Origin of the sequence: Paenibacillus rhizophilus, from assembly GCF_003854965.1 — a bacterium.
GTDB lineage: Bacteria > Bacillota > Bacilli > Paenibacillales > Paenibacillaceae > Paenibacillus_AQ > Paenibacillus_AQ rhizophilus.
On record NZ_RQPI01000001.1, the window covers coordinates 1,038,088 to 1,095,758 of the forward strand.

Genomic DNA, 57,671 nt, shown 5'->3' on the forward strand with positions numbered 1-57,671 from the left:
GGAGGGTCGATATGTATATCCGTGTCGGGACTCGTTAACGACCAGCGAGTAAAGGCAACCTGAAACCCCGCTCGGGTCGGCGCGCACAGAAAAGGACCTGCCTGCTTCCGGGAGGCGTACGGAAAACGGGCAACACGAACGGTCCGCCACGGTCCCCCTTCAATTCTGGCTCGGATAATGACGGCATCGTGAAGCCTGGATGCGCGGATGGTAATCTCTTTCCCAATCCATTCGGGCACAGGCGAAAGAGACCAGTCCGAGTAAGTATCTGTTACCACGGCGCCAAGATGCGGAACGCCGTCATTAATTTCAATCCCTGATTTAATCCACTGAGTCGGACTATGCCACAGCATCAATCCCGCCTGATCGTATAATCCGGAAAAACCGTCCAGCTTAAAGGCAATTTCAACGGCAAACGGTTCATCCCACGAAGCCAGGAGGGCATGACCACTGTCATGTTGAAAACCGTACATCGTTTGCTGCCAGTAATCGCTTTGTTCCACGGCTTGAGCTATAAGCCGATCTTCTTCGGTACGGCTGGATTCCGGTTCGTTGGTCCAGGTTCCGCTTGACCAGTCAATCTTGTTCAAGGCCATTTCGCATCATCCTTTGCCTATTCTTCTTATAAGAATAGCAGTTTGCCGCCGTATCTTTCAATGTCTACGGTTCGGAAGGAGACCTCTTATGCCTATCCGTTTCTTACTATTTAAGCCTGCTCATGATAGAATGACTTGATGGACCGGACTTTTTAACAGCATTCCGAGAGAAGTCCCCTTCCTCTACAGGGAGGGGATGAATATCGGCCAGGCTAACAACTCTGGAAAATTATTGATGTATATTAGCTCATTTGATATAATCAGTCTTAGTTAGATATAAGGCTGGTGTATCAATGAAATTAGACTCGAATAATCACTCGGTATTCTCCCTGAACTATCATCTCATCCTCTGCATTAAATACCGCAAAAAAGTGCTTTCTGATGAGATCTCCGAGTATGCGAAGGGGATTTTTGAACGCATCGGAGAAAACTATCATATTACGCTGAGCGAGTGGAATCACGATAACGATCACATCCATGTGCTTTTTAAGGCGCACCCCAACACCGAACTATCCAAATTTATCAATGCCTATAAAAGTGCCAGCTCCCGCCTCATCAAAAAAGACTTTCCCGAAGTCAAAACGAAGCTGTGGAAAGAGTACTTTTGGTCGCAAAGCTTCTGCCTAACTACTGTGGGTGGCGCCCCCTTGGACGTATTGAAAACCTATATTGAAAATCAGGAAAAGAAGGCGAAAACCAAATGATCCGATGTGTCAAAACACCGTTTCACACCTCCAAAGGGGATCTGGAACGACTGTTTGCGTGTAACCGGATTTCAGCGGAAGTTTGGAACCAGTGTCTGGTCATCGCCAAGAACTATGCCCTACGGCAGGATGGAAAGTGGATCGGGAAAACGGAACTTCAAGCGGCATTGAAAAATCAGTTTCCTCTGCATTCCCAATCAGTGCAGGCAGTTTGCCATAAATATCTTTTTGCCAGAGACAGCGCAAAACAAGCCAGAAAGCAGGGCCTGCGCACCAAATACCCTTACAAAAAGAAGAAGCACTTCAACAGCAAATGGGTGGACCAAGCATTCAAAATCGAGGGCAACACGATCTACTTAAGTCTGGGTATCCAAAGCGGCAAACGCCAGCAGCCGATTAAAATCACCGTCCCGCGTATGCCGGAAGCGGACATCAAGGAAATCGAGCTGGTGTATGACCGGAAACTGATGATTTCCATGAGTTATGATGACGGACAAGCGGCAGCAGAGAATCCAGGCAGCCAGACCGCAGGCGTTGACCTGGGGGAAATCCATTCCATCACGGCAACGACCACCGAAAACAAGTCGATCATCATCACCGGAAGAAAAGTAAGAAGCATTCACAGGCTGAGAAACAAGAAGCTGGCCGAGATCCAAAAGCTCATGAGCAAATGCCAAAAAGGCAGCCGGCAATGAAAAAAATACAACCGGACTAAAAAATACATACTCAGCAAAAGCGAGCGCCAACTGAATGATGCCATCCACAAAACCACAAGGCAATTCGTAGAATGGTGCACGGAAAACGAGGTCAAAGAGACGATTGTCGGCCAAGTGGACGGCAGCTACACCAGCCAACAATGTCCTTGTTGCGGTCGAAGAAAAAAGACGTCCACCCTAAATTACAACTGTTCCTGTGGCTATACTGAACACCGGGATGTGCATGGGAGCAAAGGGATATTATCCAAGTATCTGCATGGAGATATCCGTTATTTGGGCGAAACGAAAGAAATCAAGTATCTACGGATCGCGTGAGTGCGAGAAGTAGTAGAAGGTGAGTTCCCACCCACTTGTACAAGTGTTGCTTACTGAACCTTGCCGTTAGATTTCCGCATTTCAGCGAAAGCAGATAGCCAACCTATGTGCTTATCGAAAGTAACGGTAGGGGCTGGTAAGAAACTCCTGCTTCTAAGCAAAGTGTAAGCAGGGGAGGTTCATCGAATATCCATACATACTAGACTTGCGAGGTAAAAGACATTCATGAACGCACCGCGACTATTAAGAGCTTTTAACTTTTTGTATTTTGCCCTGCTGGCCATTTTCATTCCGTTTCTTCCGGTCTACCTGGCCGAACAGGGCCTGAATCCCGGGCAAATCGGATTTATCGTAGGCACCGGCGGCTTTGTGACGATTATTTCCCAGCCGCTCTGGGGGATGATCAGCGACAGGACCAGGACGATTCGCAAGGTCCTCCTGCTGCTTCTGCTTTTTTCAGCCGTTCTCGGGTATTCACTCTACGCTTCAGTCAGCTATATTCCGCTTATTTCGTTTGCCATGCTGCTCTACTTCTTCCTAATGCCCATTGATCCGCTGACAGAGAGCCTTAATTTCCGGGTTGCCGAGGCTCATGGAGTAAGCTATGGGTCCATACGCACCTACGGCGCACTCGGCTATGCGGTGATGTCGCTGCTGGCCGGATACGTCATGTCGTATTTCGGCGGCCACAGTCTCGCGCCGCTCTTCGCGGGAATCGTGCTGCTTAGCCTGGCGAACACCTGGGTTATGCCGGACGCCCCGGTATCGGGCAAGCCGGTCACTCTTGGTAGTCTGAAAGCTTTTTTGGGAAACAAGGAAACGGTTCTGTTCCTCGTTCTCGTTCTGATCAGCTCGATTCCCGCGCGGATGAATGATACATTCCTTGGCGTCTATATCTCCGAACTGGGAGGCAAGCCCGAGCTTCTCGGACAGGCCTGGTTCCTCGCTGCGGGCAGCGAAATCGTTGTGTTCGCCCTAAGTTCCCGGTGGCTGCGCAAAGGCAAAGAGATGATGATCATTTCGATTTCAGGCTTTTTCTATTTCCTGCGCTTCTTTCTGTCTGTCTGGATCACCGATCCGCAGCAGCTTGTCTTTCTGCAATTTTTGCAGATCTTGACCTTTCCGGTATTCTACTCCGCTGCGATTCAATACTTGTATAGCATTGTACCCGCGGAATGGCGGGCTACGGGACAAACCGTGCTGGCTCTGCTGTTCTTCGGAATATCGGGAATTGTCGCTTCTTATGCGGGGGGCGCGCTGTATAACGCCTTTGGCGGGAAGTCGCTGTATGTTTGCATCTCGGGCCTGTCGTTTGCCGGCTTCGTATTCGGCATTATTTTATACCGCCTGTCTCGAAAGGAGCGAAACTCATGATTGAACCGATTAAACAGCTTGTCCGGGAACTGGAGAATGAGCGGGACCCGGACGCGGCTGCTGCCATGAGCTCGTATATGCGGGATCAATTCCCTTTTTTGGGCGTGCGGACACCCCTGAGAAAACAAATATTGAAGGCCTTTCTTGCGGCGAATCCGCCGGACAAGAAATGGATTCCCCTGCTGTGGGAAATGCCCGAACGCGAATTTCAATACTGCGGGCTGGATATCGCGCTGTCGCTGCGAAAGAAGCTCGTACCCGCCGACCTCCCCATGATCGAAACCTGCATCGTCTCGCGTTCGTGGTGGGATACCGTCGATCTGCTAGCCTCCAATGCCGCCGGGTTTCTGCTGCACAAATATCCGCAATTGCAGGCAGACTACGGCGAGAAATGGCTGCGCTCTGGCAATATGTGGCTGAACCGAACAGCCATCCTGTTCCAGCTTCACTATAAGGAAGCGACGGACGAAGCGCTGCTGTACAGCTATATCCGCGAGCATGCGTCGTCCGGTGAATTTTTCATCCAAAAAGCGATCGGCTGGGCATTAAGGGAATATTCCAAGACGAACCCGGCGTCAGTCGTGGCATTTATCGAGCACGAGGAATTGAAACCGCTGAGCCGGAGGGAAGGCATGAAATGGCTGAATCGGCCCGGTAAAATTCAATAGAGCCCTCCCCGGTTGGGGAGAGCTCTGACACTAAACGAACGGTGAAAACGATATTAAACGTCCGTATTTTATTGATAAATGTAAACACTGGAGCCGAGGAAGTCGGTTTCCAGCTGGAATTTGGCTTCCAGCACATCCATATCGATCCACGCCATACCCTGATTGACCAGGGTTTCGCCAGCTTTGACGGCGACCGGGTTACCTCCGGAAACGACAGTGATCTGCTTCTTGGTGCTGTCCCATGTCACTTTGGAGCCGAGGCTTTCCATAACGCCTCGCAGCGGAATCATAACTTTTCCGCCTTTATACTCGCCAAGAAGACCAACCACTTCTTTACCATCCGCGTACACCTGTAGCTTGTCCGAGAAAGTGACGCCGCTCTCGATTTTTTTGATGACTTCAATGACAAATTCAGAGCAATAATCGCTAGATACCGGAGCGAAATCCTCTCCGTACAATTCGGAATTGGACAATACCCGGATACCCAAGAATGGAACTTTAAACGTTTTAGCTACCTCGGCAACCGATGCGGTTTCCATTTCTTCCGCACTTGTGCCTAAAGTATTATGCAGCTGGTTAATACGGTCAATTTCTTTATTCCACGCATCCGAGGTGCCTATGACGCCGGATACGACTTTGCCGTACTTATACTGATTGGCCAGGCTCATTGCCGTCTTGTACAGCTCAGGGTCCGGCTCGATAGGTTTGGGCATGACCTTCCAGCTGCCGGTGTCGATTCCCGCTCCCGCATCTCGATGCGGGGATTCAATCCAGCTGTAATTGATCGCTTTGGCGCCAACCACAATATCGAATTGATGGAGCGCGGGGTCGTGGCCGCCGGCGGTTCCCTGGTTAATGATCGCTTTTGGATGATATTTCTCGATTAAGAGCGTCGTCGAAGATGCGGCGTTAACCATGCCGATATTCGTCTTGGACACGACAACCGGAACGCCCTCGATGGTGCCAGAGTAAAAATTATAAGATCCGAAGGTTTCCGTCTTATATTGGCCCATTTGCTTCAGGAAATAGGCGACTTCCATGTCCATTGCGCCTTGCACGGCGATTGGACGGACTTCTTTGCCCCCCGCCGCTTGAACCTGTAGAGGCATCAGAATCAAAAGTAACGCGACACTCCATAATAACCATTTTTTCACCTGCGATCACCTCGTCATTATTTTTGTGCTTGACTGCCTCCTACAAGATAATCGCACGTCAGTTTTGCGTCAATTACCTGGTATGTTTTATGTCATATTGCACAAATATTCGGAGGAATTTTGTAAGATCATTATAAACTTTTGACAAGAAATATGAATTATTATCATTTTCATGTTATATTTATTCACTTAAAAAATAACAAAAAACAACAATTCTGATGAATGCGGCTATCATTTACTCCGTCCATTATCGAGCCTTAACGACCAGTTCCACGTCCTCCAGTGGCTGATTCAGAACAACCGTCAGTTCTCCAGCGTCGCTGTCGAAATGCCATCCCTCTGTGAGCGCCTCCAGTTCTTCCCGGTTCGCCGCCTCTTTCCCGTATTCCAGACAGCACCCCGCAAGCTGCAGATGCTTGAACGTGACCGTCCATTTCTTCCAGCCTCCGTCATAACCGGTCCATTCGGGATGAACGCCCAATCTGACGGTTCCCTCTGCTCCTTCCACTCTCAACCGGTACAGATTATAGGCCTTGTCCTTATAGTCAAAAGTCGTGCCGTCGTCATCATACAGGTCAAAGGCGCCTTCGCCGTTCTCCGGTGTATAAATATCCAGGAACAGTTCCGTAGACCGTTCAAATATGGTTGATTCAGCAGCTGCTGTGCGGGAGATGATCGCTCCCTCTTTGACATACAACGGCAGCGTATCGAGCGGGGCGTGAGCCATAACATGCCGGCCGCCTTCCAATTTTTCGCCAGTCCGGTAGTCGAACCAGTTTCCTTCGGGCAGATAAACGACGCGGTGGAACGTATCGGGGCGGTAGACCGGAGCCGCCAGCAATTGATCTCCCAGCAGGAATTGGTCGCAAAGGTTGGCGACATTCGGATCTTCGGGATATTCCAGAAGCAGCGGCCGGATAATCGGCATCCCCGTTTCCGCGGCTTCACGGAATACCGAATACAGCAGCGGCATCAAGGAATAGCGGAGCCGAATATACTCCCTGCAAATATCTTCAATCTCGGGCCCGAAAGACCAGGGCTCCTGGCGGACGGTTTCCAGCATGCTGTGGTTCCGGCAGAACGGGAACAACGCGCCCATCTGCGTCCACCGCGCCAGCAGCTCGCCAGTGGTATGATGCCCGAACCCGCCGATATCGGGACCCGAGAAGGAGACGCCCGACAGTCCGAGGTTCAGCACCATCGGCATCGCAAGCGCCATATGCTCCCAGAAGCTGCGGTTGTCGCCTGTCCACACCGCCGCATAACGCTGAATCCCGGCGTAGCCGGCGCGTGAAAGAACGAAGGGGCGGCGGCCGTCCAGGTTTCTGGTCATCCCTTCCGCGGTCGCTTTGGACATCAGCATTCCATAGAGATTATGAATCTCGCCGTGCGTAACGGGATTTCCATTATTCTTGTGAAGCGCATCCGGGTCGATCGTCTTGTTCTCGTTAAATACCGACGGCTCGTTCATATCGTTCCAGATTCCCTCGATCCCCATCTCCGTAAAGAAGCGGTGAAGGTCTCCCCACCATTCTCTTGCCTTGGCATCGGAGAAATCGGGGAATACGCTCGGACCCGGCCACACCGGACCGACAAACGGCGAACCGTCCGGTTTCATACAAAAGAGTTCCGAAGCCGTTCCCTCTTGATAAACACCGTACTCCGGATCAAGCTTCACACCGGGATCGATGATCGGGACGATTCGGATACCCAGCTTCTTCAGTTCGGCAATCATCCCTTTCGGATCGGGGAACCGGACCGGATCGAACGTAAAGACGCGGTATCCATCCATATAATGAATGTCCAGGTGAATGACATCGCACGGAATTTCTTTTTCGCGAAAAGTACGGGCCATTTCCAGGACCTCTTCCTGATCCATGTAGCTGTACCGGGATTGGTGATACCCGATGGACCACTGAGGCGGAAGCTGTATGCGCCCCGTAAGGGCGGTGTACTTTTTGACGACATCTTTAATTTGCGGACCCGGTATAAAATAATAGTCCAACCCGCCGGTTTCCGCTTGAATGGTGAACGCTTGGCCCGAGGTGCGCATATCAAACACTGATCTCCCCGGGTTATCCAGAAAGATCCCGCAGGCGCTCTCCGGCTCATTGACGATCAGAAAAGGAATCGACTGGTACAGCGCTTCGATTTCCGGCACATGCGGAGCGTAATTATCGGAGTTCCACATTTCGTAGCGCTCTCCCCGCTTGTCAAGGTAGCCCGTCTTCTCGCCCAGCCCGTAGTAATGGACATTCTCACTTGCACGGAACAGGGCAATTGCGGACTTGTACTCGTTCCAAGCCATCATCGGATTACGGGCTAATATGCGGCCGGACTTGTCCGTAAACCTGAGGCTGGCGTCCAATTTGACGACCTCCACCATCATTTCATCCGTTTCAATCAGGTAGGCGGACCCGGCGTCCGCGACCAGCAGCTCCGTTTCTGCGGCACCGGATGCGGATTTCCGCTCCATAATCGCCGGTGTCATCTTCATGCTCACCATTTCATCAGGTGCGGCGCCGGCAAATAGCCTGATCCGGACCGCACCCGCATGGGCCTTGCTTACGGCAAGCTTGCCGTTGTCGCAGGTGAAGATCACCAGACCGGCTTCCTGTTCAATATGATTAACACATCCCAATGTCAGGGTAAATGAGGCTGCGTAATCGGTATGCAGCTTACCCGGACTGATTTGTTCACTCGTTAGCATGACTTGATCCTCCTGAACGTTCGTTTGGATATATGTCTATGAAAGGTTGTTAACCCTTATCGGCCCCGGCTGTTAATCCATCCACCAGGAAGCGCTGCATCAAGATGAACAGGACGGTAACCGGTACGGCGGCGAGCACGCAGCCTGCGGCAAACATCGTAAATTCGTTTGAAAAGCGGTCGCCGATCATATCGAACAGGCCGACTGCAAGGGTCTTCTTATCGGGTGATCGCAGCACCAGCTTCGCGAAGATAAAGTCGGTGAACGCGCCGGTGAACGTCATCAGCGATGTGAACACGATGAGCGGCGTAGATAGCGGAAGCACAATCCGGAAGAATATCGGCATATGCCCGGCTCCGTCAATCCGCGCGGCCTCGACAAGACTTTTCGGAATCGTGTCGAAATAACTTTTGGCGAACAGAAAGTACAGCGGCGCTCCCGCAGCATACACGATGACGACAGCGGTGTGCGTATTCAGCAGATTCATTTGATTGAGCAAAATATAGATCGCAATCATGCTCATGAAGCCGGGAAACAACCCGAGCACCAGCAGAATGCTCATCAGATTCTTTCGCCCGGCAAAACGGAATACCGAGAAGGCGTACCCGGTCAGCAGCGTCAGAATCGTGCCGAGGATCATGCTGGAGACGGAAATCTTCAGCGTGTTCCAATACCAGACGCCAAAGGGATGCTTATCAAACAGCCCGGTATAATGGCTTAATGTGTAAGATGCCGGAAGGATCGTATCGCTGAACAGCGCATCCCCCGTACGGAAAGACGACATCAGCACCCAAAGGGCCGGATAGGCACAGAAGACCGTAAGGAGAACAAGCGCAACATAACTGAAGGACAGCCGGACGGCCGTTTTCGCTTTTTTGCCGGTCATCATGACGCCTCCTCTTCCTTGAACGCTTTCGTGTGGCGGACATTCCATATGGCGAATGCGGAGAGCACGATAAAGATGAAGATTCCGATTACCGAAGCGTAGTTGTATTTGCCCTGCTCCATGGACAGCTTGAACAGCCAGGTGATCAAGATATCGGTATGGCCGGCAAACTGGAAGTCTCCGTTAAGCGGCTTGCCGTTCGTCAGCAAATATACAATATTGAAGTTGTTGATGTTGCCCACAAACTGCATGATAATCAGAGGCGCCATCGAGAACATGACCATCGGAAAAGTAATCAGCCGCGTCTTCTGGAAGCCGCTGGCGCCGTCGATATCCGCCGCTTCATACATATCTTTCGGTATGGTGGACAAGATTCCGATAATCATCAGCATAGAGACCGGGAAGCTCAGCCAGAAGTTGGCCAGAATCAGTGTGATTTTCGCCCAAAGGGGGTCGGACAGCCAGGGAGCCTTGGCAATCCCGAGCATTCCCAAATATTGATTGACGGGTCCGAATTGGCCGTTAAATATGTTGCGAAGGATCAGGGTGGATACGAACATCGGGATGGCAAAGGGCAAAATGAAGGCCGTCCGCCAGAACGATCTGAACCGGATTCCCTTCTGCTGAACGAGCAATGCCGCGGCAAATCCGCCGAAATATCCTGTGATGGTCGCAAAAAACGCCCAGATGAACGTCCACAACGTCACACTGTAAAAAGTATGGCTCCAAGACTGATTACGCAAAAGCTCCTTGAACGCCTGAAGTCCTTCCCAGTTGATCAGATGGGCAGGGGGCATCGTTTCCCGGCTAAAGTCGGTGAACGCTACGAGGATCATAAAAATAATCGGCATCACCGTAAAGAACACGATACCGATCATCGGAATCGCCAGCACGATATGCGGGAAGCGGTAAGCCGCCACAAAGCTGAGCGTTTGCTTGAATGTATTCGGCTTGATGCCTTCTTCCCGCAGCTTGCCGGTCCGGTAGGCATCCTTAATGCCGGAGATATACAGCCAAATCAGCACAAGCATGATGAACACCGTGATCAAGCCTTCGACCATTAAAAAGATCGAATGGTCGCCCATGACCTGCTTGTACAGCCTTCCGACTTTCCGCAGATGGGTTTCCGTTTCGCCAAGCGTGGCGAGCGCCCAAAGCGCATGGGGCAAGCTCGTTACGGCCGTAAATATGCCATACGCATACATCGCGAGCATGAGAATCCCTTTGACATACTGCCGGTTGTATAGCTGTCCCAGTCCCATCGCGATCACGGATAACAGGGCCGCTTTTTTACTGAACTTTTTAGAATGTTGGGGATATTCACGCTTAATCGCCAGCTGCTGCATCTCCTTTCAACTCCCATCCAATTGAGGCCGGATCACCCGGAAAGCCGGATGATCCGCCTCTTTTATCACTTATTTTCAGACTGGGCGGCAGTTACTTTGATTTCGATTCAATGTTTGTCTTCATGCCTTCCGCTGCTTTGTCAAGGGTCGCCTTGACATCGGCGCCGTTCCAGACCGCATCAAATGCCGGGTCCATGAATTGCCCGAAGTATTGCATTTCCGGAAGACTTGACCACATTCTGCTGTTTTCTATCTGTTTTAAGAACCCCTGCATGATTTCATCTTTTCTGATGCTGTCGTTTATTCCTTCGGCAGCCGGAATGGAGCCGATTAATTCGTTATCTTTAATCTGCATATCCTTTGAAGTAATAAAATTCGCGAACAGCTTCGCCGCATTCGGATATTTCGAATACGTGCTTACATAGTACGAGGTGGTTCCCGCCAGCGTAACCGGAGTTTTCCCCTCCGGCATGGCCGGCAGCGGGATAACAGCTACTTGAAACGGAAGCTTGCTGTATTTGCCGATTTCCCAGCTGCCATCCATATTCATGGCCAATTTGCCTTGTTCCCAAAGTCCATTCTTCGCGTCTCTGGTCATGTCGGTCAATTTGAACGGTAAAATTTCTTTTAGCGATTTGAGGAATGTCATGCCTTTAACCGACCCTTCATTGTTAACGCCGATATCCGTCGGGTCCGTTTCATTGCTGCCGAATATATAACCGCCGTAACCGGTCAGAAAGCTAAAGAGATAGAAGGAACCACTGTCAAACATGAAGCCGAATTTATTGCTTTTAACGTCATTAAATTCCTTCGAAAACGCAATGACATCGTCCCATGTATCCAGCTTGGCGTCCTTCACCAGATCTTTATTGACATAAAGCCCGTAGGTATAGACTGAACGAGGATAACCATACAGAATCCCCTCAAATGTCGATGCGTCAACAGCCAGCTTACGATTGATGGTTTTGGTATCTTCTTCAAAATAATCGTTAGGCAATACAAGGCCGGCATTGACAGCCCCTCCAAGGAAATCGTTCGTCATCCCGAATACATCGGCACCATTACCTGACGGTCCATCCGTTGACATACGGGCTACGCTGTCCCAGTATGCAACGTCTTCTACCGTTACTTTAATGTTGTATTTCTTTTCAAACTCCTGAACGGCGTAATCGCTGTAACCATCCTTGATCGTCCAGAAGGTAAGCTCCGCTCCCGGTTCCGGCGTCAATTCCTCCGTTCCCTCGGCTGCAGCTTCCCCGCCGGAATCGGCGGCGGCATTGCTGCCCGTATTCTCGGCCCCGGAACCCGGCCTGCCTCCGCAAGCCGAGAGCACGAACAGCAACATCATACAAAGTGCGAGAAGTCCCAATTTCTTTGTCATTTCAAATCTCTCCTTTAGTTTGTAAATGAATAAGAAAGACTTTAGTCAGTCAACGCCCGGCAGCTTTCTCTTACGATAATTTCATGGGGAAGCACCTTGGATTCGCAGCTTCCGGTTCCTTTTTCCCGAATTTGTTTAAGCAGCATTTGAGCGGACCCGGAGCCAAGCTCGTACACCGGCTGGCGTACAGTCGTTATTTTCGGGCGATAAGCTCCGGCAATCGGAATATCGTCAAATCCCATAATCGATACATCCTCAGGGACCCGCAAGCCGCTGTCCTCCGCCGCCCTGATCGCCCCAATGGCAACCATATCGCTGACACAGAAGACAGCCGTCGGACGATTCTCCCGCGCGAACAGTTCCATCCCGCTCTTGTAACCCGACTCAAGGTCGTAATCCTTGTCAAAGAGCCATCCTTCTTGGTATTCAATGCCGTGATCGTCCAGGGCCTGCAAATACCCGTTATACCGCCGAACCGTTTGGTAATACTCCATCGGTCCGCTGAAAAAAGCGATGCTGCGGTGACCCAGCATGATCAGATATTTTGTCGCATCATAGGTGGCCTGGTAATCATCGATGTTGATGCTGGAGAACCGGCCGTCCTTGTCCGTATGGCTGGAGAAAATAACGGGAATATCGTTCTTATCGAAGAAATCGATTTGCTCCTGTTTCGGAGCGGAGGTCAGCAGTACAACGCCATCCACATACTTATCACGAAGCAAATTTAAATAATGGAGTTCAACCTCCGTATCCCCGTTCGTATTGCAGAGCAGAGTCGTATAGCCATGCTGGAAGAGTTCTTTTTCAATGCCGCGGACAAACATCGAAATAAAGGTATTGGCGACATCCGAAATCAGCACGCCGACCAGCATACTTTCCTTCATGATCAGCGTTCGGGCCACAGGATTCGGATTGTAGCCAAGCTCGTCCACCACTTTCATGACTTTCTCCCTTATTTCGGGACTTACCGGCTTGCTCCGGTTAAGCACCCGCGACACTGTGGCAATGGACACATTCGCCAGTCTGGCCACATCTTTGATTGTAAGTGACATTCTTTCACCCCCTTAATCATGATAGGAAAACCTTTTCCCCTTTCTCAAAAAAAGAGAGAACAACCTGAATTGCTTCTTCCGACATGCAGCAGGATAGTCAACCGTAAACAGGTAAACCTTTTCCTGAAAATGAAAACTACATTTCTGATTTTTTCATCTGCTTTGCAGCTGTTATTTGCGATAATAATACTATCGGGAATAAAGGAATGTCAATATAAATGACACACTTTAATTTAATTTTTAATTTTTGTTATCTTTTATTACATAAGTTGATAGAGCGGCACAAGACAATGCCGCCCCGCAGCTTCATGTGCGGGACGGCATCCACTTTGAGACGATAAGGTTATTTTACGCTCGTATAACGGTTGTAAGCGTCTGTGCGGATCTTCATCAACTGCTCAAGTCCCATGTCATTCAACTTTTTAACATAAGTGTCCCAGCCCTCATTGATTCCGCCTTTGGTTATAAATTGAGCGCGCATGGTGTTCACATAGGTGTCAATGTCCGTGGTCAGCGTCGGCAGCTCCTGAAATTCGTCCGCGGTATACATTACGTTAGGGAATGGCACCGTAACATATTCATTTCCCAGCTTGTCGAGCTGCAGCTTCAGGCCGTCGCCGGTCTTCGGACTGAGAGCAATATTCTTCTCAAAAGAGGGACTGGCATATTTCGGACCGAAATCCCGGAGGGACTGATCCCAGTACCAGGCGTCCGCGCTGGTGCCGGTCGGCGGGTCCATCAGCGTATACGTACCGTCGTCGTTCTTCTTGATCACCGTGCCGATGGCTCCCCAGAAATTCTGAATACTGGCTTCATTCGTATAGAATTGGTCGGCCCAGCGGGCGGCAACCTCCGGATTTTTGCAGAATTTCGTAATGAGCAGTTCATTCCGTCTATAGCTAAGTCCGCTCGGATCTCCATTGGAATACCGTTTTCCATCCGGTCCGGCGATTGGGGGAATGGTCTCATATTGATCGCTCCATTTTCCGAATACCGCGTCGGGTGTCCACTGGTTGGAGAAGCCGATGATCGGAGCGTCCGGATTTTGATGCTTGGCGGATGCCATCGTGCCGTCCTGGGTGAACAGCTCTTTATCGATCAAGCCTTCGGAATAGAGCTTATGCACCCACTCTAGTCCGGCTTTGTATTCCTCGCTGGTCGGGAAATATACCGGTTTGCCGTCTTTAATCATCATGCTTGTGGCATTCAGGTCGGTGATGCCGAACGGGTTCAGAAAATCCATCGACAGTCCGACCTCGCTGTAAGGAATCTCGTCTTTTTTGCCGTTTCCATTCGGGTCTTGCTCTTTAAACGCTTTTAATACGTTGTACAAATCGTCAATGGTGTCCGGGGCTTTCATCCCCAATTTATCCAGCCAAGCCTTATTGATAACGGGCTGTTGGGCTGTAATGGGCCGCGATGGCAGTCTTGCCGGCAAAGAGTAGATCTTCCCGTCTGGAAAGGTGCTGATCTGTTTCATCTCGGGCGTTTCCTGCATAGCCGCTTTGAGATTGGGCATGTACTGATCGATATATTCATCCAGCGGGCGGAAATAGCTTAAATTATTTACAATGTCGGAATCGGAGAACGATTGATCGCCCAGAATGACTTCCGGAAGCGTGCCGCTGGCGAGCATGATGGACTTCTGTTCAGCCCAGTCATTGGAAGACATCACCTGCCAATCGATTTTGACGTTCGTATTCTGTTCGAGATCCTTAAGCCATTGATTCTGCGTAAAGGTGTCCCCCATACTTCCCCACCGGACGGTCAGCACTTTCAAGGTCACCGGCTTGTTGACAATCGGAAGTCCTTCTTGGTTAAAATCGCCGCTAGCGACTGAGCCGGAGTTCTCTCCCTTGCTGCCGCTGCAGCCAACCATGCCTGTAAGCAGGACAGGAACAAGAACCATTGCGGTGATCATTTTCACCCATCTCTTCTTTGCGTTTTTGACCATTTGTGATTCCCCCTGATTCAATTTAGGATCAACGCTTTTACTCCTTCACGGCTCCGATCATCACCCCTTGGTTAAAGTATTTTTGTACAAACGGATACAAGCACAGGATAGGAACGGTCGCAACGATAATGACGGAATACCGCATCAAATTGGCCAGGCGCAGCGCGATCTGCGCGGCTTCGCCGGTTCCCATGCCGGACTGCATCTGATTGGTGATCAGAATATTGCGCAATATGAGCTGCAAGGGATATAAATTGGGATTTTTCAAGTAAATCAAGGCATTAAAATACGAATTCCAGTAGCCGACGGCGATCCATAAACCGAGAACCGCGATAATCGCTTTCGACAACGGCAGGACCACCTGAACAAAATACCGGAGGTTCCCGCAGCCGTCGATCTGCGCCGCCTCCCACAAATCACCAGGGATGCTCGACTGAAAGAACGTCCGGGCAACGATAATGTCGTATACGATAACGGAGAAGGGCAGCACCATGACCAGAAACGTGTCGTACAAATGAAAATCCCGGACCGTCAGAAAGGTGGGAATCAACCCGCCGCTGAAAAACATCGTGAAGATGAAGAACAACGAAAGAAACTTTCGTCCGACAAGGTCCTTTCTCGACAGCGCGTAAGCCGCCGAAATATTGACAATCAGGCCGATGGCGGTTCCCACTGCCGTATACAGGATGGTATTTCGATACCCGATCCAGATGTTCTCATGGCGCAGCAGTTCTTGGTAGCCGTCCAGTGTAAACCCTTTCGGAAACAGCCATACCTGTCCATTCGCCACCGCGGACGGATCGCTGAACGACGCAATGATGATAAAATAGAGCGGGTAGATCAGGATCACCAGAAACATAACCGCAAACACATACATTACCATTTCCATAACTCTGTCGGATGAACGGTTGTTCTTCACTTTTCCCATATTCTTGTTAACCGCGGCTTCCAATACCCCCATCTCAAGCGGCCTCCCTTCTACCACAAGCTGTTTTCGCTGAATTTCTTGGAAATCTGATTGACCATAATCAATAAAACAAAGTTAATGACCGTATTGAACAGGTTGATGGCCGAGGAAAAGCTGTATTGGCTGCTGAGCAGCCCGATTTTGTAAACATAGGTCGAGAGAATTTCGCTTGAGGTGATGTTCAGGTCATTCTGCATGAGATACACTTTTTCAAAACCGACCCCAAGCAGCCCTCCGACCCGCAAAATAAGCAGTGTAATCGCTGTCGGCATAAGCATGGGAATATCGATATAGCGGACTTTGTGCCAGCGGCTCGCTCCGTCAACGGTAGCGGCCTCGTACAGGCTCGGATCGACCGCGGAAAGCGCGGCGATATAAATAATGCTGTCCCAGCCGACATGCTGCCACACATCCGACCACACATATACACTGCTGAATAATCCCGCGGAGCCCATCAGATCGGGAGCCTCTCCGCCGAACAGATGATACAGGCTGCCGAGCAGACCGGTGCTGGGGGAAAATAAAATCATCATCAAACCTACCATAACAACCGTCGAGATGAAATGCGGCATATACGATACCGTCTGAAAAAAACGTCTAAACCGGTTTGCTCGCATCTGGTTGACCATTAGCGCCAGTATTATTGGAATTGGAAAGGTAATCAGACTGTAAACGCTGATGACAAGCGTATTCTTGATGGTTGCCGAAAATTGATAGGAATGAAAGAACTTCTCGAAGTACTTGAACCCCGCCCAAGGGCTGCCGGTAATTCCTGATGCCGGGCTGTAATCCTTGAACGCAATGATCACCCCATACATCGGCTTGTAGGCGAACAATAACGTAAGCACCACGGCGGGAAGAAGCAATACATACAGTCCCCAATTTCGTCTGATCTGTCCGAATGTTCGCCCTGGAACAAATTGACCGGATCTCATGACATCCCCTCCTTAACCTCTTTAGTCTGTATAAATCGCTTTCAGTTTGATGCCGGCCTTTTGAACATCTTTAGTATACCTTCCCGAATTCCCGTTTACTGGACTTCATGAGACGGTAATTCGGACCTTTGCATTCCGTTTCCCTGCAGCTTAAAGACCCGGCTTCCCTCCTGAGCGGGAAAAGTTGACGGTATACCGACTTTTGTATGCGCTTTCCGGACTTTAAAGTAAAACGTTGAAGGGTTCATATGTTTTTTTCTCACAAAGGTTTTATAATATTTTTGTTACCATAAAATAAAACGCATTCATTAAATGAAACGCGCTCAGGAAAGGACGCGGCTCTGAAGGCCTATGGCAAAAAAAACAAGAAACAAACCTTATCCCATCAAGCATTATGTAAAAATCATGATTATCATTTCTTTCACAGTGCTTGTTTTGGACTTTGTCATCAGCTTCGCTTCCATTTTCATCGTCAAGCAGCAATCCACACGGTATTTACAGGACACGGCCGACTTGTATATTAATCGGATTAATCATGATTTTGCTTACATCAATCACTATATGGGCTGGACGCTGGCGAACGATGATACCCTGAACATGATGAATGCTTACGGCCTGAACAGCACTCCGTTCATAAAAGCCAACGAAAATCTGTACAAACGGTTTACCGAGCTGCAAAAAAATTACGGGCAGGAATATAACTTCTTCTTCTACTTGAAGAACCAGTCCTTTTTTCTGAACTGCGCGCCAATGAGCATTTCCTATACGGATTATCGGAAACTGAAAGATCAGATTGTTTCCTACATAGAGGATAAGAACCTGTTCGAGAAATTTTATTCGAAATGGACGCCTGTCCTTGCCGGCGGCAAGTACTATATTATCAACATTGTGCCTTACTACAACCGTTATTTAGTCGCCCTTATTTCCGCGGATAACCTGATCCGGCCCCTTCGTCAGATCAATCTTGGAGAGGCAGGCTATGCGTCACTGGTAGATATACAGGGAAGAAACTTATCTACTCCGATATCCGAAAGCCAAACATCGCCGCCGGAAAGTAAGGCATACTCTGTTCTGGATTTCCTTCGGTCCGGAAGGACCGTCAGCAATGAATTCTCCAACGCGACGTTCAGCGTCAAGATGGTCATCAAATTCGGGGCGTTTGAGAAGATCGTCATTGCCCAGCTGCTGATTATGCTGCTGTTCTTTATCGTCGTGTTTGTCTTAAGCGCCGTCATGCTGTTATTTAGAAAAAGGGTGCTTGGCCCTATCAGAAGCTTCTCGCGAAATCTTGCGCGCATTAACTTAGGCGAAGCGCCGGCGGATATTAAAAACGGCAAAATTATCGAACTGGAACAGGCGAACGCGCAGTTTAAAGATCTGGTTGAGCAAATTAAAACCTTTAAAATCGCCATGTACGAACAGGAACTGGAGAAACAAAGAATACGGCTGGACTATATGAAGCTGCAGATTAAGCCCCATTTTTTCCTGAACTGCCTGACGAGCATTTACAGTATGGCGCAAATTCAAATGTACGAGGAAATCGAGAATATGGCGATGTCGACCTCCAAGTATTTCCGGTATATTTTTCAAAACGGCGAGAATTTTGTTCGACTGGAGGATGAAATCGAGCATGCCCGCACCTATCTGAATATTCAAAAATCGCGCTACCAGGGCGCCTTCTCCTACCGCATCGAGCAGTCGGAAGATACGATCGGCACCATGGTGCCGCCGCTTATGCTTCAGACCTTTATCGAGAACTCCATAAAATACGCCGTTTCGAGAGACCGCGAGCTGCAAATTACGCTGACGGTGTTTAAGCGAATACGAGCCTCAGAAGAGGAAATGACCGTAATCCGAATTGCCGATACCGGCCCGGGATTTCCGCCGGATATCCTAGAAAAGTTGGCGAATGGCGAGCCATTCATGCAAACCGGCGGCAGCCGGATCGGCATTATGAATGTCCTGCAGCGATTGAACCTTCTTTACCGCCAAAAGGCGAACGTCGGTTTTACCAATGGTGAAGACGGCGGCGCCTGCGTTACCATAGCCCTTCCTCCATTAACACGGACTGATGAACAGCCAAAAGAGGTGTAATCCAATGAACATTTTGCTGGTGGATGATGACTATTATGTAATTACGGCATTGGAGAAAAAAATAGACTGGAAAGCGTTATCCATTGAAAATATTTATACTGCTTACAATGTTGCGCAAGCGCGAGAGATTCTGCTTCGGCATCCGGTGCAAATTGTCATATGCGATATTGAAATGCCCCAGGGAAGCGGGCTTGATCTGCTCGCATGGATTCGGGAGGAGCAGTACAGCGTACAGGCGATCATTCTGACCAATTACGCCGACTTCAACTATGCCCAAAAAGCGATCGAGCTGCAAAGCTTCGATTATTTCCTGAAGCCGATCGAGTTCGACAAATTAACGCTTATTATTCAAAAAGCCGTCGCCAAAGCTAAAGAGCAGCAAAGCAATGAAAAAGCAATACACGAAGGGCATTTGTGGCAGAAAAACCGGAAGACCATGCTGGAGGATTTCTGGCGCAGATTGATTCTGGGGAAAGATTTCCCGTCAAGTCCTTCCTCTTTCGCCGCTTTCATGGAGGAGCAAAATCTTCCCTACAAGGCGGAAGATCTCTTTCTCCCCGTTCTGGTCAATCTTTTCCCGTATGACAAAAGCTTGGGCAATGACGATAAAAGCCTGTTCGATTACGCGCTGCTGAATGTGATGTATGAGCTGTTTCAGGACCCCGGATTCTCGGTTGATTCGATTACGGAATTCAAGGAGTATAATTGGATGGTTATCCTGAAATGGAACCGTTCGCCCGATTCCTGGATGATTGAAAGCATCTGCTCTTCTTTTATCGGGCAAGCCAACAAGTATCTCAAATGCGACGCCAGCTGCAATATCGCCGTTTCCCGGACGCTTGAACACATCCGTAAAGCGATCAAAGAACTTCTGCATCTGAACGAGGAGATAATCAAGCATCGCAACCGGATATTTTGGCTGGAACACTATCACTGCCCGGAAGCAGTATATGCACCGCCGAATCTAAGTCTTCTGGAACAATTACTGAATGAAGACGCATATGACGCCTTTCTTGAAGAAGCGGGAGATTACTTGCGAATGCTTAATCAAGGTCAAGTCCTGAACACTTCGGTACTCAGCCTGCTCCGGCTCGATATTGCCCAGCTTGTCTATGCCCATTTGAAAAGCAAAGAAATTGAGGCTCACAAATTGTATACGGGGCGAACGGGCGATCAATTGTTTATGCAGTCATTGAATTCCATTGAAGATATGCAGAAATATATCGGCTATTTGGTGAGCACCGCCGCAGAACACCGCCACTTTGCCGAACAGCCTAAATCCGTCGCCCAGGAAATCAAGCATTATATACACACCCACTGTGGCGATGATTTGTCCAGGATGAGTCTGGCGGAAATCGTCTATCTTAACCCGGATTATTTGGCAAGACTGTTCAAAAGAGAAACCGGAATTTCGCTCGGCAATTATATCATCCAAACCCGGATCGCGGCGGCCAAGCATTTGCTTGAAACGACTCATCAGTCGGTATATACTATCGCAAGCAAGGTCGGGTATGGCAATTATTCGCATTTTTCCAAGCTGTTCAAACAAGATGCCGGATGCAGTCCGAATGAATACCGGAAAAACCGGAAAGAACCGGCATCGGCCCCTCCGATTTAATACCCATCTTATATATAAGGACGTGATGAACCTGCATTTTCTGGATATTGAAGAATGGAAGCCGGAACAAATCCAAGATATTTTCGGCCTGACCGACCGGCTTTGTCAGAACCGGGAGCAGCCTCTGCTTCAAGGAAAAACGTTCATTTTATTTTTTCCCGAATCCAGTCTCCGCACGAGAGTAAGCTTTGAGAAAGGCATCCGCGATCTGCGGGGAGAGTATATTTGCATATCCCCTGAAGCTCTGAATAAGAGAGAACAGCTCTCCGATGTCATAAGCTATATGGCGAACTGGGCCGATGCGGCCGTAGTCCGGCATCCGGACCTCCATAAACTTCGAGAACTGTCTCGGGGTGCTTCGATTCCTGTCATCAATGCCATGACCTCGGAGAACCATCCGTGCGAAATCATGTCAGACCTCTATGCCATCAGCAAACGGAGGCCGGATTACAAGGATTTAGTCTATACCTTTGTAGGCCCGGCGGGCAACATTAGCCGAACATGGATGAGCATGGCGAAGATGATGAACCTAAACTTCCACCATGTCTGCACCGAAGGCAATGCGCTTGGGCCGGAAACCGCCAATTATACGTTTCATACCAGTCTGGACGGGATATTGCCTGACAGCGATATCCTGCTGACCGATTCTTTGCCGGAGGAATACCGGACGGCCGAATACATAGGGAAATACCAGCTAAATTTGCAGCGGATGCGGATGGCCAAGCCCGGCGCGATGCTCAATCCATGTCCGCCCTTCTTCAGAGGGGAAGAAATCTCTGCCGATGCCATCAACTCGGATTATTTTGCCGGATATGAATTCAAAAAATCTCTGCTGTTTGTCCAGCAGGCCATTATGCTGTACTGCCTTTATCACTCGGAGCGCGCAGTTGTCTTGGAATAATCATTTAGAGCAAAACCCTGTTTTCTAATATATTTTTCAAACTGATATGAGACTTTGAAGGCCCGAACTTTATAAGGCAATCTTGAAATTCGGCAAGTTCCTCAATAGATGCGGTTTGTACCTTAATGAGATAATTGTATTCTCCACTAATGCGAAATAAATCAGTTACTTCCATAGCATTTTTACAAAAATCAGTGATCTCTTGGCAACGTTCTGTTTTTAATAGAATAAAAGTGGTCGTGCCTCGATTCAGATCCCGTAAATTAAAAACTGTGTTATACCACGAGGCAACAACATGTATGAAATGGAAGTTTGGATACCTGTCGTTATGAAGCCGGAAGCTTAGAACATCGAGCAACACGAGTGATTACCACTACGTGTTGCTCTTTCATATAGTTCAAAAAAACTTGCCCTTATTTATGATACGGTTCACCGCGCTGTCTATAAAGGCAAGTTACATATCAATCAACCCGAACACTAAAGGTATTTCGCAGATGCTTAACGTCGTTCATTGGTGGACGCCCAAACATGCGGGCATACTCTCGGCTAAACTGCGAAGGGCTCTCGTAGCCAACGCGAAAGCCCGCATCGGCGGCTTCTAATCCCTCCGAGAGCAGCAAGCGGCGTGCTGTCTGCAGTCGGATGGCCTTCAGATACTGCAGCGGGCTTATCGCCGTTACCTTTTTAAAATGCTTGTGCAAAGAAGAAGGGCTCATGTTTGCTTCCTTCGCCAATTCTTCGATCACAAGAGGCTTGGAGTAATCCCGGTTAATCAGATGGATCGCTTTGGAAATGCTATGCGCATAACTGCCAGCTATGACAAATTGCCTGATTAAAGCTCCCTGCTCACCTTTCAGTACACGATAAAGGATCTCGCGGGTGATAAGCGGCGCAAGGAACTGAATATCCTCAGGTGTATCCAGAAGTCGGACAAGCCGAAGCAGCCCATCAAGCAGCGGTGGGTCGGATTGGCTCACCAATATACCTCGTCCAGTCTTTCCGTTCCATTGGGAACTGCTCATATGGATTATGTCCAGAATGACATCTGGACTAATGGATAATTGAAGGCTTAGATATGGAAGTTGTGGCGAGGCTTGAGTGATTTTCCCGATTACAGGCAGATGCACCGATGTGACCATGTAGGTGGTCGGATCGTACACGTAATTTTCCCCGGCCAGCGTTGCTGTCTTTGAACCTTGTGCGACCACGTACAGAGAGGGCATATTGACCGTATGCTTTGGCTCCGACACATGGCTTGCGCGCCTGAAACAAAGTTCCGGCACTGCTGAAGCATGTGTTCCGTCCGAAGGCGCGTGACGTTGAATAAGAAGAATCAGTTCTTGCAGATGAGCAGAAATCATAGAAGGGTGGACGAGATCGTGCATGCTTCACCTTTCCTTTCCACGGACGTTGATGGCTAATTATATCCATACCGAATAGGATTAGGCAAGAATCTGACATGATTAGTCTACCTGTTTCAATCGAATTTTACTTAAAATGTACCTTGCAAGGCCAATAGATCAAAGAAAGAAGGAGTGAGCTATGAGCTTGGAAGGAAGATTAGAGAACAAAGTTGTCGTTATTACGGGTGCAAGTAGTGGAATAGGAGAGGCAACAGCACTGTTGCTTGCCGAGCGCGGAGTAAAGGTCGTACTTGGGGCTCGCGGAGTGGAGCGCCTTGAAGCATTGGCGACACGTATTACAAATAGGGGTGGCGAAGCCATTTATGCAAGCACTGACGTTAAAAAACGCGAGGATCTATCCAGACTCGTTACGTTGGCAGTGGAACGGTACGGGAAGATTGATGTTCTTGTCAGCAATGCTGGCGTTATGCCCATTTCCCCTCTCGATGATCTGCGTGTGGAAGATTGGGAGCACATGATTGACGTCAACATTAAAGGCGTTTTGTATGGTATTGCTGCAGCGTTACCTGTCTTTCGCAAACAGGGTTTCGGACATTTCGTAAACATTGCTTCTACAGCGGGACACAAGACCGTTCCGAACCAGTCGGTCTACTCCGGTACGAAATTTGCCGTGCGCGCGATCTCGGAGGGGCTGCGCCAAGAAGCTGGTGATAAGCTACGCGTAACCATCATTTCGCCCGGTATTGTGCAAACAAATTTCATCGAGGGCTTAACAGACCCGGCATTAAGAGATCAACTCGCCGTCATCCGGGATAAACTGGCGATGACACCGGATGCAATAGCCCGCGCGATTGCTTACGCAATCGAACAACCAAATGATATCGATGTGAACGAGATCGTGATCCGTCCCACCGCTCAAGTGTAATATAAATACTTATTGGTACAACCAAAAGAAGGCCCCGATTCCTTCATTCCCGAATCCATTTAGCTAATCCGGAAGATGTCACCGCATCGTCAGGTAGCAAAGTGTCCGATATCGAACATACCGCGACGGAACTCAAAAAATTAGTAACGGCAATAAAATCGGCTCTTCCCTCTAACTCCAATTAATATGTTTCTCCGACAACGAGTTTAGTTCTCAATTCGCAACAGATGTCTTTCTATCTTTGAATTAAAGAAATGTTCTACAGGCTGCTGAAGTAGTTTCTTCTCCTTACCGTTGTTTTTCTTTTAAGTGGTTGCTCAAGTATGTTTTATGATTACAGGGATACCCAAAGTGACAATGTGATCAAAGGATGGCACTAACCAGACTACTCCTCTGAGACAGACTTAAATACTCGACTCAAATTGGACTCTATAATACGTAATGTGTAAAAGGTATTCCCGAACAAAAAAAGAAGAAGAGTTAACTGCATCTTTCCTTAGAATGAGTCCCTTCTGCAGAAACGGCGGAAGGGACTTTTACCGTTTCTGCAAAAGTCCCCTTTGAGATACCACATCAACCGTAGTACAAAAAACTGGAAAGAGTCTGTTTACACAGCATTTCCATTGGAGAGCGATCCAACGATCCAACCAGCCATGGTCGGCATGAAGCAAATAAAGCAACTCTCTCCCAGCCTTCGAGCAAATTCGTATTCGCCCAATTCAAATGCTCGCTGTTATCATACTTGCGGGAGTAGTACTCGATGACCGAGATCAAATTGAAATAAAGATCGTACAGTTCTTTGCGCGCCTGTGCGCCGGGACTGTCGAATACGACGCCATATCCCGAGCCAAAGGCTTCGGAATTTTCAAAAGGGCGGAAATAATATTCCATCAAGGGATCGCCCCACAGCGCGCGTTCCCAATCGATCAGCGCCGTAATTTTGCCATTGTCCACAAAAATGTTGCCATTCCACAAATCCCAATGCACCAGCCTCGGCTCCGTCACTTCATCCAGCACGGGCAGCAGCTTGGCGATGCCCTGGTCCAGCGTTTTCCGGTCGATAGGCAGCGAAGCTCCCAATCGCCGCGCATCGTTCAGCACGTTGCCGATCAAGCCGGAGAACGTTTCCCGCCATGTTCCCGGCGCTTTTGCAGGTGTATTAAGAAACAGGCCGAACCGTTCGCCGCGCACTTCATTGATCTGCCGGTTGTAACGGCCCAGCTCCCGTTCGATTTCCATCCTCTCGCCGATGGTCATCTCTTCCCTTGCTTCGTTGTATGGCCGGCCTTTGACTTTTTCCATGAAAAAATACTCATATGGAATCACCGTACGGCTGTCGTCATAGGCGTAGACCTCAGGAACCGGCGCGACACCGGCCGCCTTAATAAATCGAAGCGCTTCCACTTCGGCGCGCATAATGTTCCGCTCATAGCTGAGCATTTCAGCCGTGTAGGGTGGAGCGATCTTCAGGATCGCCTCTCTCCCGTCAGCAAGAGCAAGCTCATATGCGGCATTGAAGAATCCGCCCGTCAGTTCCCTCGTTCTCAGGACTACCGTACCGATGCCAAAGGCCGCCTCAGCCAGCCTGCCCCGCTCTACTTCAGTCAATTTCGATTTCGTGCCGCTTTCCACATCCCCACCGCCATTCCCCATTTATTTACTTAAAGTAGAATTCGCTATGCTTAAAAAAATACCTCCGCTGAACCTATAATACGATTCGGGGAGGTATTCCAATTCAACTTTATTTCAGCAGATACATCCTAGCCTCATAAGGACGCAGCGATCCGCCGGAAATATCGCCACTATAATTAGAGATCAGCAGCTCCTTGTCTCCGGCCAACTCCTCGGGTAATTCAAACGAAACGGGATTTCCGTAGAAGTTGCACAGTACGAGCAACGTAGTTTCGTCCAGCGAGCGGGTATACGCGAACAAATCCTTATCCTCGGGGAACAGCAGCTTGAAGTCTCCGTAAACGATTACGTTATATTCCTTGCGAAGCTGGATCAGCTGCCGATAGTAATGGAATATGGAGTCCGGATTCTCCAATTCAACCGAAGCATTAATCTCCGTGTAATTCGGATTGATTCGAATCCAGGGCTGACCTGTTGTAAATCCAGCATTCGCGGAAGCATCCCATTGTATCGGCGTACGCGCATTGTCGCGGCCTTTGGCGTAAATGGATTCCATGATTGCTTCGTGGGCAAATCCGCCTTCCAGACGCTCTTTGTACAGGTTCAGCAGCTCGATGTCCCGGTAGTCCCCGATCGGATATTGCACATTCGTCATGCCCAGCTCTTCACCCTGATAAATGTAAGGGGTGCCCTGCATCCCGTGGAGGAGGGTAGCCAGCATTTTCGCCGATTCCACGCGGTATTCTCCGTCATTTCCCCATCGGGAAACGATGCGCGGCAGATCGTGGTTGTTCCAGAACAGGCTGTTCCAGGCCTCGCCCTTCAGCTCGGTCTGCCATTTGGACAGCACCTGCTTTAATTTCAGGAAGTCCAGCGGTGAAAGGTCCCACTTTCCTTTCCCTTCCTGCTCATCCAGGCCGATATGCTCAAACTGGAACACCATGGAGAACTCGCTGCCGTCCGGATTGCTGTACAGCTTGGCGATTTCTGGAGTAGCGCCCCAGGTCTCGCCCACCGTCAACAAATCTCCTTTTTGAAAGGTTTCTCTGCTGAGCTCTTGAATATATTTGTGAAGATTCGGACCATTACCGGTGATTTTCCGGTCGGGCTCTTTGGCGATCAGGTCGATCACATCCAGCCGGAAGCCGCCTACTCCCTTATCCATCCACCAGTTGATCATGTCATAAATCTCCTGCCGAACTTTGGGATTATCCCAGTTGAGATCCGGCTGCTTCACGGCAAACTGATGGAAATAATATTGTCCAAGCTCCGGCACCCACTCCCATGCGGACCCGCCGAAGCATCCTCGCAAATCGTTGGGCGGCGTTCCTTCCACGCCATCTCTCCAGACATAATAATCATGATACGGATTGTCCTTGCTCTTCTTCGCCTCCAGAAACCACGGATGCTCATCGGACGAATGGTTCAGCACCAAGTCCATAACAATTCGGATATTTCGCTTCTTGGACTCGTCAATAAGCGCTTCCATGTCATCCAATGAACCGAACATCGGATCAATATCCTGATAATCGGATATATCGTAGCCATTGTCATCCTGTGGCGATTTGCATACCGGGGAAAGCCAGATGGCCCCGATTCCGAGCTCCGCCAAATAATCCAGTCTGGAGATAATTCCTTTCAGGTCCCCGATGCCGTCTCCGTTCGTATCCTGGAAGCTGCGGGGATAAATTTGATATACGACCGTCTCTTTCCACCATTTTTGATTTTGCATAGGTATCCGCCCTTCTTTCTACAATCTCGCTATTTAAAAACACACCGACGCCGATTCAATTCGGCCCCGGTGTGCTCGAATACGCCTCCGTCCGTCCGAAGCGGTACGCTCAGGACAAAGTCCTTACAGCCACCACATTTCGCCGAGCTGCTCCTGGATCAGTACCTGATTCAGATTATCGACCGCTTTGGAGAAGCCTTCATTGATCGACATCAGCCCATCCTCGTGCTCGATGCTGACGACATAGTCGTAGCCGACCAGCCGAAGCGCGCTGACAATGTCCGCCCAGGTCTTCAGATCATGGCCGTAGCCGACGGTGCGGAACTGCCATGCGCGGTCCAGCATGTTGTCATAGGTTTGCATATCGGTCAGACCGTACTTGTTCACATTGACCGGATCAATGACCGTATCCTTGGCATGGAAGTGATGAATCGCTCCTTCACGGCCCAGGACATGGATAGCCTGTACGGGATCAATGCCCTGCCACCACATATGGCTCGGGTCCAGATTGGCGCCGATCACTTCGCCCGCCGCTTCTCTCAGGCGGAGCAGCGTCGCCGGTGTATGCACCGAGAAGCCGCCGTGAAGCTCAAGGCCGATCTTGATCCCATGGTCAGCGGCAAAGGCTCCCGTTTCCGTCCAGTAAGGAATGAGTTTATTTTCCCACTGCCATTTCAGCACTTCCTGAAAATCATTCGGCCAAGGCGCAACCGGCCAGTTCGGATACTTCGCATCCTCATGGTCTCCCGGGCAGCCGGAGAACGTATTAACAACCGGAACGCCCAGCTTCTCCGCCAATAATACGGAATTGAGGAAATCCTCGTGATCCTTTTGCGCCAGCTCCTTTTGCGGATGCAGCGGGTTGCCGTGGCAGCTGAGCGCGCTGATGATCAGTCCTCTCGACTCCACCGCATGCTTGAACTCCTTCAGTGCGCGCTCATCTTCAAGCAGCAGCTTCGGATCGCAATGTCTTTTTCCCGGATTGCCTCCTGTGCCGATTTCGACCGCTTTAACCCCTTTCTCCGCCACATAATCCAGCGCGTCTTCCAGTTTCCGGCCTCCGAACAGCACCAAAAATACGCCAAGTTTCATAGAATGTGTTTCTCCTCTCCGTTTATCATCATTAAGGATTGTATAGTGAATTTATTTATTCAGTACCGCTTGAGCCGTATCTTGGGCTTCGATATTCCGGGTTCCGTCAAAATATACCGTCTTGCCGGTACGGGCGGATTCGTAGATAGCCTCCAGAATTTGCGTTACGACCAGCGCCTGTTCCGGTTTCACAAGCGGTTCTTTATCTTCGATTACGGCTTCAAGCCACAGGCGCGCTTCGCGGTCCGCTTCGCTCTCTTCTCCGCCCGAATAAAAAGCGACTCCGCCCGGTGTAAGCTCGATATTGGTCTCGTACAGACGGCCGGACTTCTCGCCGTTGATACGGAGGCCGCTCGTCATGTCAGCGCCTGCTTCCGTTCCGCACAGCAGCGTCTTCGCTTCGCCGTACTCGGCGACGTTGAGCGCCCAGCTCGATTCCAGCGCGATTGTCGCGCCGTTCTCCATCGTGATGAAGCCGAACGCGGAATCCTCAACCTTGAACTGCTCGGGGTCCCACGGTCCGAACGCATTGGCGGCGTTCTTCCGGTGTCCTAGCTTGTGGAAGACCGAACCTGTTACGCTGCGCGGCTTGTAATTGTCCATCATCCACAGCGTCAGATCGAGCGCGTGGGTGCCGATATCGATCAGCGGTCCGCCGCCCTGCTTCTCTTCATCCAAGAAGACGCCCCAAGTCGGCACCGCGCGCCGGCGAAGCGCAATCGCCTTGGCGTAGTAAACTTCGCCCAGCTCTCCGTTCTCGCACATTTCCTTCAAATATTGGCTGTCATTGCGGAAACGGTTCTGGTACGCGATGGACAGCTTCTTGCCGGTCCGGCGGGCGGCGTCCAGCATTTCCTGCGCCTGTGCCGTTGTCTTCGCCATCGGCTTCTCGCACATTACATGGCAGTCGGCCTCCAGCGCGGCAACCGAAATTTCCGAGTGGCTGTCGTTCGGCGTACATACATGCACCACGTCGATGCCGCCTTCTTCCAGCAGCTTGCGGAAGTCCGTATACACCTTGGCGCCTTCCGCGCCGTATTTCTCGGCGGCTTCCTGCGCCCGCTCTTCAATAATGTCGCAGAAGGCTACCAGTTCAGCGGTTTTTTGACGAGACAGGCTCGGCAAATGCTTGCCGCCCGCAATACCTCCGCAGCCGATAATTGCGATTTTAAGTGTTTTAGACATAAATGTTGCCTCCTTGTTTATAGTTTGTATTAAGCCATTCCATGCTTGCCGCGACGCTTTCGATCGGCGGCCGGCTGCAGTAATCCTGCTCAACTAACGCCCATTCGGCGCCAGCTTGTTCCGCCGCCTCCAGAATGGCGGATAGATCGACTTCTCCTTCGCCGAGCACGACCGTCTCCGCCGAGCCGTCTTCCCGCAGCTTCATATCCTTCAGATGAATCAGGGGAAGCCGGCCGGCATACTTGCCGATATACTGCACGGGATCGTAACCGCCGTATTGCACCCAGCAGGTATCCATTTCGACCTGGAGCTGCTCCGGCGGCACTTCACTATAGAGATAGTCGAATGCGGTCAGGCCCCCGCTGCTTTCCCGCAGCTCAAAATCATGGTTGTGATAAAGTAGTACGGCCCCTTTTTCCTTGCACTTCTCTCCAAGTGTCCGCAGATTGGCCGCAATCTTGCTCCAGTCAGAGCGCTGCTCCTCACTGAGATAAGGCACGATCAGATAGGGGCTGCCGATCTTTAGTATGTAGTCAATCTCGGCATCGGCATTCTCCAGCAGAACGTCATAAGGGCGGTGCGCTCCCACGGCTGTCAATCCGGTCTCCTCAAGCAGCGATTTCACCTCGTCGGCGCTTCGGCCGAAATAATGAAAGAATTCGACGCCGCTGTAACCGAGTGCCGCCACCTTCCGAAGCGTGCCTTCGAAATCCCGTTCCAGTTCTTCTCTGAGCGTGTAGAGCTGCAAACCGATCTTCAACATGTAATCACTCCCGGGAATGTTATTGTATCCACATTTTTCAACATCATGGTGCAAACGATCCCACGAACCGCCCGGGCAAATCCCGGACCGACGCCCTGACGGGAAATCTGAAACATTGAACCTGAACAAAAGGGCTCTTGCATACTGCTCCTACGTCTTGATCCACTCCTGCACTAGACGCCTAGACAATCAACTCTCCCTGGATTCTTAATGAATTGCGCGTTCTTGGTATTATTTTTCGATGCCCTAGAACTAGTATCATCGTAATCTGAAAGCGTATATAATAAAATGAATAATATGATTAAAACATGAACAATCTGATTATCTTTTAAAATGAGCAGGAGGACATATGCCAAGCGACGCACCTTGTACCATATTAACTGCCGGATTCTCCTTTCACCGTAAACCGTTCCAGATGTCGGAAGCGGAAGGCTTTCCCCAATATCTCATTCGTCTTCAGACCGAGGGTTGCTGCAGCGCTTTAATAGACGGCGCTATTACGCATGTAGAAAGCGGTGGCTTGATGCTCATTGCTCCTGGCGTGCCGTACAACCTGATTATCGACAAAGAAAATTATCCGCTGGGCGAACCGCGCGTCGAAAGCGGGGATTATCATATTTTTTGCCGGGGAGAGTGGCTCGACCGGTGGTGGAACAGCCGTCAGCGGAGTTCGCTGATTCATATTCCGCTTAACGACGCATTAATCGGACTTTTTCGACAGATTGTGTTGGAGCAGCGCCGCCTGTCCGATTTTTCTCCGGAAATCTCAAGCTGTTACTTGCAGATTCTGTGTATGGAAATCGACCGTCTCACCATTGACCGTCCTTCCGTTTCCCCGAGGGGCTATCTGGCTTACCGGATGAAGCAGTTTGTGGAAGAAAATGCGGCTCTTCTCTTCCGTCTTGAAGATGTTGCCGCCCATGTCGACATTTCCGTTTCGCGCGCCGTTCATCTATTTAAGGAGGAGTTCGGAACCACGATTGTTAAATATGTAAATGAAGTCCGCCTGGAGATGGCCCGTGAACGGATCGTCTATAGTCCGATGCCGCTGGAACATATCGCGGAAGCCTGCGGTTTCGTGAATTACACCTACTTTCACCGGCAATTCCGCAAACGCTACGGCATGTCGCCGAAGCAGTTCCGCACGCACAGCAGGGAGAAGGATGCGCCTGCGCTAATATAAACTGTACACACCATGGATATACAATATCGCGCACAAAAGATGCCGTCCTCTTCAGGACGGCATCCGCTTGTCGAGAAACCCGGTCTTTTCAAGACTCGGGTTTCTTCTTTTTACTGAGGTGTTATTAAAAATAGAAAAATGGAGGGGGTTACCCCCTCTAATATTTTAAATTCTTTTTGTTAAAATTGCGTTGACTGTATACAAGTATACATGCTATTCTAATGCATGTGATGTTTCCTCACACAATTAATTGTTTTCATCTTAATTCCGCGCTTCTGTGTTAGATAATCTCTCAATTATTATTGAATAAATAATAATCAAGTAAAAATAAATATTTTTACTGATTGATATTTAACTAAATTTGGAATAGGACGGTGAAGTGATGAAAACAAAGAATCCGATTATACTTATCATCTTGTTTGCGCTGGGCTGGACATTTATGTATGCAGACCGCAATATTTTGTCTCCTGTCATGAAGGTTATTGGTGAAGAATGGGATCTTTCCAAAGCGGAGCTCGGCTTAATGTCGACTGTCTTTTTCATCTCGTACGCGGCGATGCAAATTCCGGCAGGGATATTAGCCGATCGCTTCGGCAGGGTTAAGGTGCTGGTGGCCGGATATATTCTGTTCGGCATCGGGACGATTCTTAGCGGCTTCGCCCCGGGCTTTATCGTTTTCTTAGCGATACGTGCAGTTACCGGTCTGGGTGAAGGTACGTATTATGGTCCGGTATACGGCATCTCCTCCAATGCCATCTCAAAAAAGTTTAGGGGAATTTCGTCGGCCTTGATTAACAGCGGGATGGCGATAGGTATTTCACTTGGCTTTATCGGATCCAGCTACATTACCTTTACACTCGGCAAAAACTGGCAGTTCACCTTTTACCTGTTTGGAATTGCAACGATTATTGTCGCTATTGTGATCGGTTTGTTTGTAAAGGATGACCGTGCCGATGTGCGCGCGCAGAAGAGTGCTGTCCAGGCCGAGCCGGTGAACATGAAGGCGCTGTTCACCCGAAATCATATTTTGACGTATATTCTAATTTTCTGCTCGCTGTACGGGTTCTTCGGTATGCTGACATGGCTGCCGTATTACTTGCAGACGGCAAGGGGCGTTGCCGGCTCTCAGACCGGCATTATTTCTTCTCTCGTGCCATGGGCATCCATACCGGGCGCAATCCTCTTCGGGTATTGGTCCGATCGAGTGAAGAACAAAAAACCGTTAATTTTGCTGCTCGCTGTGCTTGGAGCAATATGCCAGTTCGTCGTTCCTTATGCAGAGAACTATTCTCTGATGATCGCTGGCCTTATCGTTTACGGATTGGTCGGCAAACTTGCGCTGGATCCGATTCTCATTTCGTTCGTCGCCGATAACACGCCGTCGCATATGTATGCAAGAGCGTTCAGCATGTTTAACTTTGCAGGGATGCTGTCTTCCATATTCGCTCCGTACATTACCGGATATTTTGCCGACGTGACAGGAAAGATGGAGTATGGTTTCTACTTGTCCGGAGTACTGTTGCTAATCGGGGGCATCCTGTTCCTGTTTGTCAAAGAAGGAGATTCCACAGCGAATGCTAGCCGTGCGGCTCAAGCTGCAGTGGTGGAGTAGATTATAAAGTTTCGAAATCACTTAGAGTACGCGGCATTTACGACACCTACCGTTCGTATTTATTAAAATAACTATACAATATTAACGCGGTGTCGTATTAAAATAATTAATCATAAAAAGAGCTGTCGAGACTTTCTCGGCAGCCTGATGCCGTCCTCTTCAGGACGGCATTTCATTTTTCCGCTTCATTAATGGTCAACAGTCTGCGGAATCTGACAACGTTATCCCCTTTCACTTTTTGCTCGGTATAGGTAAAGACGACTTTCGTCCCCTCTTCCAGCTTCTCTACTCGGGCTTCCAGCGCTTCGCCGAACTGAAGATCAATCGGCTCGCCGTACACCGTAATCTCTACAGTATGAGAATCGGCCTGTCCCTGATAAATGCCGACCGCTTCTTTTCGGACGGCCGCAGACAGTCCTTTTGCAGCCGATTTATAATAGCCCGGTGCCGGGTACGACGTGGAATTCGCCGATGCAGCTTGTCCCCATATGACAAACAGCAGCGCCGTTGCCATTAACAGCACGGAGGCGCGGAATCCGGTTAATACTCGTTTGCTTGCATGATTATTGTTCATTATCATTGCACCTCGCTTCGTGGGAATGTAGTAGCCCTTTAGCAGCAGTGAAAGCCGGTCAATGTACCCTTTTTATAACCGGAAAGGCCTTCTTTCAAACGCCGGTCAATCCGCCGCAGGCCATAATTTCGTCTGGACACAGTCCCGGATTTCGGACATGAACGGCAGGAGGATAATCTACTCTATTCAGCCGCCGGCGCAGATAGAACGATAGAAAGATTCGTACTATACTTATGCAAGAGCCATATTCTATCATTCCAGAACAGTTTCGGAGGTATGCATCATGAAATATGACATTTTATATGAAGGCGCTTTTGCGATGCTGAAGGTGCAATTGAATCCCGGGGAAAGCGTAAAAGCGGAGATGGGCGCAATGGTTGCGATGTCGCCGAATGTCGAGCTCAGAGGCACCGTCGACGGCGGCTTGATGCGCGGGCTTGGCCGGATGCTGAGCGGCGAGAAATTCTTTTTTCAGGAGCTGACCGCGGTCCGTGGACAAAGCGAAGTGCTGCTCTCGCCGGGGGCGATCGGAGATATCCAGGCGATTGAGCTTGACGGGTCGTACAAGCTGTACGTGCAGAAAGACGGATTTCTGGCTGGCACCCAGGGCATTCAGGTCAATACGAAGATGCAAAATCTGGCTAGGGGCCTCTTCTCCGGCGAAGGCTTTTTCATTGTGGAGATCAGCGGGCGCGGCACGGTCTTCCTTTCTTCGTTCGGGGCGATTCATGCGATTAATCTGGAACCCGGCGAAGAGATGATTATCGACAACGGGCATCTCGTCGCCTGGCCGGATTACATGGACTACCGGATTGAAAAAGCCGCTTCCGGCTGGCTCTCCAGCCTGACCAGCGGCGAGGCAATCGTCTGCCGGTTCCGGGGAGAAGGCGTCATCCTCGTGCAGAGCCGCAACCCCGGCAGCTTCGGGAGCTGGATCCGCTCGTTCGTTCCGAACCGGAGCCAGTGATATAAGCGCAGCATTCGGGGATAATGAGCCACGCGAAACTTATAGACTCGATAAAAAAAGAGAGCGTCTCCGCCGTTCCGGCGGAACACTCCCTTGTTCTTATAGTAATAGCATCGAATTAAAGCATTTTCGGATTATACCTAATTACGATATCGCCATTACGATATCGCCTGGCCGTTCTTCTCCCGCTTGCAGCCGCTGCCCGTGCAAATCCGGTAAGTCCCTTTGAAATCGAGACGATGGTCGGTTACCGCAAATCCGTATTCCTTCTCCAGTTTGCTCTCCAGCTCCTCAAGCCAGTCGTCCTTGATTTCGGCCACCTTGCCGCAAGATTGGCAGATCAGATGATGGTGCATATGATCATGTCCTTCGCTGCGCAGGTCGTAACGGGAGACACCGTCGCCGAAGTTCATTTTCTCGACGATATGAAGTTCGCACAGCAGCTCCAGTGTACGGTATACCGTCGCCAAACCGAGCTGAGGATAGCTCCCCTTGACGAGCATATACACCTCTTCGACGCTCAAATGGTCCTTCTCGTTGTCGAGCAGAACCTTGACGATAGCTTCACGCTGCGAGGTTAGCTTGTAATTATGGGCGGCAAATTGCTGGGCGATTGTATCCATAGGATTCATGATCATTCCTCCCTCCCCGGTTGATAAAGACGCAATCGAATGTGGCTAAGCATGTCTTTATCAAGTTACACTGCCGGATGTTTAATCGTAAGATTTTCTACATAAGAATTATTATAATAAGCATACCAAATGCACCGCAAAAAGGAAAGAGGCAAGCCGCCGGAACGGCAGCAAAGGAGCGCATTTCAAATCAATAATCCCGTGAGTACTCCGGTTATAATGATCTTGATTTTAGACTTTAGCAGAAGAAAGGAATGCAGCCATGCATTACTATTTGCAAATTCAGAAAGCCGTGGATTATATCGAACGTCATTTGCAGCAGGAGATTGGCATTCAGGAAATCGCATCTTCAGCTTCCTTCTCCCCGTTTCATTTTCAGCGTCTTTTTCTCGCCATTTCGGGTTTTACCGTGCAAGAGTATATCCGCAAACGCAGACTTACCGAAGCGTCCAAACTTCTATTGGATTCAGATGAAGGCATTCTCCCGATCGCCGTGGCCTTTCAATATCATTCGCAGGAGGCTTTTACGCGCGCGTTTGAGAGCTATGCCGGGATGACGCCCGGGAAATTCCGTAAGGAAAATGCAGTATTCACCGGACAGTCTCCAATCAGCTTTGTGGATTATCAGACAAAGGAAATTGAAGAACTCGAGATGGGCAAACCGGCAATTGTGCAATTGAACCGCACACGGATCATTGGTTGTGAGTATATGACAAATCTAGATGAAGGCCGGCATTACCGGGACATCCCCGGCTTTTACGATGAATTCGGAAGAAACGGCCGCTATCAGCATATCCCGCACAGACTGGCGCCCGATATGGCCTACGGGGTTTCGTGCCGCTTTCAGGACGACGGTGGATTCTCTTTTATCGTTGGTGAAGAAGTCGGAGAATTCGCGGAGGTGCCGGACAGCCAATACGTCAAATTCGATCTGCCTGAAGGGAAATACGCTCAATTCAAAGCCTACGGTCCCGCGGAGCATATTCAGAAAAAACGGGATTTCATTTACGGCGTATGGCTGCCAGAGTCCAATTATGTTCGCCGGGAAGGGCCTGATTTTGAAGTAACGGATGTACGGAACTCCACCTTTCCGGAAGACATGAGAATCAAGATATTTATTCCGCTTATTTAAGCGATAGCCCATACGGGTGTATGCCTGAAGTCCATACCTTATAGCAGACAGCTATCTGTAAAGGAGGACTAACGGATGCTTAAGACAACCAATAAGAAAGACAGGGCCGTTACGGCAGACGTGCTGGTCAAAGTGGCGAGGGGCATGCTGCCGTTCTACCGGGCAATAGCCGGAAGCCGCAGCTATGCAAGTGCATGGACCCGTGCGGTCGTCGGCGCCAACCTTGAACTTATGGGCAAGCTGTTGAAGCTTGCGGCTCCTCTGGCGGCCAGGCAGGGATACGGCACGAACGCGATCGGGTATTTTGTAGACTTTGACTTTCCGCTTCCCGCCCTGGTGTATACGAACGGCACTACCATCCCGCCGGGATTAGTACAGTTTACGTTCAGTACGGAGGTTCACCGCCGGATTGCCCGCGCCGTGCTGCCGCTGTACCGCGAGCTGGCCATTAACCGGAATTTCGCCGCCGCTCTGGCCCGCGGCATCCGCCGGGATGACCACAAGGCGGTCGCGGCCATGGTACGCGGACTTGTTCACAGCCCCGGGCTGCGGTCAGTGAAGATTGAAGAGTCGGGGATCGCTTTGCTGTTCAAATACAGCGATTCCCCTTATCCTTACCGGAATCTTTTGTTCCGCGAATTGCATTAATAACCTTTCCGGGCTGCCTTCCCGCAACCTTTCCGGCCCGTCCCCCGTTTAGGGAATATGACGGCTTCCTATGCCGTACTCAGCAGGAGGTGCAGCAATATGATATCGACAAAGAAAGCGTTGGCAGCCTTTTCAATCAGCGCATTAATGATGCTGTCGGCAGGAGGCGCGGGCTTTGCCGCAGGCAGCGGATTCACCGATCTCGGTTCCGTCCAGGGCAAGGAGAAGATCGAAAGCCTGAAAGACCGCGGACTCGTGAAAGGAGTAAACGGATCGCAATTCATGCCCGGTTCCGTCTTGAGCGTTGCTCAGGGCGTCCAGCTTATATCGGGAGGCCTGCAGCTAAGTCTGGCAGCCATAGATTTCATCAAGGCTCCCGTGGCAAGCGATATTTTTACCAAGGTCGACGATGACGCATGGTATGCCGAAGCTTTTATTAATGCGCATTATAACGGTGTCGACGTCCCGGCGGATCTTGATCCCAAGGAACCGATGACCAAACAGCAGTTCACCGCCCTGCTCGTTCAAGGCCTCGAAAAAGCCGGCAATCTGCCGCTTATCAAACTTGCTCCTGTGGACATCGACGACGAGGATCAGATTGACCCTTCTCACCAAGGAGGCATTCAGCGGTCCCTTGTGTACAAGATCACCGCCCTGGACAAGGACGGAAAGTTCAATCCGGAGAGCAAGCTGACACGGGCCGAAGCGGCTGTGATGCTGTACAATGCGCTGGAGTATTTGAAGGCACACGGGAATAGATAAACCGTACGGAAATGGACGATAGAATCTGTTAAATATTTTGGCCTGTAGCATAGAGTTCCTGTTCGGAGGACCTAGGTTACGGGCCAAGTGTGTTTAATTACGGCCGTCAGAATCACTATCATTTTACATAAATTAGAAGACTATAAACATATCCGTATGCTAAAATATTGTAATATCTACAGGAAAAGGAGATCATAGCGTGTCGAAACCCGTATACGGTAAAAATGCTGTGCAGTCGAGAAATGTAGAAAAGATTTCAGGTCCGGTGTGGATGTTGGCCTCTGCTTTTGTTTTATTTTTGGGGTGGGCCCCGTTTCAAGTAGGATTATTTAATGGTTTGAATATGGACTACGAGAAGCCTCTGTATATATCCGCTTTGCTAAGCGGCTTGATGCTCCTGGTATGGATTGGCCTTGATATAACCAAGTTCAAATTGACCGAACAGCGGGATTTGGTGACTGTAATGGCGGCATTGCTTCCTGTCACTTATATCCTGTCGATGTTTGTCGCCGTTTCGCATTATATGGCAATGAATATGATGTTCATTCAGAGCATGTATGCTGCAATATTCATTGTTGCGTTATATCTGCTGAAGCAAAGGCAAATCAATGTTGTCGTTCAGAACGCCATTCTCGCCATCGCCTATTTCATCGTAGCCTTCGGGCTGCTGAATTGGCTGGGGAGCTGGAAATCCGCCGGCGCTCTGGTAGGCTGGTTCTCCGATACCGTGCGAGAGGGAAAATATTCGGGTGCGGTGATGACCGACTCCAACGGCTTGCGGCTTACCTCGATTTTCCAGTATGCAAATACATATGCTGCATTCCTGATGGCTTTTCTGTTTGTCGCCCTGTTCGCGCTCGTCCGCTCCCGGAAATGGTATGGCCGGCTGACGCATGGGTTCATGCTGGTTCCGATCATTGTATCTCTTCTGCTCACACTGTCGCGCGGCGGACTGGTCATGCTGCCCGTTGCATTCATCCTGCTGCTTCTGTTCCTGCAACCAGTGCAGCAAATCCTGTGGATCGTACACCTCGGAATTGCCGGAGCCGTCTCGATATTAATTACAACACCCGTGACCAATTTAGGCATCGAGCTGAATACCGCATACACATCATCCGCCGCCTCCAAGGGCTGGGGGTACTTGCTTGGTGGGTCTTTGATCGTTGCCGTGCTGGGCTGGGTCATCCAGCGTTTTGCGGAACCTTGGCTGCACAAGAAACTCGGGGGGCTGGAGGCGCGCAAGCGGAGCGGACTGTGGATTCCACTCGGCTCTGTAGTGCTGGTCGGCGTGATCGCTTTCCTGTTTATCGGAACAAGCGTGCGAAACCTGCTGCCTCCGAACATCGGGATACGTCTGGAGAACATTAACTTCAAACAGCACAGCGTGCTGGAGCGTATAACTTTTTATAAAGATGCATTAAAAGTGGTTAAGGATCATCCGATCCTCGGTGCCGGAGGAGGAGGCTGGGCTTCGCTGTATGAACACTATCAGAACAACCCTTATAGCAGCCGTCAGGTTCATAACTTCTTCCTGCAGTACCTGATTGAGGTCGGGATTCTCGGATTTATCGTGTTCATGAGTTTTATCTTTTATATTATCTATAAATATATTCGCGGGTATGCGAAGAGGGATAAGGACGATTTCAGCAACGGTTTCTTTTATCTGATTATCGCTTTATCGATTCTGATCCACAGCTTGCTGGACTTCAATATGAGCTATGCTTTCATGGGAATACTGGTCTTTATAGGTCTCGCCGGGACGGCGGCGGTCATGGACAGCAAGCCGCTGCGCCGGAACTGGAATACGGCGGGGCTGCGTCTTGGATATTTTGCTGTGCTGGGAATCGGCACCGCATTTCTGCTGTTCATCTTGATCGGCTATATCGGATCGAGCAATGCCGCTGTGAAAGCCAAGAATCTGACTGCGGTCAGCCAGTCCTATGAAGAGCTGAAGGCGCCGCTGGTGAAAGCTTTGGATAAGCGCCCGGGCCATCCGGAGGCGTCGCTGTATCTGTCCTCTATGGATCAGCAGGTGTTTAGCCAGACTCAAAACGGGCAGTACCTCGAAGAGTCCTTGCATGTGCTGACTCCCGCCCTCAAGAACGAGCCATACAACAAGCAATTACTGGTCCAGTTGGCAGCTTACTATGCCTTTAAAGGGCAAGGCGATCTTGATTTCGGGGTGTACCGTGACAACGCCGGCAAGTTCGTCTGGGATATTGAATGGGCGGATGCCTTGATCAGCCGTGCTATGTTGATGGGAGCCGAGGCCCATACTCAAAAAGACAGCGCCCGGGAGCAGGAGTATTTCAAGACAGGGCTGGAGGCATATAGGCATGTTTTGGCCGGTGTAGAGCACTTGAAGACACTCCCTCCGGAGCAAATGCAGGGACGTCCGTTCTCCGTCACTCCAACCATCGCGCTTAATGCAGGTAAAATGCAGTTTATGTCAGGAGAAAGCGACTCGGCCAAGGCTGCCTTGAAGCTTGGATTCAATGAAAATTATGCGGATCTAATAAATAGCGAAAACCTCTGGGAGATGGACTGGTACAGTGCTATAATCAGCCGTTCTTATGATCTGGGCCAGGCGGCATACGCACAAAAAGATGATATTAACAGGAAGGCAAACATGCAAGAGAGCTTCAAAATGGGGTTTGAGGCCTACAGTCAGGTTCTGGCGGATATGGAATATTTGAAGACTCTGTCTCCCGGAGAGCTGCAAGGACGGTCGCTTACTGTCCCTCCGGCTATAAGACTGAATGCGGGTAAAATACAATTTATGTCCGGACAACTGCAAACGGCGGCGGCTACGCTGCAGCTTGGCCTGAACGAAGATTATACCGATCCAACCAATCGTGAAACAGCCCGTTGGTACCTGGCTGCACTGAAGAAGAATAACAGCGCCCAGGATCAGTCCGTTTATGACCGGCTGGTTGCAGCCGATCCCGCGGAAGCGGCGAAGATTGATGAAATCGCGGCTTTGCAGCTTTAACTTGAAGACCGGCTAAGCGAGTTATACAATGCAAAGGACGCTCCGCAATCAGCGTGGGGGCGTTCTTTTTGGTGAAGGCTGAGCGCGTCACTTTCGATAATTCATTAAGGAAGTGTTAGAAATGTCTATCTATACAACCGCAGATTGCGAACAATGCTTTGGTTTGTGCTGTGCGGCTTTGCCTTATGCCAAATCAGCCGATTTTGCCTTTGATAAAGCCGGAGGCGTTCCTTGTTCAAACTTGCAGCCAGATTTCCGCTGCGGCATTCATTAAGACCTTAGAACAAAAGGCTTTCGAGACTGTGCCGTGTATGAATGCTTCGGTGCAGGTCAAAAGGTATCCCAAATCACCTATGCCGGAAACGATTGGCGGGATATTCCGGCGTTTGCAAAGGAAATGTTTGAGTTGTTCCCTATTATGCAGCAGTTTCATGAAATGCTTTACTACTTGTATGAGGCGCTGAGTTTTGAAGAGACTGAGCCTATTCACAAAGATTTACAGGCTGTTCTGGAGCAAACGGAGTATCTCACGAATCTTGATCCAAGCTCGATTTTGGAACTTAACGTCCCTGCCCATCGAGCGATTGTTAATGATCTGCTTCTGCAAACAAGTGAACGGGTGCGTGCAAAAGCTACACCGCGGCATAATCAAAATCCAAAAGCAAAAACCAAAGTACGGATAAGAAACGACTATATAGGCGCAAATTTAAAAGGAGCCGATCTTAGAGGGGCTAACTTAAGAGGCGCTCTGCTTATTGCAAGCGACCTGAGAGATGCTGACATGAGAGTAACTGATCTGATCGGCGCTGACTTTAGGGATGCCAACCTCAGCGGCGCCGATCTCACAGGAAGTATTTTTCTTACTCAAGCACAAGTGAATTCGGCTAAGGGCGACAGGAATACCAAGCTTCCGCCTTCTTTACGCATTCCTGATCACTGGATTGAAAAATGATAGCCCGAATTTATCGCGTAATGGAGGATCATCTCGGTTTTGAGTCAATCAGGCCCAAATGGTACATTGAGGGAACCGACTGGGATATGGTATAGTTAAAAACAGTCTAAACCGAATAAAAGACCGCAATTTCACTAGGGGCGTCATCCGACTGAGACGGAGCCGCGAGCTTCGGACCCTTGGAACCTGATCTGGATCATACCAGCGGAGGGAAGTGGAACCTGGAGCTTACTTAATCGAAGCCGCGCAGACCTTGCGCTTGTACGGTGGATATTTTGAAGGCCCGTCCATTTCTCTCCTGAAATGGACGGGTCTTTATTCATCTTAAGGAGGGCTGATCGATTATCGAAGAACTTTTATCTCTCCGCCGCCTTTCTTTTTCGTTTCCGCAGCAGAAGCCCGTATTTTCGGATCTGTCGTTAACGGTCCGCAAGGGCGAATTCGTCAGCATCGTCGGCGCCAGCGGCTGCGGCAAAAGCACGCTGTTCAAAGTGATAGCCGGACTCTTGGAACAGACGGCGGGAGAAATCGGGCTGCGCGGCTCCGGCAGCGGCTCCGGCGGAAACCGGCTCGGCCTTAAAGCCTACATGCCTCAGCAGGACCTCCTGCTGCCCTGGCGGACGGTGCTGGACAACTGCCTGCTGCCGCTGGAGATCAAAGGCCGGGCCGGTAAAGACAAAAAGTCTGTGGTGCAGGACATGCTGAAGCGTTTCGGGCTCGCCGGTTATGAGCTTGCTTATCCGCATGAGCTGTCCGGCGGGATGCGCCAGCGGGCCGCTTTTCTCCGGACGCTGATGAGCGGCGGCGAGCTCATGCTGCTCGATGAGCCGTTCGGCGCGCTCGACGCCATGACCAAGCGGGATATGCATCGCTGGCTGCTGGAGCTATGGGGGGATCTGGGGCGGACCGTTATGTTCATTACACATGATCTGGAGGAAGCTATTCTGCTGAGTGACCGCATCTTTCTAATGCCGTCCGGCAGCGGCGGCTCCCTTCAGGAGATGAACGTGGAGCTGCCGAGACCCCGGCGTCTGGAAATGAATTACGAGCCCGGCTTTGTCTCTTTGCGGGCCGAACTGGAGCGGAGGCTGTATGAAACGCGCACCGTTTAAGGAAGAAATTCGCCGCTACGGCGCCTTTCTTCTCCTGCTGCTGTTGATTCTCGTCGTGTGGGAAGCGGCTGTGCGCTCGGGACTCGTTCCGTCCTTTATCCTTCCCGCACCCTCCTCGATCTGGACCGCGCTCGTCCTAAACGCAGGGCTGCTGCTGGGCACTCATCTGCCCGCCACTCTGGAAGAAGTGGCAATCGGATGCCTGCTGTCGGTGGCGGGCGGCATCCTGCTCGGAATCGGCATGCATCTGTCCCGGACGCTGGAAAAGGCGCTCTACCCTTTTATTATCATCAGCCAGACGATTCCGCTGATCGCGCTCTCCCCCATTTTTATCATGTGGTTCGGCTATTCCCTGTGGAGCAAGGTCGCCGTCGTCTTCCTGACCGCGTTCTTCCCGGTCGTCGTGGGTGTCTACGACGGTCTCAGCAAAAGCGGCGGCGCCTACAAAGAGCTGCTGCTGACCATGGGTGCGAACCGTCGGCAGCTGCTATTCAAGATCGGAGTTCCGCTGGCGCTTCCTTCCTTTTTCTCGGGACTGAAACTATCGGTGGTGTACTGCGTGATCGGCGCGACCATCGGCGAATGGCTCGGAGGCACGCGCGGACTTGGTTATTACAGCCGCCGGATGGCGGGAAGCCTGCACAGCGCCGAAATGTTCGCCGCCATTGTTCTGCTCTCAGCTCTCGGTATCGCACTATTCCTGGCTGTCCGTCTGCTGGAGCATCATATTCTTAAGAAAAGAGGTTCTTATTAATGAAATCTTTTACCCGTATTAAAGCTTTAATACTTATGCCTGCTATCTCGCTTCTTCTGCTAACGGCCGCTTGCGGAGCCTCTTCGCCAACCGGCGATTCCGCGTCTTCCGCCTCACCCTCACAAGCCCCCATTTCATCGGGCAGCCCGCTTGCACCTGCACATAAGCTGACTCTTATGCTTGATTGGTATCCGAACGCCGTGCATTCCTTTTTGTATGCCGCTCAGGAACAAGGTTATTTCGCCAAGCAGGGACTCGATGTGGAAATTCAAATGCCGGCGGACACGAATGATGCGCTGAAGCTCGTCGCGGCAGGCAAGGTGGATCTTGCGTTGAACTACCAGCCTCAGGTGCTGATGGCCCGGGGCGAGAAGATTCCCGTAAAGGCACTGGCTTCCATTGTCCGTCATCCGCTGACCCACCTGATGGTGCCTGCGGACAGTTCCGTACATACGCCCAAGGATTTAGCTGGTAAAAATGTGGGGTATTCTTCCATCCCGCTGTACGAGGCGATGGTCAAGACGATGGTCAAGGCCGACGGCGGAGATCCGGATAAGGTTAATTTCGTGGATGTGGGCTACGACTTGATCCCGGCCATTTCCACTGGGCAGACCGACGCCATTATGGGCGCGTTCATCAACCATGAGCAGCTTATTTTGCAAAAAGAAGGCCACCCCGTCACCTCCATCGACCCGGCGAAATACGGTGTGCCCGACTATTCCGAGCTAGTGCTTGTTGCCAGCGACGAGGGAATCAGTCAGCATAAAGACGATTACAGCAAGTTTCTGGCGGCGATGCGGGAAGGCCAGGCGTATGTAAAAGACCATCCTGACGAAGCGCTGTCTATCCTGCTGGCGCATGAGGAAGGGACCGCTCCTCTGGACAAGGAAATTGAGACGCAGAGCCTGAAAGTGCTGCTGCCGCTGATGGACGCGGGCGATAAGCCCTTCGGGTATCAGGACCCGGAATCTTGGGACAAAGTGCTGAAGTGGCTTGGAGACAACGGACTGCTGCCTGCGGGTATCGCGGCCGGGGACGCTTTTGTGAATTTATAGGTTCATACTAATTTAGGGGGGGAACTCAAATGTCTTTCATAACCAAACTTCGGGAAAACAATCCGCTCATCCACAACATCACCAACATCGTCGTCACCAACTTTACCGCCAACGGTCTGCTCGCTCTGGGAGCTTCGCCGTTTATGGCGGATTCGCATGAAGAAGTGGCGGATGTAGCTGCGATGTCCGGCGCCGTCCTGATCAACATCGGCACGCTTAACGAGCAAGCCATCAAGGCCATGCTGCTCGCCGGACAGTCGGCCAACAAGCACGGTGTACCGGTCGTTCTCGATCCGGTGGGAGCCGGCGCGACTGCGTACCGGACGGAAGTCACACATCGTCTCGTTTCGGAAATGAAGATTACCGCGCTGCGGGGAAATGTCGCCGAGGTTGCCAACGTCATCGGAGAGAAATGGTCCATTAAAGGCGTGGACGCCGGAGCAGGTGACGGCGATCATGCCGCCGTGGCCATTAAAGCGGCGAAAAAGCTCGGATGCATCGTCATTGTTACCGGAAAAGAGGACATTATCACCGATGGAGAGAAAACGTATATCGCCGCCAATGGCCACCCCATTTTGACCAAAGTGACCGGAACCGGCTGCCTGCTCAGCTCCGTCGTTGCCGCTTTCCTGGCGGTTGCGGGGGACTCCCCGCTGGAAGCGGCGGCAGAAGCCCTCTCCTTCTACGGCGTCGCCGCGGAGATCGCAGCGGAGAAGACGGCTTCGCACGGTCCGGGCAGCTTCCAGATTGAATTCCTGAACCAGCTGGCGCTTCTTACGCCGGAGGAATACGGCAAGCTGTCGAGAATCCGCGAAGCGTAAACAGAACTTTTCAGCAAGGGGGACGAAAAAGATGAACGTATACAAAGCGTTAACGATCGCCGGCTCCGACAGCGGCGGGGGCGCGGGAATCCAGGCCGACCTCAAGACGTTCCAGGAACTGGGCGTCTACGGCATGTCCGCGCTTACCGCGGTGACGGCGCAGAATACGCTCGGGGTTCAGGGCGTGTACCCGCTCGAACCCGAGGCCGTGGCGCGGCAGCTCGATTCCGTCGGCGAGGATCTGGCCCCGGATGCGGTCAAAACCGGCATGCTGTTCAGTGGAGAGATCATAAGAACTGTAGCGGATAAGATCAGGCAGTACGGATGGAGCAATCTCGTTATCGATCCGGTTATGGTAGCCAAAGGCGGGTCATCGCTGCTGCTGCGGGAAGCGGTTCAATCCCTGATTCAGCACCTGCTCCCTCTTGCCCTGGTAACCACTCCGAATATTCCGGAAGCGGAAATTTTGGCCGGCATGAGCATTGCAAGCCTCGAAGACTGCGAGGAAGCTGCCAAAAGGATCGCGCAGATGGGTTCGCGCTACGTCGTCATTAAAGGCGGTCATGGAAGCGGAACTTCCGTCGTCACGGATGTGCTGTATGACGGCCGGGAGTTTGTGTACATGGAAAGTCCGAGAATCGATACCCGGCATACGCACGGAACGGGCTGTACCTATTCGGCCGCTTTGACAGCGGAACTGGCAAAGGGGCATTCGGCGGCGGAAGCCGTCCGGACCGCCAAAGCGTTTATCCGGGCGGCTATCGAAGACGGCCTCGGCATCGGGGGCGGACACGGGCCGACCAACCATTTTGCGTACGGCCGCAGGCTGCGCACGGAAGGAAGTGACCGGCGATGAGCGAACGGAATCCCCAATTCGGCTCCCCTTGGACCGGTGCGGATGAATCTTTGGCGGACAGCGGCGGCAGACTGGACAGCGAACACGTACGCAGCCTGCTTCGGGTGTATTTCATTATGGGGAGCGTCAACTGCCGCCGTCCCGCTGCCGAGGTACTTGCGGAGGCGATTGCCGGAGGAGTAACGATCTTTCAATTCCGCGAAAAAGGCCCCGGAGCGCTAAAGGGCGAAGCCAAGCTGAACCTCGCCCGGGAGCTTCAGGGGATCTGCCATTCCCACGGCGTTCCCTTTATCGTCAACGACGATATCGACCTGGCGATTGCGATTGACGCGGACGGTGTGCATGTCGGCCAGGACGACGAGCCGGCGCGGGTGCTTCGTAAGCAGCTGGGCAGCCGCAAAATCATCGGCGTCTCCGCACACACGCCGGAGGAAGTCCGGCAGGCCATCGCCGACGGCGCCGACTATCTTGGCATCGGCCCCGTGTACCCGACATCGTCCAAAGACGATGCCCGGCCGGTGCAAGGCACGGTCCTGATCGAAAATCTGCGCAGAGAAGGTATCGCCATCCCTCTAGTTGGCATCGGCGGCATAACAGTGAACAACGCTAGCCCTGTTCTGGCCGCGGGTGCGGACGGCATTTCGGTCATTTCCGCGATCGCCTCCGCCTCAAGCCCCCGTTCGGCGGCGGCGGAGCTGGCCAGCTTTTTCGGTGTAGAGGGCTAGCTGCTAATGAATAGGAATGCCCTATAGGATGTTGGACTTAAATTTTCTGTATTCCTCACAAGAGTCTCTCATTGACCGATAAAATAAATAGATTCGATCAAGGAGGGAACATAACAAATGAAAAAAAGCTGGATGATCCTCTTATCCTGTATGCTGGCGTCAAGCCTTATGGCCGGTTCGGCGCTGGCAAAACCCGATCACTCCAACGCGGGCGGGCAAAGCCAGAAAAATGCCGCCTCGGACAAAGGCCAACCTGACAAGGCCGCGGCGAAGTCCGAAAGTAAAGAGAGCAAGACGAAGTCGGTTACGGAGGCCACGTATCAGGAAACCGCAACAACAAGTACATATAAAGGCCACAACGGTTACAAAGGTCTGCTTAAAGCCATCGAAAATGTGGAAGGCAAGCCGGCCGGAGCCGTTCTTGCCGAACTGCTGTTGACGAATTACTCCACTGAGCTGACCCCTGAAATGAAAGCCAGGCTCGAAGCCATCCAGGACCAGGATGCGGCACTGACTGCTGTCGCCGAAATGCTGGAACAACGCGGCAGCGTAACCGATGCGGTTTATATCGAACAGGAAGCCATCAAGGCGAATATCAAAAACCTCGACTCCTACAAAAAGCTGGGCAAACTGTATGATAAATTAGGACAAAAAGGCATCCGGCTGTACGTCAACGGGGAACAGTCTGACGCCGGATCGGCTCCTGTTCTTCTGGGCGGCACAACGCATGTTCCTTTCCGGGCCATTGCCGAAGAACTGGGCGCCAAGGTCACCTGGAACAAACAAAAGCAGTCCGTGACCATTACCCGCGGTGGAATCGCCGTTAAGCTTGTCATCGGTAGTAAGTCCGCTTACGTTAACGGCAAAAAAGTTTCTCTACAGACGGCACCCGCCGTTGTGAACGGCACCACGGTTGTCCCTGTCCGCTTTGTAAGCGAATCGCTTAAGGCAACAGTCAAATGGGAAGCGGAAAGCCGCTCCGTCATCATTTACGAGGAATAGCAAAATCAAAGCACCGGCAGTTGAATGAAAAGGGAGATTCCGCTAAAGGAACCTCCCTTTCTTTTGCCATCTGTCCGTTCAAGAAAGGGACCGCCTTGCTCTTGCCTGCTGGCGGTATTAAAATAACCAAATACGTTTAATTAAAGATAGATTCCATAATCAACGGGGGAGGTCCGGCATGATCGACAAAAACATTACCGAAGGAGTTATCCGCACGCGGACGAAGCTGCGCAAGCAGACGCTGATCTCCATTTTTAACGAGTTTGACGGCGAAATTATGAAGCTTGGCGAAGACAAAAGAGCCGAGAAATACAGCAAGATGCTGCTGAGCCCGTTTTCCTTTTTCCGGGGCAGCGCGTATCTGTTCTATTTTGACGCCACCCGCCAGTATTTCCCCTACCATTCCTCGCCGGAGCGCCCAACCTGGATTCAGGGAGATTTGCATTTCGAGAACTTCGGTGCCTTCCGCAACGAGGACGGAAATCTGGTCTATGATGTCAATGATTTTGACGAAGGCTATGTGGGGTCCTACCTCTACGACCTCCTGCGGATGTCCGTCAGCATTGTGCTTGTCTGCCGGGAACTCGGCTACACCCTTGAGAATCAATGGGACTGCGTTGAGGCCTATGTGTTGGCGTATTACAGACAGATTCAAGCCTTTTGTAATGAAAAGGATGATCCCGGCAAATTCATTATCGATGAGGATTCGGCGAAAGGCCCCGTTAAAAAACTGCTTCGGAAACTGGAGAAGCGCAAAGCGGCGCATTTTTTGGAGAAGGTAACCGCCTTGATGCAGAATGACCGGATATTCCTCGAAACCTCGGAGCTGAAAGCGCCCGGCAGGGCCGAACAGGAAAAGCTGGAGCAGTCGTGGCCGTTCTATTTGGATACGTTAAATTCCCGGAGAACTGCTCCTGAACATTACAATATCAAGGACATCGCTGTAAAAGAAGGTTCCGGAACCGCGTCGATCGGACTGGATCGCTATTATATTTTGATCGAGGGTGGAGAAAAAAAGGATGCGGACGACACGGTGCTGGAAGCCAAAGAGGTGCGCGTGCCGATCCCCGCTTACTTCATGCCTTACTCGGAATCCTTTTGGCATTATTTCGGTCATCAGGGAAAACGCGTAACGGCAACACAGCAGGCCATGCACCATAAAGCCGATCCCTATCTCGGTTTTTTCACAATGGAAGAAAGGCATTTCTACGTACGGGAACGTTCGCCTTACAAGAAAAGATTGAAGCTTGAGGATATCGAATCGTTCGAGGATATGGAACGCACACTCGTTATCATGGCCCGGCTCACGGCAAAAATGCACGCCAGAGCGGACGCCGATGTGAACCGCGGGGTTCTTCCCTATCACAGCGAGAACGAAATCGCCCAAGCGATGGGACCGGACCCGGGCCTACCCGCCCGGCATATCTCGCATTGGGCCGCCGCCTATGCCGACCAGGTGGAGACTGATTTCAAGCTGTTCAAGGAGTGGGCGGAAGCGGGCCGATCTCAATAACAGCGGCGGGAAGGTTACAAAAAAAAAAGGACAGCTCCGCTTCCCGCACCCGGTTGGCGTTCTGTCCTCACAGCAAATTGTTGAAACAACTTTGTTAATTCTCTCTTTTGAGCATCTTGCTGTTGGCAATATACAGTGTAATCACAAGCAGCAGGATAGCTCCGGAGTAGATCAACGTGTCCGACGGACTTTCATGATCGATAATAATCAGCCGGATCATCGCCGTTATGCCGATGTAAATAAAATATCGGAGCGGGAAATGATAATGCGCTTCAAAATACTTGATAATCAGGGCAATGAACTCGAAATACAAAAAATAAATCAGCAAAGCTTCCAGCAGGTCCAGTTTGGTCAGATGGCCGCCATCGTTGATAAAACCGAAAATATAAACAGTCTCCTTGCCGAGAAGTATGACAAGAATGACCGCCAGCACGACGAGCGCGGCATTGAGAGTCCATTGCAGAATGAACGGAATAGACGTGAAATTATTTTTTGTCTTCAAAAGATCACCTCCCGCCTGAAAGTAATCCCAAGTATAAAGGTGATTTCGTTTTCAAGGCAAGTTTTCAGTGATTTTCATTCCGGCAGGCAAACTGGAGCAGTGCACTTGAACTGGCGCTGCGGACATTTCGCGGGTATACTGGTTTTACTTTTGTTTTGCCATTATTGCGAAAAGGAGAACTTTATTCATGCCGATAAACCGACCTTTGGTCACCGACCACGACTTTCAGGAGGCGATGGAACGACAGCTTCCTGTTCGCGTGTTCCAGAATGATCACTTGATCAACTCGGGAGCGACGGTGGTAAGGTTCACCGATACGGATGTGATTATCCAGTCAAGGGTCAGCGATCTGACCTATTACTCGCGGCGGGACTGCGAATTCTTTGAAGTTAGGTAGACAATGAAATGTAGACATTGCAAAAAACCGGCAATTCGCCATAACGGCGAATCCCCGGCCGGTCATCTCAAGAGTTTACAGATTATTTTTTTAAGTCCATACCGCCGGAGCTCATCTTTTCATTCAGGATATCCTGAAAGCTCTGGCTTTTCTCGTGGACGGTTTCCCGCTTAACATCGACAGACGGCTGAGGTCTGAAATATTGCTGATTGAATGCCATAAGGTTATGTACGGATAAGGTCATTTAAGTCGGCCTCCTTTTCATAATCGCTCCTTATTTGCAAGTTAACGAATGATTAATTTTTACTTACCCCATACTTTCCAGCCCTAAACAGTTTTTATGAGTATCAGAGAAAAATAGTTGCGTAGTCCCAAAACTCTATTTTAGAGCCGGTCCCGCGAGTCCTAGAACATCTTCCCTGGCGGTTAGGCGATTACTTTTGGCCCATTGAGACAAAGGAAATTTCATAGCTCTTGCTATCCCAATTAACCAAAAATCCCAGGCTTTCTGCCAGTTTTCCCGCCGGAACAAGCTGCGTATAGCTGACTTTAAAAGAGCCGGCGGCCGGCGGCGCGACACTTCGTCCGTGTCCCGTCAGTGCAACAGATCCGTCATTTTCGATCTTGACCGTGAACCCAAGCCCTTCGGCGACGGTACGAAGCGGAACGTACACTTTTCCGTTTCTGTAAAGCGGCGGCTGTGCCGGATTCAGCAGCTTGCCTCCTACCCGGAGTGAAACCGGCTTGAGTAAAGGCGAAGCCGTAAAAGGACGCGATTCGTTCACGCCGATCCCGAGCTGCCCGAATATATTCGTTCCCCAGGCCATCGCCGTCCCATCCGCAAGCACAGCGTACTTGCTGTTCTCTCCCGCCGCAAAGGAGACCGGCCAGACGACTCCCTTCATTTGACGCGGTTTGGTAAAGGTCAGCTTGCCGCTCTGGTAATTACGATGCCAAAGCCAAAGCGTTCCGTCCTTCCTGACCGCCGCTAAACCTCCGAAATCCAGGGTCAGGCTTGAAATACCGCTTAAGACCGTTACTTTCTGAAGCGACTTCAGATTCGTACCCGCTTCCCAAAGCAGATACTCGCCTTTTGTATTCTTCAATAGGTTAAAGCCGTAGCCATTCTGGATGGATACGATGCTGGACAAGCCCGGCACCTGCTCCAAGCGGTTCACGGCTGCATCCGCCGCGCTTAACGGCGCCCAGACCTTTCCGCCTCTGGTCAATACCATCAAGCCCCCGTCTCCGGTTTCGACCGTTTGCACTTTCTCCGGTCCCGGAATCTTGACGGGTTGTCCGCCGGCTGCCGCCCTCTCCTTCGTGATCAGCCAAAGCGTTCCGTCGTTTTTTACCGTCAGCCCATTTTCACCGTCCATGTAAATGGCCTTAACCCCGGACAAGCCGGATACCGGTATGGCGGACGGGAGTAGTGAAGCGGTGCCCGCCGATACGGACGGGGTAGCACCGGTCGAATTCACCGACGCGGATAGGGTATCGCCGGTCGAATTCACTGATTCGGACAGGGTAGCACCGGTCGAATTCACCGTTTCGGACAGGGCACCACCGGTCGAATTCACCGATGCGGACAGGGTGCCACCGGTCGAATTCACCGATTCGGACAGGGTGCCACCGGTCGAATTCACCGATTCGGACAGGGTGCCACCGGTCGAACCCGCCGAGGGTCCGCTGTCGTCCGATGATACATCCGGAGCCAGCCAAGCCATCACCTTACCGTCTTTTCGCAGCGCCAGCGCCATACTGCCTCCTGCGGCAATATCCGTAATGCCGGTTAACCCGTCTATCGTTTCCGGCAGCGGAATCACCCATTGATCGCCGGATGGGGCAGCCTCACTTCTTCCGCCGGTTCGAAGGAAAGCACCCCAGACCTTCACCTTACCGTCAAGACCGAGCGCCATATAATAATTGCCTCCGGGGACAAGCCGCTTTGTTCCCTCAAGTCCTGCGATTCTGTGCGGCGCATTGCTCCAATTCGCAGGCCCGGCTGTTCCGTTCGCAAATTGGCCGAAATAATTGCTTCCCCACGACCAGACAGTGCCGTCTTTGCCGAGAGCAAAGGCGCTGCCGCCCCAGAAGCCCGGCGCTGCCACAATTTCCTTAATCCCTGACAGCGTTGCGGAGGCGTACACCGAAGACTGCGCCGCCTTCGCGCGAACCGGCAATACAGTAAATACTAAGGTAGAGGCAAGCAGCAGACCTGACAGATGCTTCATTCGGTACCATGCAGACATCTGTTCACTTCCCTTCTTCATGCCATTACAAAGCGGAAATGCTTTAATCTGTAGACGCGTCGAAGCAGAAAAAAGTTTTCCGTTTCGGCCCAAAACCGTTCTTTCGTCCCATCAGGAGCCGACAAATGAACTATCCCCAATTACAGATTCCATTTTCTGCCGCTACAAAAGGATGATATAATGCATGTGGATTGTTACGCTTGCGGGTATACCGGCAACACTATTTTTTGGAGGGGAATCATGGTTAAATTTATCGTTTTTATGCTGCTGTGGAGGCTGGTGGGGAATCCGTTTCTCGCGGTGATCATTCTGCTTGCGGTTGTGTATTTCCTTGACCGCCGCTATGTGGGCGTGTTCCCGAGCATCGCAAGGCCTTTTCGCAGAGCAAGACAAAGCTCCAGACTTCGCACTCAAATCTCGCTTAACCCCAATGACGTTTCTTCCAAGTTCGAGCTGGCCCGTCTATTGGCAGAGCGCAAGAAATACAGGGAAGCGCAGGAGCTTCTGCTGCAAATCGGAGACCGCTATGAGCAGTCCGCCGAATACTGGGTCGATCTGGGATATGCAAATATTAAGCTGGGACAGCTCGAGGAAGGAGAAAGCCAAATGCTGCGCGGATTGGAGATTAACCGAAGAGTGCAGTACGGTCAGCCCTATCTCCGTCTTGCGGAGGCTTTCCGCCACAATGACCGCGACAAGGCGCTGCATTATTTGCAAGAGTTCCATGAAATACAGTCTTCTTCCAGCGAGGCGTATTATTTGCTTGGCTCCATGTACAAGGCACTGGGCCAAGAGGCCGAAGCAAAACGGTCTTTCAACGAATCCGTCGCCGTTTACCGTTCGCTGCCAAGGTATAAGAAGCGGCAGGAACGCGGCTGGGCGCTGCGCAGCTTTTTTGCGAAAATGCGATAGATCCGAAGCCTTTTCACCGCCAAAAGAACCTCTGCTTCTTCTCACAAAGGAGATAGCGGAGGTTCTATTTCTTTCATCGGCCATACTGCTATGATATTAACTTGCGGAGCCAGCCAGCCGCACGCGGGAAGGCTTCCTCCAGCATCCTGCGGAACTGCTCCAGCGAGAATCCCCCGGGGATCGGCTGCGCTTAAGGTATACTTTCCGATTACGCTGCCGCCGATGGCGATTTTGCCGACGGCTAGGCCTCCCAGCGCTATCTTCCCGACTGCTACTCCGCCGACAGCAAGGAGGACCAAAAGCCAGCCCGAAGGCTGGCTGATTTCTGCTGCTCAGTGGCGGCGTAATAGCAGAATCTAAACTCGCGTCGATGTTACATCTGGAGCTTGCGGTCCGCTGCTTCCTCCTGCTCCTTCATCTTGAACGGCCACCAGTTCGCTCTGCCGAACATTCTTACCATGACAGGGACGAAGAACGGTAGGAACAGGAACGCATACAGCGCAAGACCCGACAGCACCACGGTCGCGATCTGCATCATGGACAGCACGCCTGAAGGATACATCGAAGCGAACGTGCCTCCAAGAATAATGACCGCCGATAAAATGACGGTGCCCATGTTCCGCATCGCATGCAGGATGGCATCCTTGACGTCCCAGCTTGAATTCTCGTTAAAGCGCGCCATCAGGAAGATGCTGTAATCGACGCCAAGGGCAATCAGCATGACGAAGCTGAAGAACGGGGTCGTCCATGTAATACCGGAATATCCCAGCATATTAACGAATACCGCTTCCGTTACGCCCATGGCTGTAAAGTAGGTCAGGACAAGCGACAGAATGAGATATACTGGCATAATGACGGATCGGAGCAAAAAGACCAGTATGATGAAAATGCCGCCAAGCATCAGCATAACGGTCCGCGAATAGTCCGCATTGGAAATGGTCTGCAGGTCGTTGTAAGTGCTTGTTACTCCGCTTAAAGCCACTTCCGCATTTTCCAGTTTCGTGCCTTTTACGGCCCGTTCTACCGCCGCCTGGATATCGCCCACCTTGTCAATCGCCTCGGTGCTGTAAGGATTATCGGCGAAGACGACGTCGATTGTCATCACTTTGCGGTCATCCGACAAATAATTGTCGAAGACCTGCTGAATGTCATCCGATTCCAGCGCTTCCGCCGGAATGAAGAAACCGCTTAGTTCATTCTCTCCAGCCGCTTGAACCTGGTTCAGGTAATCCTGCGCTGAGCCGAGGCCGCCGGTAATCTGCTTCAGACCGTCCGCGCTGTCACTAAGTCCCTTCGTCAGATCGCCGATTTGCCCGTTCAGCTCGCCGAAGCCATCCGCAAGCTGCTGCTGTCCACCTTGCAGCTGGTCCAGTCCGCCCGTAATGGATGGAATCTTGCCGACGATTTGACTCTGCCCGCCGGCAGCCTGATTGAGTCCGGACTGGAGCTGCGCGATGCCGGATACCAGCTTTTGCAGCCCTAGTGCCAGCGCATCCTGTCCGGCAGCAGCCTTGGCATAGCCTGCGTTTGCTTCGTCCAGCCCCGCTGCGGCGCCTTTCAGCTGCCCGGAGATTTGTCCGAGCCCGGCTGCAAGCTTCGCGGTTCCTTCACCGGTCTGGGTGACCGTCCCCTTGATGGTCTGGTAGTCCGCATCCTGCAGCAGTTCAGGATGGCTTCCCTCCAGACCGGTAAAGCTCGAACCCAGCCCGGTCAGCGCCGCCGCCACACCGGACAGCTGCTGCTGAATCTGGCCGATGCCGCCATCCAGCGCAGTCAAGCCTCCGCCGATCTGCTTGTACCCGGCCAGCAGCTTCTTATGGACGTCGACCAGCTGCTGAGCGCTCGCCGCGGCCTGCTGAAGGCCGCTCTTGATCTCGCCCGCTCCCGCCGATCCGCTCACGATGCCTTTCTGGATGCGGGTCAGACCGTCTCCCAGAGCGGCAACGCCCGATTTCAGATCGGCCGTACCACTTACGAGCTGTTCTGCGCCAGAGGCGGCCTCCGTCAGCTTCGGCTCATTCTGCTTGAGCTGGTTGCTGGCATCCGCCAAACCGCTCTGGATTTTGTTCAAGCCCTCGCTGCTCTTGTCCAACCCTTCCGACAATGTTGCGACCTGCGTCGGAATCAGAAAATCGTTAATCTGCTCACCGGTTGGCCGGGTCATGCTGCGGACCGTTTTTACACCGTCGACTTGTTCAACCTCGCGGCTGATTTTTTCAGCGAGTCCCATATATTCCGCATTGTCCATGCGGTCGTCGTTCTTGATAACAAGCTTGCCCGGCATCGATTCGCCCGGACCGAAGCTGTCCGCGATAATATTGAAGCCTTTGACCGATGCGTAGCGGCCTCCGATCTCTTCCATGCTGTTGAATGACAGCTTGCCGCTGTATGTAAGCAGAAAAGGAAGCACGACAGCCGCGACGATCAGTAGCGCCGCCCAAGGTCTTTTTAAGGAGAAGGAACCTGCCGCTCCCCAAATCCGGCTCTCGCTGTGCTCCAGACTGCCTCGCGACGGCCAGAAGAGTTTCTTGCCCAGCACCGCCATAAAGAAAGGCACGACAGTAACCAGCGCGAGCAGCATCACCGCGACTCCTACTGCGACCGCAACGGCCGAACGGTACAGAATGAACTTGGACAGGCCGATGACGACGAAGCCGACAAATACAGCCAGACCGGAAAAGAAAACGGTCCCGCCCGCTTTTCGATACGTCTCGATAATGGCAGATTTGGTATCCTCCGAGGCCGCCAGTTCTTCTTTAAACCGGCTGATCAGCAGAATGCAGTAGTCCGTCCCGATACCGAACATAACGGCCACCATGAAGATCTGCGTGAATGTGGAGAGCGGAAAATCGAATCGGTCCACAAGAAACGCCACGATCGACTGTGAAACGATATAGCTGAGCCCCACAGTCAGCAGCGGCACGAACGGCGCCACGACTGAACGGAACACAACCAGCAGGATCAGAAGGATAAAGACAACGGTGATGTACTCCGATTTTTTGAGGCCCGCTTCCGAACTAAGGATCGTATCCTCGTTAATCAGCCCTTCGCTCGTTAGGTAATGATCTGCATTCACATCTTTCAGCAGGGCATCCACCTTATCCGGCAACGCTTTGACGGCATCATCCCCGCCCTTGACCGACAGTGCGACTAGGATGGTCTTGCCGTCCTTGGCAATCAGGGTATCCTTTAACGCCTCCTGCGAAAAAGGGTCCGTAATGCTGTCCAGTCCAAGCTTCTCCTTATTAGCGGCGAGCTTCTCCACTCCCTGGCGGATGCTCTCCGTCTCCTTCTCGCCTAGACCCTGCGGCCTGTTGAACACCAGCGCTGCCTGATGAAGTGTTTCTCCGCCCTTGGCGTCGGACACCTCTCTGAGAATCTCGGAAGCATTGGAGGATGTGTAGCCCTCTGGAACGGAAATTTGTCCTTTCTCCCGTACCAGATCGGAGAACGAAGGAGCGGTCATGACCAGAAGGACGGCCGCCGCGAGCCATAACGCGATAATGACCCATCTTGCTTTTAAAATGCTTCTCATTCGTTGCTACCTCCCGCTTCTTGCATCAACTGCGCCAATTTCTCAAACATGGTGATGAACAGCTCGATATTGTCCTTATCGAAGTTCATTAGGTAGGGCGAGATGACCTCCAGCACTTTATGTTCCGCCGTTTCATATATGCCGCGTCCGTAATCGCTGATCGTCAGATAAACCTGCCGCCTGTCGCTCTCGTCCCGGGTGCGCTCGATGATTCCCGCTTCCGCCAGCCGGTTGATGATTGCGGTAATGGAACTTTTGCCGACGGAAAAGGCTTCCGCCAGGTAAGTCGAGGTGCAGCGGGGCTGCCCGTCGATCAGCCTGAGAATCTGGAACTGGTCGCTTGTCAGTCCCTCGTCAATACTTTCCCTAATCCGGGCGTTGATCCGCCGGGTGACAATTTGATAAGCGTCGATATAGCGATTGATCCACTCTCTGGCTTCGTCGTTCATATCAGTCTCCTCCTTTCTTAAATAGTTCATGAATAGAATAGTTTTATTGTAAAACTATATTTCGGTCAGCCGGAAAAGTCAAGTGCTGTCCTATCGACAACAAAAAAAGGACTACCCGCCAGCCATCGTCGATGACATGCGGGAAGTCCCCGTGACTACTATGGATGCACTACAGTCTATCCCAAATAACTTATTCTTCATCCTCCGAATCTTCCACTTCGTATACGCAGCGAAGCAGTTCAATACCGGATGGATTCTCTCCCAGCGA

Annotated in this window: 52 protein-coding genes, 1 pseudogene and 1 riboswitch (2 of these 54 only partly in view); of the genes and pseudogenes, 27 read left to right on the plus strand and 26 right to left on the minus strand. The window is 51.2% G+C overall.

The annotated features are described in order from the left end of the window. Positions 1-596, minus strand: partial view of a DUF1349 domain-containing protein gene (locus EH198_RS04860; RefSeq protein ID WP_124694374.1) — the 5' portion only. 13 nt of this gene lie to the left of the window's left edge; only the first 596 of its 609 coding nucleotides appear in the window; its start codon is at positions 594-596; its stop codon lies off the left edge, out of view. Positions 597-889: 293 nt separating this feature from the next. Here EH198_RS04860 and tnpA point away from each other — a divergent pair, with 293 nt between their 5' ends. The 5 genes from tnpA to EH198_RS04880 all read left to right on the plus strand — a co-directional run bounded on the left by tnpA (position 890) and on the right by EH198_RS04880 (position 4,373). Continuing rightward, positions 890-1,300 (plus strand): IS200/IS605 family transposase, encoded by a 411-nt coding sequence (gene tnpA / locus EH198_RS04865; RefSeq protein WP_124694375.1) that lies wholly within the window; start codon positions 890-892, stop codon positions 1,298-1,300. Beyond that, positions 1,297-1,995 carry a transposase gene (locus EH198_RS04870; protein WP_246014094.1) on the plus strand — a complete coding sequence of 233 codons (699 nt, stop codon included), beginning with the start codon at positions 1,297-1,299 and terminating at the stop codon, positions 1,993-1,995. The genes tnpA and EH198_RS04870 overlap by 4 nt, the downstream gene beginning before the upstream one ends. Before the next feature lie 123 nt (positions 1,996-2,118). Beyond that, positions 2,119-2,331: a zinc ribbon domain-containing protein gene (locus EH198_RS25010; protein WP_379310268.1), complete on the plus strand. Its 213-nt coding sequence runs from the start codon at positions 2,119-2,121 to the stop codon at positions 2,329-2,331. Positions 2,332-2,556: 225 nt separating this feature from the next. Further along, positions 2,557-3,705 carry an MFS transporter gene (locus tag EH198_RS04875; protein WP_124694376.1) on the plus strand — a complete coding sequence of 383 codons (1,149 nt, stop codon included), beginning with the start codon at positions 2,557-2,559 and terminating at the stop codon, positions 3,703-3,705. Beyond that, positions 3,702-4,373 (plus strand): DNA alkylation repair protein, encoded by a 672-nt coding sequence (locus EH198_RS04880; protein ID WP_124694377.1) that lies wholly within the window; start codon positions 3,702-3,704, stop codon positions 4,371-4,373. The genes EH198_RS04875 and EH198_RS04880 overlap by 4 nt, the downstream gene beginning before the upstream one ends. A 68-nt stretch (positions 4,374-4,441) precedes the next feature. On the opposite strand, the gene mtnN is transcribed toward EH198_RS04880, so the two are convergent. From mtnN to EH198_RS04925, 9 genes are all read right to left on the minus strand, one after another. Next, positions 4,442-5,527, minus strand: a complete 1,086-nt coding sequence (gene mtnN / locus EH198_RS04885; RefSeq protein WP_124694378.1) for a 5'-methylthioadenosine/S-adenosylhomocysteine nucleosidase — start codon at positions 5,525-5,527, stop codon at positions 4,442-4,444. A gap of 247 nt (positions 5,528-5,774) precedes the next feature. Then, positions 5,775-8,237 (minus strand): glycoside hydrolase family 31 protein, encoded by a 2,463-nt coding sequence (locus EH198_RS04890; protein WP_246014096.1) that lies wholly within the window; start codon positions 8,235-8,237, stop codon positions 5,775-5,777. 49 nt (positions 8,238-8,286) lie between these two features. Further along, positions 8,287-9,126 (minus strand): sugar ABC transporter permease, encoded by an 840-nt coding sequence (locus tag EH198_RS04895; protein ID WP_124694379.1) that lies wholly within the window; start codon positions 9,124-9,126, stop codon positions 8,287-8,289. Then, positions 9,123-10,469 (minus strand): sugar ABC transporter permease, encoded by a 1,347-nt coding sequence (locus EH198_RS04900; protein ID WP_124694380.1) that lies wholly within the window; start codon positions 10,467-10,469, stop codon positions 9,123-9,125. Before EH198_RS04900 ends, EH198_RS04895 begins: the two co-directional genes overlap by 4 nt. 91 nt (positions 10,470-10,560) lie before the next feature. Continuing rightward, on the minus strand, positions 10,561-11,850 hold the full coding sequence (locus EH198_RS04905) for a sugar ABC transporter substrate-binding protein (protein WP_124694381.1): 1,290 nt from the start codon (positions 11,848-11,850) through the stop codon (positions 10,561-10,563). A 41-nt stretch (positions 11,851-11,891) separates the two neighbouring features. Beyond that, a complete protein-coding gene (locus EH198_RS04910) occupies positions 11,892-12,902 on the minus strand; it encodes a LacI family DNA-binding transcriptional regulator (RefSeq protein ID WP_124694382.1) in 1,011 nt (336 codons plus the stop codon). Positions 12,903-13,245: 343 nt separating this feature from the next. Next, positions 13,246-14,856, minus strand: a complete 1,611-nt coding sequence (locus tag EH198_RS04915) for an extracellular solute-binding protein (RefSeq protein ID WP_124694383.1) — start codon at positions 14,854-14,856, stop codon at positions 13,246-13,248. A 37-nt stretch (positions 14,857-14,893) separates the two neighbouring features. Then, on the minus strand, positions 14,894-15,817 hold the full coding sequence (locus EH198_RS04920; protein WP_185702748.1) for a carbohydrate ABC transporter permease: 924 nt from the start codon (positions 15,815-15,817) through the stop codon (positions 14,894-14,896). A 17-nt stretch (positions 15,818-15,834) separates the two neighbouring features. Continuing rightward, positions 15,835-16,758, minus strand: a complete 924-nt coding sequence (locus EH198_RS04925) for an ABC transporter permease (protein WP_124694384.1) — start codon at positions 16,756-16,758, stop codon at positions 15,835-15,837. 351 nt (positions 16,759-17,109) lie between these two features. On the opposite strand from EH198_RS04925, the gene EH198_RS04930 reads away from it, so the two are divergent. Genes EH198_RS04930 through EH198_RS04940 form a run of 3 tightly spaced genes read left to right on the plus strand, consistent with a single transcriptional unit; the run spans position 17,110 to position 21,371 of the window. Beyond that, positions 17,110-18,852 carry a sensor histidine kinase gene (locus tag EH198_RS04930; RefSeq protein ID WP_124694385.1) on the plus strand — a complete coding sequence of 581 codons (1,743 nt, stop codon included), beginning with the start codon at positions 17,110-17,112 and terminating at the stop codon, positions 18,850-18,852. A 4-nt stretch (positions 18,853-18,856) separates the two neighbouring features. Then, positions 18,857-20,470 (plus strand): response regulator, encoded by a 1,614-nt coding sequence (locus tag EH198_RS04935; RefSeq protein ID WP_124694386.1) that lies wholly within the window; start codon positions 18,857-18,859, stop codon positions 20,468-20,470. A 25-nt stretch (positions 20,471-20,495) separates the two neighbouring features. Beyond that, on the plus strand, positions 20,496-21,371 hold the full coding sequence (locus EH198_RS04940) for an ornithine carbamoyltransferase (protein ID WP_246014097.1): 876 nt from the start codon (positions 20,496-20,498) through the stop codon (positions 21,369-21,371). Between the two features lie 4 nt (positions 21,372-21,375). Here EH198_RS04940 and EH198_RS25300 read toward each other — a convergent pair whose 3' ends face one another. Together EH198_RS25300 and EH198_RS04950 are read right to left on the minus strand one after the other, a co-directional pair. Next, positions 21,376-21,732, minus strand: coding sequence for an Lrp/AsnC ligand binding domain-containing protein (locus tag EH198_RS25300; RefSeq protein WP_124694387.1), 357 nt, complete (start codon positions 21,730-21,732; stop codon positions 21,376-21,378). A gap of 100 nt (positions 21,733-21,832) precedes the next feature. Then, complete coding sequence (locus tag EH198_RS04950) at positions 21,833-22,756, minus strand: AraC family transcriptional regulator (RefSeq protein ID WP_124694388.1); 924 nt, start codon at positions 22,754-22,756, stop codon at positions 21,833-21,835. Positions 22,757-22,913: 157 nt separating this feature from the next. Between EH198_RS04950 and EH198_RS04955 the strand changes: the two genes are divergently transcribed. Beyond that, positions 22,914-23,660 carry an SDR family oxidoreductase gene (locus EH198_RS04955; protein WP_124694389.1) on the plus strand — a complete coding sequence of 249 codons (747 nt, stop codon included), beginning with the start codon at positions 22,914-22,916 and terminating at the stop codon, positions 23,658-23,660. Between the two features lie 573 nt (positions 23,661-24,233). On the opposite strand, the gene EH198_RS04960 is transcribed toward EH198_RS04955, so the two are convergent. The 5 genes from EH198_RS04960 to EH198_RS04980 form a co-directional block, all read right to left on the minus strand. Beyond that, a complete protein-coding gene (locus tag EH198_RS04960) occupies positions 24,234-25,313 on the minus strand; it encodes a phosphotransferase family protein (protein ID WP_124694390.1) in 1,080 nt (359 codons plus the stop codon). Between the two features lie 88 nt (positions 25,314-25,401). Beyond that, positions 25,402-27,024, minus strand: a complete 1,623-nt coding sequence (locus tag EH198_RS04965) for a glycoside hydrolase family 13 protein (RefSeq protein WP_124694391.1) — start codon at positions 27,022-27,024, stop codon at positions 25,402-25,404. A gap of 123 nt (positions 27,025-27,147) precedes the next feature. After that, positions 27,148-28,116 (minus strand): sugar phosphate isomerase/epimerase family protein, encoded by a 969-nt coding sequence (locus EH198_RS04970; protein ID WP_124694392.1) that lies wholly within the window; start codon positions 28,114-28,116, stop codon positions 27,148-27,150. 51 nt (positions 28,117-28,167) lie between these two features. Beyond that, the gene (locus tag EH198_RS04975) at positions 28,168-29,301 is read right to left on the minus strand and encodes a Gfo/Idh/MocA family protein (RefSeq protein ID WP_124694393.1); all 1,134 of its coding nucleotides are present in this window, start codon (positions 29,299-29,301) and stop codon (positions 28,168-28,170) included. After that, positions 29,294-30,064, minus strand: a complete 771-nt coding sequence (locus tag EH198_RS04980; protein ID WP_124694394.1) for a sugar phosphate isomerase/epimerase family protein — start codon at positions 30,062-30,064, stop codon at positions 29,294-29,296. The genes EH198_RS04975 and EH198_RS04980 overlap by 8 nt, the downstream gene beginning before the upstream one ends. Before the next feature lie 349 nt (positions 30,065-30,413). Here EH198_RS04980 and EH198_RS04985 point away from each other — a divergent pair, with 349 nt between their 5' ends. Together EH198_RS04985 and EH198_RS04990 are read left to right on the plus strand one after the other, a co-directional pair. Then, positions 30,414-31,247, plus strand: coding sequence for an AraC family transcriptional regulator (locus EH198_RS04985; protein ID WP_124694395.1), 834 nt, complete (start codon positions 30,414-30,416; stop codon positions 31,245-31,247). Positions 31,248-31,629: 382 nt separating this feature from the next. Continuing rightward, positions 31,630-32,859 carry an MFS transporter gene (locus EH198_RS04990; RefSeq protein ID WP_124694396.1) on the plus strand — a complete coding sequence of 410 codons (1,230 nt, stop codon included), beginning with the start codon at positions 31,630-31,632 and terminating at the stop codon, positions 32,857-32,859. Between the two features lie 172 nt (positions 32,860-33,031). On the opposite strand, the gene EH198_RS04995 is transcribed toward EH198_RS04990, so the two are convergent. Next, positions 33,032-33,433, minus strand: a complete 402-nt coding sequence (locus tag EH198_RS04995; protein WP_124694397.1) for a hypothetical protein — start codon at positions 33,431-33,433, stop codon at positions 33,032-33,034. 283 nt (positions 33,434-33,716) lie between these two features. On the opposite strand from EH198_RS04995, the gene EH198_RS05000 reads away from it, so the two are divergent. Then, positions 33,717-34,400 (plus strand): TIGR00266 family protein, encoded by a 684-nt coding sequence (locus EH198_RS05000; RefSeq protein WP_124694398.1) that lies wholly within the window; start codon positions 33,717-33,719, stop codon positions 34,398-34,400. Between the two features lie 158 nt (positions 34,401-34,558). Here EH198_RS05000 and EH198_RS05005 read toward each other — a convergent pair whose 3' ends face one another. Continuing rightward, positions 34,559-35,032 carry a Fur family transcriptional regulator gene (locus tag EH198_RS05005; RefSeq protein ID WP_124694399.1) on the minus strand — a complete coding sequence of 158 codons (474 nt, stop codon included), beginning with the start codon at positions 35,030-35,032 and terminating at the stop codon, positions 34,559-34,561. A 262-nt stretch (positions 35,033-35,294) separates the two neighbouring features. Here EH198_RS05005 and EH198_RS05010 point away from each other — a divergent pair, with 262 nt between their 5' ends. The 13 genes and pseudogenes from EH198_RS05010 (at position 35,295) to EH198_RS05070 (ending at position 49,356) form a co-directional block, all read left to right on the plus strand. Then, positions 35,295-36,164, plus strand: coding sequence for an AraC family transcriptional regulator (locus EH198_RS05010; RefSeq protein WP_124694400.1), 870 nt, complete (start codon positions 35,295-35,297; stop codon positions 36,162-36,164). A 75-nt stretch (positions 36,165-36,239) separates the two neighbouring features. Then, complete coding sequence (locus EH198_RS05015) at positions 36,240-36,812, plus strand: hypothetical protein (protein WP_124694401.1); 573 nt, start codon at positions 36,240-36,242, stop codon at positions 36,810-36,812. A gap of 99 nt (positions 36,813-36,911) precedes the next feature. Continuing rightward, positions 36,912-37,574, plus strand: coding sequence for an S-layer homology domain-containing protein (locus tag EH198_RS05020; RefSeq protein ID WP_124694402.1), 663 nt, complete (start codon positions 36,912-36,914; stop codon positions 37,572-37,574). A gap of 199 nt (positions 37,575-37,773) precedes the next feature. Then, on the plus strand, positions 37,774-40,566 hold the full coding sequence (locus tag EH198_RS05025) for an O-antigen ligase family protein (RefSeq protein ID WP_124694403.1): 2,793 nt from the start codon (positions 37,774-37,776) through the stop codon (positions 40,564-40,566). A gap of 121 nt (positions 40,567-40,687) precedes the next feature. Then, positions 40,688-41,518, plus strand: a pseudogene (locus EH198_RS05030) (pentapeptide repeat-containing protein). Between the two features lie 126 nt (positions 41,519-41,644). Beyond that, a riboswitch (TPP riboswitch) is annotated at positions 41,645-41,748 on the plus strand. 183 nt (positions 41,749-41,931) lie between these two features. Then, positions 41,932-42,630 (plus strand): ABC transporter ATP-binding protein, encoded by a 699-nt coding sequence (locus EH198_RS05035; RefSeq protein WP_342772024.1) that lies wholly within the window; start codon positions 41,932-41,934, stop codon positions 42,628-42,630. Next, positions 42,611-43,384, plus strand: a complete 774-nt coding sequence (locus tag EH198_RS05040) for an ABC transporter permease (RefSeq protein ID WP_124694405.1) — start codon at positions 42,611-42,613, stop codon at positions 43,382-43,384. The genes EH198_RS05035 and EH198_RS05040 overlap by 20 nt, the downstream gene beginning before the upstream one ends. After that, positions 43,384-44,439 carry an ABC transporter substrate-binding protein gene (locus EH198_RS05045; RefSeq protein WP_185702749.1) on the plus strand — a complete coding sequence of 352 codons (1,056 nt, stop codon included), beginning with the start codon at positions 43,384-43,386 and terminating at the stop codon, positions 44,437-44,439. Before EH198_RS05040 ends, EH198_RS05045 begins: the two co-directional genes overlap by 1 nt. Positions 44,440-44,468: 29 nt before the next feature. Next, the gene (thiM, locus tag EH198_RS05050; protein WP_124694406.1) at positions 44,469-45,260 is read left to right on the plus strand and encodes a hydroxyethylthiazole kinase; all 792 of its coding nucleotides are present in this window, start codon (positions 44,469-44,471) and stop codon (positions 45,258-45,260) included. Between the two features lie 31 nt (positions 45,261-45,291). Next, on the plus strand, positions 45,292-46,116 hold the full coding sequence (gene thiD / locus EH198_RS05055; protein ID WP_124694407.1) for a bifunctional hydroxymethylpyrimidine kinase/phosphomethylpyrimidine kinase: 825 nt from the start codon (positions 45,292-45,294) through the stop codon (positions 46,114-46,116). 71 nt (positions 46,117-46,187) lie between these two features. Next, positions 46,188-46,841 (plus strand): thiamine phosphate synthase, encoded by a 654-nt coding sequence (thiE, locus tag EH198_RS05060; protein WP_281277993.1) that lies wholly within the window; start codon positions 46,188-46,190, stop codon positions 46,839-46,841. A gap of 117 nt (positions 46,842-46,958) precedes the next feature. Continuing rightward, positions 46,959-47,843, plus strand: coding sequence for a copper amine oxidase N-terminal domain-containing protein (locus EH198_RS05065; RefSeq protein ID WP_124694409.1), 885 nt, complete (start codon positions 46,959-46,961; stop codon positions 47,841-47,843). Between the two features lie 178 nt (positions 47,844-48,021). Further along, positions 48,022-49,356: a DUF2252 domain-containing protein gene (locus EH198_RS05070; protein WP_124694410.1), complete on the plus strand. Its 1,335-nt coding sequence runs from the start codon at positions 48,022-48,024 to the stop codon at positions 49,354-49,356. A gap of 94 nt (positions 49,357-49,450) precedes the next feature. Here EH198_RS05070 and psiE read toward each other — a convergent pair whose 3' ends face one another. Beyond that, positions 49,451-49,858 carry a phosphate-starvation-inducible protein PsiE gene (psiE, locus tag EH198_RS05075; protein WP_124694411.1) on the minus strand — a complete coding sequence of 136 codons (408 nt, stop codon included), beginning with the start codon at positions 49,856-49,858 and terminating at the stop codon, positions 49,451-49,453. 187 nt (positions 49,859-50,045) lie between these two features. Here psiE and EH198_RS05080 point away from each other — a divergent pair, with 187 nt between their 5' ends. After that, positions 50,046-50,255, plus strand: coding sequence for a hypothetical protein (locus EH198_RS05080; protein ID WP_124694412.1), 210 nt, complete (start codon positions 50,046-50,048; stop codon positions 50,253-50,255). Between the two features lie 82 nt (positions 50,256-50,337). Here the strand turns inward: EH198_RS05080 and EH198_RS24490 are convergent, their stop codons facing one another. Both EH198_RS24490 and EH198_RS05085 read right to left on the minus strand, forming a co-directional pair. Next, entirely contained in the window at positions 50,338-50,499 is a 162-nt protein-coding gene (locus EH198_RS24490) for a hypothetical protein (protein ID WP_185702750.1), read from the minus strand. A gap of 190 nt (positions 50,500-50,689) precedes the next feature. Further along, on the minus strand, positions 50,690-52,507 hold the full coding sequence (locus EH198_RS05085) for a stalk domain-containing protein (protein WP_185702751.1): 1,818 nt from the start codon (positions 52,505-52,507) through the stop codon (positions 50,690-50,692). A gap of 240 nt (positions 52,508-52,747) precedes the next feature. Between EH198_RS05085 and EH198_RS05090 the strand changes: the two genes are divergently transcribed. After that, positions 52,748-53,419 carry a tetratricopeptide repeat protein gene (locus EH198_RS05090; RefSeq protein ID WP_124694414.1) on the plus strand — a complete coding sequence of 224 codons (672 nt, stop codon included), beginning with the start codon at positions 52,748-52,750 and terminating at the stop codon, positions 53,417-53,419. A 41-nt stretch (positions 53,420-53,460) separates the two neighbouring features. Here EH198_RS05090 and EH198_RS05095 read toward each other — a convergent pair whose 3' ends face one another. The 4 genes from EH198_RS05095 to EH198_RS05110 form a co-directional block, all read right to left on the minus strand. Continuing rightward, positions 53,461-53,718, minus strand: a complete 258-nt coding sequence (locus EH198_RS05095; protein ID WP_124694415.1) for a hypothetical protein — start codon at positions 53,716-53,718, stop codon at positions 53,461-53,463. Positions 53,719-53,792: 74 nt separating this feature from the next. Next, positions 53,793-56,954 (minus strand): MMPL family transporter, encoded by a 3,162-nt coding sequence (locus EH198_RS05100; RefSeq protein ID WP_124694416.1) that lies wholly within the window; start codon positions 56,952-56,954, stop codon positions 53,793-53,795. Then, the gene (locus EH198_RS05105; RefSeq protein WP_124694417.1) at positions 56,951-57,403 is read right to left on the minus strand and encodes a MarR family winged helix-turn-helix transcriptional regulator; all 453 of its coding nucleotides are present in this window, start codon (positions 57,401-57,403) and stop codon (positions 56,951-56,953) included. The genes EH198_RS05100 and EH198_RS05105 overlap by 4 nt, the downstream gene beginning before the upstream one ends. A 190-nt stretch (positions 57,404-57,593) precedes the next feature. Continuing rightward, positions 57,594-57,671, minus strand: partial view of a GNAT family N-acetyltransferase gene (locus tag EH198_RS05110; protein WP_124694418.1) — the end only. Its footprint extends 363 nt past the window's final position; 78 of the gene's 441 nt are visible here — the last part of the coding sequence; the start codon falls outside the window, past its right edge — the gene reads right to left on this strand; its stop codon occupies positions 57,594-57,596.

Coding starts and splice junctions, on each gene's coding strand:
- EH198_RS04935 (WP_124694386.1), top strand. CDS start 18,857: ATGAACATTTTGCTGGTGGATGATGACTATTATGTAATTACGGCATTG.
- thiD (WP_124694407.1), top strand. CDS start 45,292: ATGAACGTATACAAAGCGTTAACGATCGCCGGCTCCGACAGCGGCGGG.
- thiM (WP_124694406.1), top strand. CDS start 44,469: ATGTCTTTCATAACCAAACTTCGGGAAAACAATCCGCTCATCCACAAC.
- EH198_RS04910 (WP_124694382.1), bottom strand. CDS start 12,902: ATGTCACTTACAATCAAAGATGTGGCCAGACTGGCGAATGTGTCCATT.
- EH198_RS05045 (WP_185702749.1), top strand. CDS start 43,384: ATGAAATCTTTTACCCGTATTAAAGCTTTAATACTTATGCCTGCTATC.
- EH198_RS05065 (WP_124694409.1), top strand. CDS start 46,959: ATGAAAAAAAGCTGGATGATCCTCTTATCCTGTATGCTGGCGTCAAGC.
- EH198_RS05000 (WP_124694398.1), top strand. CDS start 33,717: ATGAAATATGACATTTTATATGAAGGCGCTTTTGCGATGCTGAAGGTG.
- EH198_RS04960 (WP_124694390.1), bottom strand. CDS start 25,313: ATGGGGAATGGCGGTGGGGATGTGGAAAGCGGCACGAAATCGAAATTG.
- EH198_RS05105 (WP_124694417.1), bottom strand. CDS start 57,403: ATGAACGACGAAGCCAGAGAGTGGATCAATCGCTATATCGACGCTTAT.
- EH198_RS05070 (WP_124694410.1), top strand. CDS start 48,022: ATGATCGACAAAAACATTACCGAAGGAGTTATCCGCACGCGGACGAAG.
- EH198_RS04980 (WP_124694394.1), bottom strand. CDS start 30,064: ATGTTGAAGATCGGTTTGCAGCTCTACACGCTCAGAGAAGAACTGGAA.
- EH198_RS04915 (WP_124694383.1), bottom strand. CDS start 14,856: ATGGTCAAAAACGCAAAGAAGAGATGGGTGAAAATGATCACCGCAATG.
- EH198_RS04985 (WP_124694395.1), top strand. CDS start 30,414: ATGCCAAGCGACGCACCTTGTACCATATTAACTGCCGGATTCTCCTTT.
- EH198_RS04950 (WP_124694388.1), bottom strand. CDS start 22,756: ATGCACGATCTCGTCCACCCTTCTATGATTTCTGCTCATCTGCAAGAA.
- EH198_RS05040 (WP_124694405.1), top strand. CDS start 42,611: ATGAAACGCGCACCGTTTAAGGAAGAAATTCGCCGCTACGGCGCCTTT.
- EH198_RS24490 (WP_185702750.1), bottom strand. CDS start 50,499: ATGACCTTATCCGTACATAACCTTATGGCATTCAATCAGCAATATTTC.
- EH198_RS04875 (WP_124694376.1), top strand. CDS start 2,557: ATGAACGCACCGCGACTATTAAGAGCTTTTAACTTTTTGTATTTTGCC.
- EH198_RS05015 (WP_124694401.1), top strand. CDS start 36,240: ATGCTTAAGACAACCAATAAGAAAGACAGGGCCGTTACGGCAGACGTG.
- EH198_RS04940 (WP_246014097.1), top strand. CDS start 20,496: ATGAACCTGCATTTTCTGGATATTGAAGAATGGAAGCCGGAACAAATC.
- EH198_RS04895 (WP_124694379.1), bottom strand. CDS start 9,126: ATGATGACCGGCAAAAAAGCGAAAACGGCCGTCCGGCTGTCCTTCAGT.
- EH198_RS05005 (WP_124694399.1), bottom strand. CDS start 35,032: ATGAATCCTATGGATACAATCGCCCAGCAATTTGCCGCCCATAATTAC.
- EH198_RS05090 (WP_124694414.1), top strand. CDS start 52,748: ATGGTTAAATTTATCGTTTTTATGCTGCTGTGGAGGCTGGTGGGGAAT.
- EH198_RS04995 (WP_124694397.1), bottom strand. CDS start 33,433: ATGAACAATAATCATGCAAGCAAACGAGTATTAACCGGATTCCGCGCC.
- EH198_RS04870 (WP_246014094.1), top strand. CDS start 1,297: ATGATCCGATGTGTCAAAACACCGTTTCACACCTCCAAAGGGGATCTG.
- EH198_RS04905 (WP_124694381.1), bottom strand. CDS start 11,850: ATGACAAAGAAATTGGGACTTCTCGCACTTTGTATGATGTTGCTGTTC.
- EH198_RS04900 (WP_124694380.1), bottom strand. CDS start 10,469: ATGCAGCAGCTGGCGATTAAGCGTGAATATCCCCAACATTCTAAAAAG.
- EH198_RS04920 (WP_185702748.1), bottom strand. CDS start 15,817: ATGGGGGTATTGGAAGCCGCGGTTAACAAGAATATGGGAAAAGTGAAG.
- EH198_RS04930 (WP_124694385.1), top strand. CDS start 17,110: ATGGCAAAAAAAACAAGAAACAAACCTTATCCCATCAAGCATTATGTA.
- tnpA (WP_124694375.1), top strand. CDS start 890: ATGAAATTAGACTCGAATAATCACTCGGTATTCTCCCTGAACTATCAT.
- EH198_RS05010 (WP_124694400.1), top strand. CDS start 35,295: ATGCATTACTATTTGCAAATTCAGAAAGCCGTGGATTATATCGAACGT.
- EH198_RS04890 (WP_246014096.1), bottom strand. CDS start 8,237: ATGCTAACGAGTGAACAAATCAGTCCGGGTAAGCTGCATACCGATTAC.
- EH198_RS04970 (WP_124694392.1), bottom strand. CDS start 28,116: ATGAAACTTGGCGTATTTTTGGTGCTGTTCGGAGGCCGGAAACTGGAA.
- EH198_RS04925 (WP_124694384.1), bottom strand. CDS start 16,758: ATGAGATCCGGTCAATTTGTTCCAGGGCGAACATTCGGACAGATCAGA.
- EH198_RS05100 (WP_124694416.1), bottom strand. CDS start 56,954: ATGAGAAGCATTTTAAAAGCAAGATGGGTCATTATCGCGTTATGGCTC.
- EH198_RS04965 (WP_124694391.1), bottom strand. CDS start 27,024: ATGCAAAATCAAAAATGGTGGAAAGAGACGGTCGTATATCAAATTTAT.
- EH198_RS05020 (WP_124694402.1), top strand. CDS start 36,912: ATGATATCGACAAAGAAAGCGTTGGCAGCCTTTTCAATCAGCGCATTA.
- EH198_RS04990 (WP_124694396.1), top strand. CDS start 31,630: ATGAAAACAAAGAATCCGATTATACTTATCATCTTGTTTGCGCTGGGC.
- EH198_RS05080 (WP_124694412.1), top strand. CDS start 50,046: ATGCCGATAAACCGACCTTTGGTCACCGACCACGACTTTCAGGAGGCG.
- EH198_RS04880 (WP_124694377.1), top strand. CDS start 3,702: ATGATTGAACCGATTAAACAGCTTGTCCGGGAACTGGAGAATGAGCGG.
- EH198_RS05085 (WP_185702751.1), bottom strand. CDS start 52,507: ATGTCTGCATGGTACCGAATGAAGCATCTGTCAGGTCTGCTGCTTGCC.
- EH198_RS04975 (WP_124694393.1), bottom strand. CDS start 29,301: ATGTCTAAAACACTTAAAATCGCAATTATCGGCTGCGGAGGTATTGCG.
- EH198_RS04955 (WP_124694389.1), top strand. CDS start 22,914: ATGAGCTTGGAAGGAAGATTAGAGAACAAAGTTGTCGTTATTACGGGT.